At 71.3% G+C, this 55,303-nt stretch carries 57 protein-coding genes (1 of these 57 only partly in view); 20 read left to right on the top strand and 37 right to left on the bottom strand.

What is annotated here, in order from left to right:
• From ACZ63J_RS22315 to ACZ63J_RS22305, 3 genes are all read left to right on the top strand, one after another.
• Nucleotides 1–61, top strand: partial view of an ABC transporter ATP-binding protein gene (locus ACZ63J_RS22315; RefSeq protein ID WP_465402823.1) — the 3' portion only. It extends 1,574 nt beyond the left edge of the window; the window shows 61 of its 1,635 coding nt (coding positions 1,575–1,635); its start codon lies off the left edge, out of view; the stop codon is at nt 59–61.
• Nucleotides 58–1,803, top strand: a complete 1,746-nt coding sequence (locus ACZ63J_RS22310) for an ABC transporter ATP-binding protein (RefSeq protein WP_465333707.1) — start codon at nt 58–60, stop codon at nt 1,801–1,803. Before ACZ63J_RS22315 ends, ACZ63J_RS22310 begins: the two co-directional genes overlap by 4 nt.
• Nucleotides 1,804–1,869: 66 nt before the next feature.
• Nucleotides 1,870–2,295: a pyridoxamine 5'-phosphate oxidase family protein gene (locus tag ACZ63J_RS22305; RefSeq protein ID WP_465402821.1), complete on the top strand. Its 426-nt coding sequence runs from the start codon at nt 1,870–1,872 to the stop codon at nt 2,293–2,295.
• 82 nt (nt 2,296–2,377) lie between these two features.
• Here ACZ63J_RS22305 and purQ read toward each other — a convergent pair whose 3' ends face one another.
• Complete coding sequence (purQ, locus tag ACZ63J_RS22300; protein WP_465333703.1) at nt 2,378–3,055, bottom strand: phosphoribosylformylglycinamidine synthase subunit PurQ; 678 nt, start codon at nt 3,053–3,055, stop codon at nt 2,378–2,380.
• A complete protein-coding gene (gene purS / locus ACZ63J_RS22295; protein ID WP_086675945.1) occupies nt 3,052–3,291 on the bottom strand; it encodes a phosphoribosylformylglycinamidine synthase subunit PurS in 240 nt (79 codons plus the stop codon). Before purS ends, purQ begins: the two co-directional genes overlap by 4 nt.
• Before the next feature lie 149 nt (nt 3,292–3,440).
• On the opposite strand from purS, the gene ACZ63J_RS22290 reads away from it, so the two are divergent.
• A complete protein-coding gene (locus ACZ63J_RS22290; protein ID WP_465402820.1) occupies nt 3,441–5,000 on the top strand; it encodes a GMC family oxidoreductase in 1,560 nt (519 codons plus the stop codon).
• Here ACZ63J_RS22290 and ACZ63J_RS22285 read toward each other — a convergent pair.
• Entirely contained in the window at nt 4,997–6,493 is a 1,497-nt protein-coding gene (locus ACZ63J_RS22285) for an aldehyde dehydrogenase family protein (RefSeq protein ID WP_465333699.1), read from the bottom strand. The two genes, ACZ63J_RS22290 and ACZ63J_RS22285, sit on opposite strands and share 4 nt — an antisense overlap.
• A gap of 34 nt (nt 6,494–6,527) precedes the next feature.
• Complete coding sequence (locus tag ACZ63J_RS22280; protein WP_465402819.1) at nt 6,528–7,673, bottom strand: MFS transporter; 1,146 nt, start codon at nt 7,671–7,673, stop codon at nt 6,528–6,530.
• A gap of 61 nt (nt 7,674–7,734) precedes the next feature.
• Here ACZ63J_RS22280 and ACZ63J_RS22275 point away from each other — a divergent pair, with 61 nt between their 5' ends.
• Both ACZ63J_RS22275 and ACZ63J_RS22270 read left to right on the top strand, forming a co-directional pair.
• Nucleotides 7,735–8,673 (top strand): ArsR/SmtB family transcription factor, encoded by a 939-nt coding sequence (locus ACZ63J_RS22275; protein WP_465402817.1) that lies wholly within the window; start codon nt 7,735–7,737, stop codon nt 8,671–8,673.
• Nucleotides 8,674–8,721: 48 nt separating this feature from the next.
• On the top strand, nt 8,722–9,357 hold the full coding sequence (locus ACZ63J_RS22270; RefSeq protein WP_465333693.1) for an MBL fold metallo-hydrolase: 636 nt from the start codon (nt 8,722–8,724) through the stop codon (nt 9,355–9,357).
• A gap of 20 nt (nt 9,358–9,377) precedes the next feature.
• On the opposite strand, the gene ACZ63J_RS22265 is transcribed toward ACZ63J_RS22270, so the two are convergent.
• Nucleotides 9,378–10,322, bottom strand: a complete 945-nt coding sequence (locus ACZ63J_RS22265) for an SDR family NAD(P)-dependent oxidoreductase (RefSeq protein WP_465402815.1) — start codon at nt 10,320–10,322, stop codon at nt 9,378–9,380.
• 90 nt (nt 10,323–10,412) lie between these two features.
• Here ACZ63J_RS22265 and ACZ63J_RS22260 point away from each other — a divergent pair, with 90 nt between their 5' ends.
• Nucleotides 10,413–11,066: a TetR/AcrR family transcriptional regulator gene (locus ACZ63J_RS22260; RefSeq protein WP_465312946.1), complete on the top strand. Its 654-nt coding sequence runs from the start codon at nt 10,413–10,415 to the stop codon at nt 11,064–11,066.
• Between the two features lie 25 nt (nt 11,067–11,091).
• Here ACZ63J_RS22260 and ACZ63J_RS22255 read toward each other — a convergent pair whose 3' ends face one another.
• The 3 genes from ACZ63J_RS22255 to ACZ63J_RS22245 all read right to left on the bottom strand — a co-directional run bounded on the left by ACZ63J_RS22255 (nt 11,092) and on the right by ACZ63J_RS22245 (nt 13,251).
• Nucleotides 11,092–11,787: a DUF2334 domain-containing protein gene (locus tag ACZ63J_RS22255; RefSeq protein ID WP_465312945.1), complete on the bottom strand. Its 696-nt coding sequence runs from the start codon at nt 11,785–11,787 to the stop codon at nt 11,092–11,094.
• 74 nt (nt 11,788–11,861) lie between these two features.
• Nucleotides 11,862–12,326, bottom strand: coding sequence for an NADPH-dependent FMN reductase (locus tag ACZ63J_RS22250; RefSeq protein ID WP_465312944.1), 465 nt, complete (start codon nt 12,324–12,326; stop codon nt 11,862–11,864).
• Nucleotides 12,247–13,251, bottom strand: a complete 1,005-nt coding sequence (locus ACZ63J_RS22245; RefSeq protein WP_465402813.1) for a phosphoribosylaminoimidazolesuccinocarboxamide synthase — start codon at nt 13,249–13,251, stop codon at nt 12,247–12,249. Before ACZ63J_RS22245 ends, ACZ63J_RS22250 begins: the two co-directional genes overlap by 80 nt.
• A gap of 47 nt (nt 13,252–13,298) precedes the next feature.
• Here ACZ63J_RS22245 and ACZ63J_RS22240 point away from each other — a divergent pair, with 47 nt between their 5' ends.
• On the top strand, nt 13,299–14,105 hold the full coding sequence (locus tag ACZ63J_RS22240; protein WP_465333683.1) for an SAM hydrolase/SAM-dependent halogenase family protein: 807 nt from the start codon (nt 13,299–13,301) through the stop codon (nt 14,103–14,105).
• Here ACZ63J_RS22240 and ACZ63J_RS22235 read toward each other — a convergent pair.
• From ACZ63J_RS22235 to ACZ63J_RS22180, 12 genes are all read right to left on the bottom strand, one after another.
• Entirely contained in the window at nt 13,988–14,869 is an 882-nt protein-coding gene (locus tag ACZ63J_RS22235; protein ID WP_465402811.1) for an MOSC domain-containing protein, read from the bottom strand. The genes ACZ63J_RS22240 and ACZ63J_RS22235 overlap by 118 nt on opposite strands.
• A gap of 43 nt (nt 14,870–14,912) precedes the next feature.
• Nucleotides 14,913–15,653 carry an amino acid ABC transporter ATP-binding protein gene (locus ACZ63J_RS22230; RefSeq protein WP_465402809.1) on the bottom strand — a complete coding sequence of 247 codons (741 nt, stop codon included), beginning with the start codon at nt 15,651–15,653 and terminating at the stop codon, nt 14,913–14,915.
• Entirely contained in the window at nt 15,647–16,405 is a 759-nt protein-coding gene (locus tag ACZ63J_RS22225) for an amino acid ABC transporter permease (protein WP_465402807.1), read from the bottom strand. The genes ACZ63J_RS22230 and ACZ63J_RS22225 overlap by 7 nt, the downstream gene beginning before the upstream one ends.
• Nucleotides 16,406–17,176 carry an ABC transporter substrate-binding protein gene (locus tag ACZ63J_RS22220; RefSeq protein ID WP_465402805.1) on the bottom strand — a complete coding sequence of 257 codons (771 nt, stop codon included), beginning with the start codon at nt 17,174–17,176 and terminating at the stop codon, nt 16,406–16,408.
• Nucleotides 17,173–17,955 (bottom strand): ABC transporter substrate-binding protein, encoded by a 783-nt coding sequence (locus tag ACZ63J_RS22215; protein ID WP_465402803.1) that lies wholly within the window; start codon nt 17,953–17,955, stop codon nt 17,173–17,175. Before ACZ63J_RS22215 ends, ACZ63J_RS22220 begins: the two co-directional genes overlap by 4 nt.
• 1 nt (nt 17,956) lies before the next feature.
• On the bottom strand, nt 17,957–18,781 hold the full coding sequence (locus ACZ63J_RS22210; RefSeq protein WP_465402801.1) for a substrate-binding periplasmic protein: 825 nt from the start codon (nt 18,779–18,781) through the stop codon (nt 17,957–17,959).
• 150 nt (nt 18,782–18,931) lie between these two features.
• Nucleotides 18,932–20,359, bottom strand: a complete 1,428-nt coding sequence (gene purB / locus ACZ63J_RS22205; RefSeq protein ID WP_465402800.1) for an adenylosuccinate lyase — start codon at nt 20,357–20,359, stop codon at nt 18,932–18,934.
• A gap of 56 nt (nt 20,360–20,415) precedes the next feature.
• On the bottom strand, nt 20,416–21,768 hold the full coding sequence (locus ACZ63J_RS22200) for an N-acetylmuramoyl-L-alanine amidase (RefSeq protein WP_465402798.1): 1,353 nt from the start codon (nt 21,766–21,768) through the stop codon (nt 20,416–20,418).
• A gap of 3 nt (nt 21,769–21,771) precedes the next feature.
• The gene (locus ACZ63J_RS22195; protein WP_465402796.1) at nt 21,772–22,626 is read right to left on the bottom strand and encodes a DUF4380 domain-containing protein; all 855 of its coding nucleotides are present in this window, start codon (nt 22,624–22,626) and stop codon (nt 21,772–21,774) included.
• The gene (gene dgoD / locus ACZ63J_RS22190) at nt 22,620–23,765 is read right to left on the bottom strand and encodes a galactonate dehydratase (RefSeq protein ID WP_465402794.1); all 1,146 of its coding nucleotides are present in this window, start codon (nt 23,763–23,765) and stop codon (nt 22,620–22,622) included. Before dgoD ends, ACZ63J_RS22195 begins: the two co-directional genes overlap by 7 nt.
• 14 nt (nt 23,766–23,779) lie before the next feature.
• Nucleotides 23,780–24,463 carry an SDR family NAD(P)-dependent oxidoreductase gene (locus ACZ63J_RS22185; protein WP_465402792.1) on the bottom strand — a complete coding sequence of 228 codons (684 nt, stop codon included), beginning with the start codon at nt 24,461–24,463 and terminating at the stop codon, nt 23,780–23,782.
• A gap of 14 nt (nt 24,464–24,477) precedes the next feature.
• A complete protein-coding gene (locus ACZ63J_RS22180; RefSeq protein ID WP_465402790.1) occupies nt 24,478–26,520 on the bottom strand; it encodes a DUF8189 domain-containing protein in 2,043 nt (680 codons plus the stop codon).
• Nucleotides 26,521–26,644: 124 nt separating this feature from the next.
• On the opposite strand from ACZ63J_RS22180, the gene ACZ63J_RS22175 reads away from it, so the two are divergent.
• From ACZ63J_RS22175 to ACZ63J_RS22165, 3 genes are read left to right on the top strand one after another with little or no spacing between them, the layout of a single operon-like run.
• Nucleotides 26,645–27,559 carry a sugar kinase gene (locus ACZ63J_RS22175; RefSeq protein ID WP_465402788.1) on the top strand — a complete coding sequence of 305 codons (915 nt, stop codon included), beginning with the start codon at nt 26,645–26,647 and terminating at the stop codon, nt 27,557–27,559.
• Nucleotides 27,556–28,173 (top strand): bifunctional 4-hydroxy-2-oxoglutarate aldolase/2-dehydro-3-deoxy-phosphogluconate aldolase, encoded by a 618-nt coding sequence (locus tag ACZ63J_RS22170; RefSeq protein ID WP_465333664.1) that lies wholly within the window; start codon nt 27,556–27,558, stop codon nt 28,171–28,173. The genes ACZ63J_RS22175 and ACZ63J_RS22170 overlap by 4 nt, the downstream gene beginning before the upstream one ends.
• On the top strand, nt 28,166–29,164 hold the full coding sequence (locus ACZ63J_RS22165; protein ID WP_465402786.1) for a lactonase family protein: 999 nt from the start codon (nt 28,166–28,168) through the stop codon (nt 29,162–29,164). Before ACZ63J_RS22170 ends, ACZ63J_RS22165 begins: the two co-directional genes overlap by 8 nt.
• On the opposite strand, the gene ACZ63J_RS22160 is transcribed toward ACZ63J_RS22165, so the two are convergent.
• A complete protein-coding gene (locus ACZ63J_RS22160; protein ID WP_465402785.1) occupies nt 29,153–29,773 on the bottom strand; it encodes a hypothetical protein in 621 nt (206 codons plus the stop codon). The two genes, ACZ63J_RS22165 and ACZ63J_RS22160, sit on opposite strands and share 12 nt — an antisense overlap.
• A gap of 104 nt (nt 29,774–29,877) precedes the next feature.
• Between ACZ63J_RS22160 and ACZ63J_RS22155 the strand changes: the two genes are divergently transcribed.
• Nucleotides 29,878–31,074, top strand: coding sequence for a glycosyltransferase (locus ACZ63J_RS22155; protein WP_465402783.1), 1,197 nt, complete (start codon nt 29,878–29,880; stop codon nt 31,072–31,074).
• Here ACZ63J_RS22155 and ACZ63J_RS22150 read toward each other — a convergent pair.
• Genes ACZ63J_RS22150 through ACZ63J_RS22135 form a run of 4 tightly spaced genes read right to left on the bottom strand, consistent with a single transcriptional unit; the run spans nt 31,057 to nt 36,119 of the window.
• Complete coding sequence (locus tag ACZ63J_RS22150; RefSeq protein ID WP_465402781.1) at nt 31,057–33,069, bottom strand: alpha-galactosidase; 2,013 nt, start codon at nt 33,067–33,069, stop codon at nt 31,057–31,059. The genes ACZ63J_RS22155 and ACZ63J_RS22150 overlap by 18 nt on opposite strands.
• Nucleotides 33,070–33,083: 14 nt before the next feature.
• Nucleotides 33,084–33,905, bottom strand: coding sequence for a carbohydrate ABC transporter permease (locus tag ACZ63J_RS22145; RefSeq protein WP_465312923.1), 822 nt, complete (start codon nt 33,903–33,905; stop codon nt 33,084–33,086).
• The gene (locus ACZ63J_RS22140) at nt 33,902–34,819 is read right to left on the bottom strand and encodes a carbohydrate ABC transporter permease (RefSeq protein WP_465402779.1); all 918 of its coding nucleotides are present in this window, start codon (nt 34,817–34,819) and stop codon (nt 33,902–33,904) included. The genes ACZ63J_RS22145 and ACZ63J_RS22140 overlap by 4 nt, the downstream gene beginning before the upstream one ends.
• A 1-nt stretch (nt 34,820) precedes the next feature.
• Nucleotides 34,821–36,119, bottom strand: coding sequence for an ABC transporter substrate-binding protein (locus tag ACZ63J_RS22135; protein WP_465402777.1), 1,299 nt, complete (start codon nt 36,117–36,119; stop codon nt 34,821–34,823).
• A 170-nt stretch (nt 36,120–36,289) separates the two neighbouring features.
• Here ACZ63J_RS22135 and ACZ63J_RS22130 point away from each other — a divergent pair, with 170 nt between their 5' ends.
• The gene (locus ACZ63J_RS22130) at nt 36,290–36,994 is read left to right on the top strand and encodes a FadR/GntR family transcriptional regulator (protein WP_465312920.1); all 705 of its coding nucleotides are present in this window, start codon (nt 36,290–36,292) and stop codon (nt 36,992–36,994) included.
• On the opposite strand, the gene ACZ63J_RS22125 is transcribed toward ACZ63J_RS22130, so the two are convergent.
• The 3 genes from ACZ63J_RS22125 to ACZ63J_RS22115 are packed head-to-tail and all read right to left on the bottom strand — an operon-like array spanning nt 36,976 to nt 38,843.
• The gene (locus tag ACZ63J_RS22125; RefSeq protein ID WP_465402775.1) at nt 36,976–37,590 is read right to left on the bottom strand and encodes a TetR/AcrR family transcriptional regulator; all 615 of its coding nucleotides are present in this window, start codon (nt 37,588–37,590) and stop codon (nt 36,976–36,978) included. The two genes, ACZ63J_RS22130 and ACZ63J_RS22125, sit on opposite strands and share 19 nt — an antisense overlap.
• A gap of 34 nt (nt 37,591–37,624) precedes the next feature.
• Complete coding sequence (locus ACZ63J_RS22120; RefSeq protein WP_465402773.1) at nt 37,625–38,341, bottom strand: hypothetical protein; 717 nt, start codon at nt 38,339–38,341, stop codon at nt 37,625–37,627.
• Nucleotides 38,334–38,843 carry a SigE family RNA polymerase sigma factor gene (locus ACZ63J_RS22115; RefSeq protein WP_465312917.1) on the bottom strand — a complete coding sequence of 170 codons (510 nt, stop codon included), beginning with the start codon at nt 38,841–38,843 and terminating at the stop codon, nt 38,334–38,336. The genes ACZ63J_RS22120 and ACZ63J_RS22115 overlap by 8 nt, the downstream gene beginning before the upstream one ends.
• A 135-nt stretch (nt 38,844–38,978) precedes the next feature.
• Here ACZ63J_RS22115 and ACZ63J_RS22110 point away from each other — a divergent pair, with 135 nt between their 5' ends.
• The 3 genes from ACZ63J_RS22110 to ACZ63J_RS22100 all read left to right on the top strand — a co-directional run bounded on the left by ACZ63J_RS22110 (nt 38,979) and on the right by ACZ63J_RS22100 (nt 41,501).
• Nucleotides 38,979–40,001, top strand: a complete 1,023-nt coding sequence (locus ACZ63J_RS22110; protein ID WP_465402772.1) for a threonine aldolase family protein — start codon at nt 38,979–38,981, stop codon at nt 39,999–40,001.
• Between the two features lie 17 nt (nt 40,002–40,018).
• Nucleotides 40,019–40,597, top strand: coding sequence for an HAD family hydrolase (locus ACZ63J_RS22105; protein ID WP_465402770.1), 579 nt, complete (start codon nt 40,019–40,021; stop codon nt 40,595–40,597).
• A gap of 88 nt (nt 40,598–40,685) precedes the next feature.
• Nucleotides 40,686–41,501 (top strand): SAM-dependent methyltransferase, encoded by an 816-nt coding sequence (locus ACZ63J_RS22100; protein ID WP_465402768.1) that lies wholly within the window; start codon nt 40,686–40,688, stop codon nt 41,499–41,501.
• Between the two features lie 3 nt (nt 41,502–41,504).
• On the opposite strand, the gene ACZ63J_RS22095 is transcribed toward ACZ63J_RS22100, so the two are convergent.
• The 4 genes from ACZ63J_RS22095 to ACZ63J_RS22080 all read right to left on the bottom strand — a co-directional run bounded on the left by ACZ63J_RS22095 (nt 41,505) and on the right by ACZ63J_RS22080 (nt 44,493).
• On the bottom strand, nt 41,505–41,693 hold the full coding sequence (locus ACZ63J_RS22095; protein WP_364610651.1) for a hypothetical protein: 189 nt from the start codon (nt 41,691–41,693) through the stop codon (nt 41,505–41,507).
• Between the two features lie 100 nt (nt 41,694–41,793).
• A complete protein-coding gene (locus tag ACZ63J_RS22090; protein WP_465402766.1) occupies nt 41,794–42,966 on the bottom strand; it encodes a pyridoxal phosphate-dependent aminotransferase in 1,173 nt (390 codons plus the stop codon).
• 26 nt (nt 42,967–42,992) lie between these two features.
• Nucleotides 42,993–44,117 carry a transglycosylase SLT domain-containing protein gene (locus ACZ63J_RS22085; protein ID WP_465403112.1) on the bottom strand — a complete coding sequence of 375 codons (1,125 nt, stop codon included), beginning with the start codon at nt 44,115–44,117 and terminating at the stop codon, nt 42,993–42,995.
• A gap of 58 nt (nt 44,118–44,175) precedes the next feature.
• Nucleotides 44,176–44,493, bottom strand: a complete 318-nt coding sequence (locus tag ACZ63J_RS22080; protein WP_465402764.1) for a hypothetical protein — start codon at nt 44,491–44,493, stop codon at nt 44,176–44,178.
• Nucleotides 44,494–44,671: 178 nt separating this feature from the next.
• Between ACZ63J_RS22080 and ACZ63J_RS22075 the strand changes: the two genes are divergently transcribed.
• The gene (locus ACZ63J_RS22075; RefSeq protein WP_465402762.1) at nt 44,672–46,555 is read left to right on the top strand and encodes a serine/threonine-protein kinase; all 1,884 of its coding nucleotides are present in this window, start codon (nt 44,672–44,674) and stop codon (nt 46,553–46,555) included.
• A 1-nt stretch (nt 46,556) separates the two neighbouring features.
• On the opposite strand, the gene ACZ63J_RS22070 is transcribed toward ACZ63J_RS22075, so the two are convergent.
• The 5 genes from ACZ63J_RS22070 to purD all read right to left on the bottom strand — a co-directional run bounded on the left by ACZ63J_RS22070 (nt 46,557) and on the right by purD (nt 51,293).
• Nucleotides 46,557–47,315, bottom strand: a complete 759-nt coding sequence (locus ACZ63J_RS22070; RefSeq protein ID WP_465402760.1) for an ESX secretion-associated protein EspG — start codon at nt 47,313–47,315, stop codon at nt 46,557–46,559.
• A 2-nt stretch (nt 47,316–47,317) separates the two neighbouring features.
• A complete protein-coding gene (locus ACZ63J_RS22065) occupies nt 47,318–48,913 on the bottom strand; it encodes a hypothetical protein (protein ID WP_465402758.1) in 1,596 nt (531 codons plus the stop codon).
• 9 nt (nt 48,914–48,922) lie between these two features.
• Complete coding sequence (locus ACZ63J_RS22060; RefSeq protein WP_465403110.1) at nt 48,923–49,489, bottom strand: DUF3558 domain-containing protein; 567 nt, start codon at nt 49,487–49,489, stop codon at nt 48,923–48,925.
• Nucleotides 49,490–49,514: 25 nt separating this feature from the next.
• Nucleotides 49,515–49,895: a hypothetical protein gene (locus ACZ63J_RS22055; protein WP_465312910.1), complete on the bottom strand. Its 381-nt coding sequence runs from the start codon at nt 49,893–49,895 to the stop codon at nt 49,515–49,517.
• 123 nt (nt 49,896–50,018) lie between these two features.
• Nucleotides 50,019–51,293, bottom strand: a complete 1,275-nt coding sequence (gene purD / locus ACZ63J_RS22050; protein WP_465402756.1) for a phosphoribosylamine--glycine ligase — start codon at nt 51,291–51,293, stop codon at nt 50,019–50,021.
• A 169-nt stretch (nt 51,294–51,462) separates the two neighbouring features.
• Between purD and ACZ63J_RS22045 the strand changes: the two genes are divergently transcribed.
• The 3 genes from ACZ63J_RS22045 to ACZ63J_RS22035 all read left to right on the top strand — a co-directional run bounded on the left by ACZ63J_RS22045 (nt 51,463) and on the right by ACZ63J_RS22035 (nt 55,185).
• A complete protein-coding gene (locus tag ACZ63J_RS22045; RefSeq protein WP_465312908.1) occupies nt 51,463–52,611 on the top strand; it encodes a glycerophosphodiester phosphodiesterase in 1,149 nt (382 codons plus the stop codon).
• A 40-nt stretch (nt 52,612–52,651) separates the two neighbouring features.
• Nucleotides 52,652–53,575 carry a serine hydrolase domain-containing protein gene (locus ACZ63J_RS22040; RefSeq protein WP_465402754.1) on the top strand — a complete coding sequence of 308 codons (924 nt, stop codon included), beginning with the start codon at nt 52,652–52,654 and terminating at the stop codon, nt 53,573–53,575.
• Nucleotides 53,576–53,646: 71 nt separating this feature from the next.
• Nucleotides 53,647–55,185, top strand: coding sequence for an amino acid permease (locus tag ACZ63J_RS22035; protein ID WP_465333632.1), 1,539 nt, complete (start codon nt 53,647–53,649; stop codon nt 55,183–55,185).
• Nucleotides 55,186–55,303 lie beyond the last annotated feature (118 nt).

The raw sequence follows: 55,303 nt of genomic DNA, 5'->3' as shown, positions 1-55,303 counted from the left end.
GAGTCCACTGTGGACACACGTGGCCGACGAGGTCTTCACGGCGAAAGGGGTGACGGTATGAGGAGGCTTCCCACGGCGTCCCGGCAGGACGTCCGCCGCTGGGCGCGGAAGACGGCAGTGAGCCACAAACGCGAGTTCGGGCTGCTGCTCGGCTCGCTGGCCGTCGCGACGCTGATCGGGCTGGCCGCGCCGCAGCTGCTCGGCGCGCTCGTCGACGACGTCGCGGCCGGCACCACGACCGGGCACGTCGACCTGCTCGCGGCCGTGTTCGTGGTGATCCTGGTGCTGCAGGCGCTGGCGCGGAAGATCGCGCGGATGCGCGGCGCGGTGTTCGGCGAGCTGGTGCTGGCCGAGACCCGCGAGGAGTTCGTCGGGACGGCGCTGCAGCTGCCGCTGGGCACGGTCGAGGCGGCCGGCACCGGCGACCTGCTCAGCCGTGCCACCACCGACCTCGGCCGGATCGACCACGCGGCGCGGTTCGCGGCGCCGGAGATCCTGGTCGCGGCGGTGACCGTGGTGTTCACGGTCGTCGCGATGGTGCTGACGTCACCGCTGCTGTCGCTGAGCCTGCTGGTCGCGTTGCCGCTGCTGGTCACCGTCAACATCTGGTACCAGCGGCGGATCCCGTCGGTGATGCAGTGGATGCTCGACCGCTGGGCGGACCTGACCACGAGCGTCCACGAGACGGCCGAGGGCGCGCGCACGGTCGAGGCGCTCGGCCTCACCGACCGGCGGATCGACGCGGCGCACGAAGCGCTGGAGCTCAGCATCTACGGCGAGCGCCGGATGCGGGCCCTGCAGCTGCGCTGGCTGCCGTCGCTGGAGATCAGCTACGTGCTGCCGCTGGCGGTCATGCTGCCGCTCGGGCTGCTCGCGTACACGCGCGGCTGGGCCGGGCTCGGCGAGATCACCACGATGCTGCTGTACGTCCAGGCGATGGCGACCCCGCTCAACGAGGCGCTGTTCTGGCTGGAGGACCTGCAGGTCGCGGGGGCCGCGGCGCGGCGGATCCTGGGTGTCCACTCGGTGGCCCTCGAGGAGGCGCCGAAGGTGACGGAGGTGCCGCGCGGGCGGGACATCGACGTGCACGGCGTCCGGTTCGCCTACACCGCCGACCGTGAGGTGCTGCACGGCATCGACCTGCGGGTGCCACGCGGCGAGCGGCTGGCGATCGTCGGGCCGTCCGGCGCGGGCAAGTCGACGCTCGGCCGGCTGCTGGCCGGCATCGCGGCGCCGTCGTCGGGCTCGGTCCGGATCGGCGGCCAGGACGTTTCGGCGCTGGCCGACGACGTCCTGCGCGGCGAGGTCCTGCTGCTGACCCAGGAGCACCACGTCTTCTCGGGCACGCTGCGCCAGAACCTCGCGCTCCCGGCGCGGCGCGCGGGCGGCGACTGGACGGACGACGAGCTGCTGGCGGCGCTGACCTCGGCGGGCGCGTCCGACTGGGTCGCGTCGCTGCCTTCCGGCCTCGACACGAAGCTGGGCTCGGGCGAGCACCCGGTGCCGGCGGCGATCGCGCAGCAGCTGGCGCTGGCCCGCGTGGTCCTGGCGGACCCGCACACGCTGGTGCTCGACGAAGCGACGTCGCTGCTGGACACCGGCTCGGCGCGGGATCTGGAGCGGTCGCTGAACAGCGTGCTGGAGGGACGCACGGTGATCGCGATCGCCCACCGCCTCCACACGGCCGCGGCGGCCGACCGGGTCGCGGTGGTCGAAGGCGGCCGGATCACGGAGCTGGGTTCGCACTCGGCGCTGCTGGCGGCGGGCGGTTCGTACGCACGTCTGGTGGCGGCGGCTTCGTAGTCCGGAATGTCCGGAGTTCGCGCGGTGTTGCTCCCCGGGTAGAGGATCTTCTGCCTGGGGAGTGACATGTCCTTCGTGATGACGGCGGCCGAGCGCGAATCGTTCCTGAGCGGTGTCCACGTCGGGGTGCTGGCGGTGGAGCGCGCCGGCCGGGCCCCGCTCGCGGTCCCGGTCTGGTACGACTACGAACCCGGCGGTGAGCTGCTGATCTGGATGGAACGCGAGACGGTCAAGGACCGCGCGATCACGGCGGCGGGCCGGCTGAGCCTGGCCGTCCAGGACGAGAACCCGCCGTACAGGTACGTGACGGTCGAGGGCCCGGTCATCGCGAACGACAAACCGCCGACGCGCGAACAGGCGCTGCGGATAGCGGGCCGCTACTGGCCCAGGGCCGAGGCGACGGCGTACGTCGACTCGGCGCTCGGCGAGCGGTCGGTCCTGGTGCGCGTCCGCCCGGAGAAGTGGCTGTCGAACGACCAGAGCAAGAGCTGAGCCCTGTGGACAACCCGCGTCCACGGGCCCGGAACTGTCGGTGCCCCTCGGTAACATGGATACCGGGGGGCGCCGCCCGCCCTCAAGCCTTGATCAGCGCGTCCACCGCGCTGTAGAACATGCCCAGCCCGTCGTCCGACGGCCCGGTCAGCGCGTCGATCGCGTGCTCCGGGTGCGGCATCAGCCCGACGACCCGGCCGTTCTCGCTCCGGATCCCCGCGATGTCGTTGCGCGACCCGTTCGGGTTGCCGCCCACGTACCGGAACACCACGCGCCCCTCGGCCTCGAGCTCGTCCAAAGTGGACTGCTCGGCCACGTAGCAGCCGTCGATGTTCTTCATCGGGATCAGGATCTCGGCGCCCTGCTCGTACCGGGTGGTCCACGCGGTTTCGGTGTTCTCGACGCGCAGCCACTGGTCGCGGCAGATGAAGTGCAGACCCTGGTTGCGGATCATCGCGCCCGGCAGCAGGCCCGCCTCGCAGAGGATCTGGAAGCCGTTGCAGATGCCGAGCACCGGCATGCCCGCGCGCGCCGCCTCGATCACCGGCGTCATGACCGGCGCGAACCGGGCGATCACGCCTGCGCGCAGGTAGTCGCCGTAGGAGAAGCCGCCCGGGACGACCACGGCGTCGACGTCGTGCAGGTTCTCGTCGGCGTGCCACAGGGGCACGGCCTCCGCGTCGGCGTAGCGGACCGCGCGGGCCGCGTCGCCGTCGTCGAGCGTGCCGGGGAAGGTGATGACGCCGATGCGCGCGCTCACGCGTCCACCCGCGTGATGGTCCACTGCTCGATGACCGGGTTCGCGAGGAAGCCTTCGGCGATCTTCTCGAGCGTCGCGTCGTCGACCGTGTCGTCGACCTCGATCTCGAAGTGCTTGCCCTGGCGGATCTCCTTGATCCCGGTGAAGCCGAGACGGCCGGCGGCGCCGAGCGCGGCCTGTCCCTGCGGGTCGAGGATTTCGGGCTTCGGCATGACGTCGACGACGACTCGGGCCACGGCAGGCTGCTCCTTATTCACGCAGGTCGTGGGTACCCCGCGAGCATAGTTCACCCAGTTCCGCAGGCGGCGGGCACCTAGACTGGCCGCGGGCGCCGACCTGCGCCATGATGAGTCGTTGACATCGCGCCAACAGCTGTGGAGGCACCGTGGACTCCTACGACTACGTGATCATCGGCGCCGGGAGCGCGGGCTGCGTGCTGGCGAACCGGCTCACCGAGGATCCGTCGGCCCAGGTCCTGTTGCTCGAAGCGGGCGGCGAGGACACCGCGGACGAAATCCACATCCCGGCGGCGTTCGCCTCGCTGTTCAAGACCAAGTGGGACTGGAACTACGAGACGGTCGAGCAGAAGCACACCGGCAAGCCGGCCTACTGGCCGCGCGGGAAGATGCTCGGCGGCTGCTCGTCGATCAATGCGATGATCTACATCCGCGGCAACCGCGCCGACTACGACGGCTGGCGCGATTCCCACGGCGCCGAGGGCTGGGGCTGGGACGACGTCCTCCCCTACTTCAAGCGCGCCGAGGGCAACCAGCGGCTCGGCGGCCCGCTGCACGGCACCGACGGCCCGCTGCACGTCGAGGACCGCCGCTTCACCCACGAGCTGTCGAGCGCGTGGGTCGACTCGGCCGTCGCGTGGGGCCTCAAGCGCACCGACGACTTCAACGGCGAGAGCCAGGAAGGCGCCGGCGTCTACCAGGTGACCTGCAAGAAGGGCCGCCGCTGGTCGACCGCCGACGCCTACCTGCGGCCCGCCTTGGAGCGGCCGAACCTCACGGTGAAGACGAACGCGCCGGCCACCCGGGTCGTCTTCGAGGGCACGCGCGCGACCGGCGTGTCCTATTTGGACAACGGCGTCGAGGTCACGGCCCACGCGTCGGCCGAGGTTCTGTTGAGCGGTGGCGCGGTGAACTCGCCGCAGCTGCTGATGGTCTCCGGCGTCGGGCCGGCCGAGCACCTGCGTGAGCACGGCATCACCGTCGTCGCGGCGCTGCCCGGCGTCGGCGAGAACCTGCACGACCACCCGGCGTGCGGGATCATCTGGTCCACGCGCGGCACGACCGACCTCGTCGACGCCGCCACGCCGGCCGGTCTCGTTCGCTACCAGCTGACGAAGCGCGGGCCGCTGGCGTCGAACATCGGGGAAGCCGGCGCGTTCTTCCCGACCGGCGACGGCCTGCCCGCGCCGGACATGCAGATCCACGTCGCACCGACGTTGTTCTACGACAACGGTTTGCGCGAGCCGACCGTCCCCGGGTTCACGTCGGCGGCGACGCTGGTGGACGTCGCGAGCCGCGGCCGGCTGCGGCTGAAGTCGGCGAACCCGTTATGGAAGCCGGAAATCGACCCGGCTTACTACGCGGAGTCCGCCGACATGGACAAGATGATCGCCGGCCTGCGCGCGTTGATCGAGATCGGCCGGGTCGGCCCGCTGAAGCGGTTCCTGGACCAGCCGTTCCTGCCGGCGCGGCACGATCTGACCGACGCCGAGCTGGCCGACCACATCCGCGAGAACACGCAGACGCTCTACCACCCGGTCGGCACGTGCTCGATCGGTTCGGTGGTCGACCCGCAGCTGCGGGTGCTCGGGGTCGAGGGCCTGCGCGTGGTCGACGCGTCCGTGATGCCCGTGGTGCCGCGGGGCAACACGAACGCGCCGACGATCATGGTCGCCGAGAAGGCGGCCGACCTGATCCGGGGCCGCTAGCGCTTGCCGTGGAGGATGGTCACCAGCTTGACGACCAGCGCGTCCGTGGACTCCTTGCGGCTGAACGACGTCAGCGTCAACGGCGCCGTGAAGCGCTGACGCGCGATCGCCTTCGTGCGGGCGAACTCGCGCAGCCCCTCCGGGCCGTGGATGCGGCCGAAGCCGGAGTCGCCCACACCGCCGAACGGCAGTGACGCGATCCCGGCGAACGAGAGCGGCGCGTTGATCGACGTCATGCCGGTGCGCAGCCGCTCGGCCAGTTCGACACCGCGGGACTTCGAGAAGACCGTCGAGCCCAAGCCGTACTTCGTGTGGTTCGCCTTCTCGATCGCTTCGTCCATGTCGCGGACCTTCGCGATGGTCACCGTCGGGCCGAACGTCTCCTCGGTGACCGCCTCGGAGTCCTCCGGGACGTCGATGAGCACCGTCGGCTGGGCGTAGCGGTCGCCGACGGACTCCTCACCACCGAGGACGGCCTTGCCGCCGCGGGCCAGCGCGTCCTGGATGTGCCGCTTGATCACGCCGAGCTGCGAAGGCATCGTGACCGGGCCGTACTGCGCGGCCTCGTCCGAACCCGCGCGGACGTCCTTCGTCTTCTCGACGACCTTCGCGACGAACTCGTCGTGCACCTTCTCGTGGACGTACACCCGCTCGACGCCGATACAGGTCTGGCCGGAGTTGGAGAACGCGCCCCACACGGTCGCGTCGGCGGCGGCGTCGAGGTCGGCGTCCACGTCGACGAGCACCGGGTCCTTGCCGCCCGCCTCGATGACGACCGGCGTCAGCGTCTCGGCGGCCGCGGCCATGATCCGCTTGCCGGTGGCGGTCGAGCCGGTGAACGCGATCTTGTCGACACCCGCGCCGACCAGCGCCGCGCCGGTCTCGCCGAAGCCGGTGATCAGCTGCAGCACCGGCTGCTCCGGCACGATCTCGGCGAAGGCGTCAACCAGCCACTTCCCGACACCGGGGGTGTACTCGCTGGGCTTGAAGACGACGGCGTTGCCCGCGGCGAGCGCGTACGCGATCGAGCCGAGCGGGGTGAACACCGGGTAGTTCCACGGGCCGATCACGCCGACCACGCCCAGCGGCTGGTACTCGACGGTCGCCGCCTGGTTCGACATCAGCAGCCCGGCGGAGCGCTTCTGCTTGCCGAGGATCTTCTTCGCGTGCTTGCCCGCCCACGCGATGTGTTCGATGGCCAGGACGCTCTCGAGCTGCGCGTCGGCGATCGGCTTGCCGGTCTCGTCGCGCACGACCTGGCACAGCTGCGGCAGCCGCCGCGTCAGGACGCCCTTCCAGCTCTTGAGCCGCTCCGCGCGCCCGGCGAAGCCGAGGTCGGCCCACCACTGCGCCGCGACGCGCGCTCGCGCGACGGCCGCCTGCACGTCTTCGGCGCTGTGCACGGGGTAGGTTCCGACCACCTCGTCGGTCGCCGGGCTCAGCGAGTCGAAGGTCTCGCCGACCGACGTCGGCTTCGGCTGGACGGCAGTCATCGGCGTCTCCCTGGAGGTCGCGGGTCAGCCCAGGTTACGACGTTACTGACATCGTGCCAATAGCTCGCGCGGGCTTCCGCACCAGCATTCCACCGGCGATCGCCGAGGCAAAGACACCGAACAACGGAGCGACCCACAACGGCAGCACCCCGACGGCCAGCGACCCCAGCCCGAAGCCGGCCGCCTGCACCGTGAAGCTCAGCGAGAACCCCGCCGACCTGCGGTTCTTCGGCAGCAGCCGTTGCAGGTTGACTGATGTCGCAGCGACCAGCGGCCCGGTGCACGCGCCGATCACCGCCACCGACCCGATCAGCCCCGGCCAGCCGAGGTCCGCCGCGAGGGTGAGGCCACCGACGATGAACCCGCCGAGGAACAGCCGCGCGTCGCCGGTCTTGCCCCGCCACGCGTAGAGCGCGCTGCCCGCGATGCTCGCCCCGCTCAGCACGGCGATCACCACCGGCGCGGCGGCCTCGGGCGCACCGAGGCGCTGGACCAGCGGCAACGGCGCGACCTCGATCGTCGACAGCAGCAGCCCGACGGTGAACGCGCAGCACAGCCACGGCAGGTAGGCGCTCACCGGCACCCGTCCGCCTTCGGCGCCGGATTCCACCCGTTCGCGCTCACCCTCGCGGCGCGGCACGAGCGCGGCGGCGGCCACGCAGGCGACGGCCATCGCGGCGAGCGGGACGAACGTGCCGGCCAGGTCGAGCAGCGCGACCAGCGCCGGACCGCCGATGAGCACCCCTTCGAGGATCATCGCGTCCACGGAGATCGCCCGCGGCAGCAGCGCGTCGTCGACGGTGTCGGCGAGCAGCGTCCGGAAGCCGCCCGACAACGCTCCCGCCGTGGCCCCGGGCAGCAGGACGAGCCCGAGCAGCACGGCGTTCGGCGCGTCCGCCGCCGCGGCCACGGCCAGCACGACGAAGCCCACGGCGGTCAGGACCAGCAGCGCCGGCAGGCCACGGGCCGGCCCGACCCGGTCGATCAGCCGCCCGACCGGCACCGCGCCGGCCATCTCGGCCACGACGTAGACCGACATCAGCACCCCGCCGAGGCGGTACGAGCCGGTCGTCGCGGTGGTCAGCAGGGTGAACGCGAGCGGCGCCATGGTCGCCGGCAGCCGAGCGAACTGGACGCCCGCCGACCAGCGCCAGTAGGCGCGATGGGTGAACAACGACATGTTCGTAACCTCGCGTGTCCCCTGGCCGAGGCACACTTATTCGGGTGAGAGCGAATCGCCGATGATCGAGCTGATCCTGACCGCGGCCGGCGCCCAACGAGTCCGCTTCGCGATCTCGCCGCTGGAGGAGGTGCTGGGCGCCGTCCAGACGCTGCTCGGCGTCCGCACGCACCCGGCCCACCTGCCGTGGGTGTCCGGCGCGCCCGACGTCGACGTCCCGGAGCTCGCCGCGGTGCTCAGCGCCCGGCACTACCTCACCGAGTTCCTGAGCCCGCCGCCCGACGGCCCGGAAACGACCGCCGAAGCCCAGCTGCGCGCGGTCCGCGCGACGCCGCCGCACCAGGTCGCCCTGGAGCTCGCGATGGTCGACGCCGACGTGAGCAGCCTGCCCGCCGACCCGGCGGCCGCGCGCGACCTGCTCGCCGACCAGCTCGAGACGGTCTGGCACACGATGCTCGCACCGCAGTGGCCTCGCCTGCGCGAGCTGCTGGCGGCCGACATCGCCCACCGGACGCGGGTGCTCGGCGAAGGGGGCGTCGCGACGATGCTCGCCGAGCTCCACCCGCGCGTCCGCCTGACCGGGACGTCCCTGCTGGTGGACGTCCGGTCCCGCGAACGGCTGGAGATCGACTCACGCGGGCTGCTGCTGATCCCGGCGGTGTTCGCCTGGCCGAACGTCGGTGTGGTCACGGTTCCGCCGTGGCAGATCTCCCTTCTCTACCCCGCTCGGGGTGTCGCCTCGTTGTGGACGTCGGTCACGACTCCGCCGGAGCCGCTGACCGAGGTGCTCGGCCGGACCCGGGCCCTGCTGCTGACAACGCTCGACCAGCCGGCTGCGACGACCGACCTCGCCCAGCGCCACGGCCTGGCCCCGGCGACGGTTTCGGCGCACCTCACGGCGTTGCGCGGGGCCGGGTTGCTGGCCTCGGAACGCCGGGGTCACCGGGTGCTGTACCGGCGGACGGAGCTGGGCGACGCGTTGCTCACGGGCAAGATCTGACGAACTGGGACTAGGCTGGAATCGACCACCCCCTAAGGAGAATCATCAATGCGTATCGTCCATTTCGGACATGCCTGCGTGCTGGTGGAGACCGGCTCGGAGCGGATCCTGATCGACCCGGGCACGTTCTCCACGGACTTCGAGGGCGAGCGTGAGCTGTCCGCCGTGCTGATCACCCATCAGCACTTCGACCACCTCGACGTCGAGCGGCTGCCGAAGGTGCTCGAAGCCAACCCCGGCGCGAAGCTGATCGTCGACCCCGGCTCGGCCGAAGCCGTCGAGAAGCTCGGCGTGCCGTTCGACATCGCCAACGTCGGCGACTCCTTCGCGATCGGCGACACCTCCCTCAAGGCCGTCGGCGGCGAGCACGCCGTCATCCACAGTGACATCCCGGTGATCCCGAACATCGGCTACCTCGTCGACGACGGCGCGTTCTACCACCCGGGCGACTCGTTCTTCGTGCCCGAGCAGAAGATCGACGTCCTCGGCCTGCCGACGGGCGCGCCATGGCTCAAGGCCGGCGAAGCCGTCGACTACCTGCGCGCGGTGGCGCCGCGGATCGCCGTGCCGATCCACGAAGCCGTGCTCGCCAACCCGGCCATGCACTACGGCCTGTTCGGCAATCTCGCGCCGGAGGGCACCGAGCTCAAGGTGCTCGACCGTGGTGGGCTCACCACCGTCTGAACCCCGTGCGGCGTGCCCGCTCAGGACCTCGAGTCCGCCGGCACGCCGCACAGTTCGGCGGCGTCACGCCACAGCTCCTCCTCTCGCCCCTCGTCGTAGGACTCCTTCGACGACGGCACCACCCGGCCGCGATCGAGGTAGGCCCCGGACTCCGCGGGCCGCGGCCCGCCCATGGCCGCGGCGAGCTTCGCCCCCGCCGTCCGCGGGCTCGACGCGATCGGCGTCGCCCACAACGCCGGCATCAGCCACCGAAAGCCGAAGCGCTGGATGGCGCTCGCATCCCGCACCAGACCCGTGCCCGGCACCAGCCCCGGCGTGTAGGCGTAGACGTCGACGTTCGGCAGCCGCCTCGCGAGCGCGTGCACGAGGTACTGCACCCCGAGCTTGCTGGTCGAGTACGCCCGGCGGCCCGCGTCGAGGGTCTCCGCCTCCGGCCCGCTTCCCGGCGTGGCGAGGCTCCGCGCGCTGGTCCAACGCGGCGCTGGCACCAGGCCCAGGTTGTGCCGGAAGTCGCCGAAGTGCGACTCGCTGCCGGTCACGACGATCCGCGCACCCGGCTCGAACCGGTCGGCCAGCAGGCGGATCAGCAGGTAGTTCGCCAGGACGTTGATCCCGAAGGTGGCCTCGAAGCCGTCCGCGGTGGCCTTAGTACTAGAGGCCATCTGGACACCCGCGTTGGCCAGGAACCCGGTCAGCGGCGGAATCTCTCCCGCGTCGAGGCGCTTTCGCACGGTTTCCGCCGCCGCGCGCACCTCCGCGAGCGAGCCGAGATCGCAGGAAACCGCCTGGACGTTCGGGTTTCCGGTGCGCGCCGCCAGGTCCCGCGCGACCCGCTGACCGGCGTCCCCGCGCACGGTAATCAGGAGCAGCTGGTCCGGGTGGTCCCGGAGCAGCCGTTCGGCCGCGGCCAGGCCCAAGCCCCGGCTCGCGCCGGACATCAGCAGTGTCTTCGTCGGTTCGGTCATGTCATCGCTCCCTCACTCGAACAGGTACTCGATTCGAACTGGTACTCGGTACCGTAGCGCACTCGATACCAGTTGCGCTAGTGTGGGGGCATGGATCAACGCCCTTCGCTGCGGGAACGCAAGCAGAAGCAAGCTCGCGAGCAGATCGTGGAAGCGGCCTTCGCCCTGTTCGCGGAGCGCGGCTTCACCGAGGTCACGGTCACGGACATCGCGGAGCGCGCAGAGGTGGGGCGTACGACGTTCTTCAGATATTTCGGCGACAAGCAGGAGGTGGTGTTTTCGGACGAGCAGCAGCTGCTGGATCACCTGGCGGAGCGGCAGCGAGCGTTGCCGGGTGGCGCGCCACAGGACCTGTCGACGGCCCTCGACCAGGTCCGCGGGCTGGTGCTCGATGTCTGCGCCGAGGCCACCGCGGACATCGCGCACTACGAAATGCACCAGCGGCTGCTGGAGCAGAACCCGGAGCTCAGGGAACGCAGTGCGCGGAAGATGCAGCGGTTCGCCGAACTGGGCGAGGCGATCCTGCTGGAGCGCGGCACTCCGCGGGAAGTCGCGGTGCTGGCCGCGCAGATCGCGGTCGCGTGCTACCAGGCCGGGAGCCGGCTCGCCGGAGCCGAAGCCCCGGCGTTGGCGCCTGCGGTCGACGTCGCCTTCGGGCAGCTCGACGTGCTCCTGGACAGCCGGCCGGCCCACAGCCCGGCAAAACGATCAGTGGACAGGCCTGATCGCACCCTTGTTGATTGAAAACTCCAGAGAGAAGCGGTAGCGGTCAGGCCGCCACCGCGCGCAGCGAGCCGTAGGTGGCGCCGAACGCGCGGTTCTCCAGCGCGACGTCCACCGCGTCGAGCAGGGCCTGGCGGAGGCCGGGGCGGGTGAGGTCCGTCGCGTCGACCCCCAGCCGGACCAGCCCACCCCGGCGAGCTGCGCGCGCGGAGGCGAGCACGAGCGCGAAGCAGCGCACCGTCTCCGTGCGATGGGACTGGCTGGTGAACTCCTGCACCCGGGCGCGGCGCACCTCGCCGGTGACGAGGTCGCGCACCGCGCCGAGGTCCGCGCACAGCCGGAACCCGTGCTCGGCCAGCGCCTGCAGCGTGCCCTGCGAGGCGATCCACCGCGGCGGCGCGAAGCCGTCGACAGTCAGCCCGGCGGCGTCCAAAGCGGCCTTCGCGGCGATGAGCCGGAGCCGGGCCTCGTGCGCCGGCAGCGTGGCGAACTCCGCCTTCTTGCCCAGGTACACCGTGCGGTGCGTGGGCGTGACGGCGTGGTCGTAACCGTGCAGCAGCACGGAATCACCGCGGCGGGCGCGGGTGCGCACCCACTCCGTCACCGGGCCTTCGCCGGTGCGAGCGGCGTGCAGCACCGAAAGCGGCACCTTGCGGCGGTCGAGCTCGGCCGCGAGGTCGGCGCACCGGTGCAGCGTGCGCGGGGTGATTCCCGACAGCGAAACCAGCAAGCGAGCGTCCACGCCACCATTGGGACGCACGCGTCTGACGCACGCGTGAACTGCGCAGAACGGGCGGCCGACACTTGCCGGAAGGGTCAGCCGCCTTCGCGGAGGCGCTGCACCGCCACCGCGATCCGGCCACGCAGGTCGGGGTCGGCGACCTGGCCGTCGGCGACGTCCACGCGTGAAATCGGAATCCGCACGCACGCCTCGTCGACGATGCGCGCGCCCGCGTAGGTCAGGACCTTGCGGAGCGAGTCGTGAGCGTCGCGGCCGCCGGTCGGGGCCGCGACCGAGGACGCGTTGATCCACGCCACCGGCTTGCCGTAGATCTCGCCGCCGCCGACGGTCCAGTCGAGCAGGTTCTTGAAGGACCCCGGCAGCCCGCCGGCGTACTCCGGCGTGCAGATCAGGACGGCGTCGGCCGCCTTGATCGCGGCGCGCAGCTCCGCGACGGCGGGGTGCAGGGGGTCGTGGTCGTCATCCGGGTTGAAGTGCGGCAGGTCGCCAAGACGGGGATAGGTCGTGCTCGCGGTGAGCGTCGCCACGGTCCCCAGCACCGCCGCATTGCCGGAGCCTGCCCGCAGGCTGCCGCAGATCAGCAGGATCACGCAGCCAGTCTGCCAGGGAACGCCCGGTGATGCGGTGGCATGCCTCGAGGTACCGCTCGCGCGTGGCGGTCACCACCTCGGGCGGCAGGGGCGGCAGCGCGGAGACGCAGTCCCAGCCGGACGCCGGGCCGACGAGCCAGTCGCGCACCTGCTGCTTGTCGAACGACGGCCGCTGACGGCCGGGCCGGAGGGCGCCGGCGAGCCAGTAGCGCGCCGAATCCGGCGTCAGCAGCTCGTCCGCGAGCACGAGCCCGCCGTTCCTACCGAGGCCGAACTCGAACTTCGTGTCGGCCAGCAGCAGGCCCTGCTCCGCAGCCCGTGCGGCGCCGCGGCGGTACAGCTCGAGCGAGGCCTCACGGACCTCCTCGGCGAGCCGGTGGCCGACGATCTCCGCGAACTTCGCGAAGTCGATGTTCACGTCGGGTTCGCCGGGCCGGGTCTTGGTGGACGGCGTGAAGATCGGCTCGGGCAGGCGGGCCGACTCGGCCAGCCCGGCCGGCAGCGGGACCCCGCACACGGAGCCGGACCGACGGTAGTCCGCGTAACCGCGGCCGGTGAGGTGACCGCGGACGACGGCCTCGATCGGCAGCATGTCGAGCCGTTCGACGAGCAGCGCCCGGCCGCGGACCTCGTCCGGGATCCCGGGTCCGTCGTAGGCCACCAGGTGGTTCGGGAGGACGTCGGCCAGTTCGGTGAACCAGAACACGCTCATCGCGGTGAGGACATGGCCCTTGTCCGGGACCGGGGTGGGAAAGACCTGTTCGAAGGCGGAAATGCGGTCGGAGGCGACGAGCAGGAGGAGGTCGTCGCCGACTTCGTAGAGGTCGCGAACCTTGCCGGGAACGAGCTCCCGGCATGCGGGGAGGGGGGTCACGCGCTGAACCCTAACGGGCACGCTCCGCCACCATGGATGATGCTGGCATGGCGTACGACTGGATCTCGGTGACGACCGACTACGGCCTGCGCGACGGCTTCGTGGCGGCCTGCCACGGCGTGATCGCGCGGCTGGCGCCCGCCGTGCGGGTGATCGACGTGACCCACGAAGTGCCGCCCCAGGAGATCCGGCACGGGGCGATGGCGCTGGCCCAGACGGTGCCGTTCCTGCCGGAGGCGGTGCACGTCGCCGTGGTCGACCCGGGTGTGGGCACGGCTCGGCTCGGGGTGGTCGTCGTGGCCGAAGGCGGGCTGCTGGTCGGGCCGGACAACGGCCTTCTGCTGCCCGCCGCGCAGGCGCTCGGCGGGGTGCGGGCGGCGTACGAGCTGGCTGAGCCGTCGCTGCGGCTGGCGGTCACGTCGGCGACCTTCCACGGCCGGGACGTCTTCGCGCCGGCGGCCGCGCACCTCGCGCTGGGTGTCGCGCCGGCGGACTTCGGCGACCCGGTGACCGACCTGGTCGTGATGCCGGAGCCGTTCGTGGCGGCGTTTCCCGGGAAGCTGGTGTCGGAGGTGCTGACCGTCGACCACTTCGGCAACGTCCAGCTGGCCGCGACCCCGGCGGACCTCGAGCTGTCCGGCCTGTCGGGCGCGGTTTCCGTGCACAGCGAACGGGTCGCGGTCACCACGGTGCTCGGGCGGACCTTCGCGGACGTGCCTGCCGGGGCGAGCGTGCTCTACACCGATTCGGCCGGCCGGCTGGCCGTCGCCGTCAACGGCGGCTCCGCGGCCGACGTGCTGGGGCTGGGCCCCGCCCAGGAATGCACGATCACCTCGTCGCCCACCGCGACCTGACCCGGTCGCAGCACCGCGGCCTTCATCCCGAAGATCACCCCGCCGTCCGGGTGACGCCGGTAGGCGGCGAGCGTGCGGATCGGCTCGGGGCCGGCCTTCTCGCCGGTCTCCTGGTCGACCATCGGCACCGTGCAGCGCACGCATTGCTTGGCGTAGCCGAACATCGCGGTGCCCACGGACATCGCGCGGACTTCGTCCTCAAGGTGCGGCTCGACCCAGCCGGAGACGATCACGTTGGGCCGGAAGCGATCCATCGGCACGGGCTCGGCTCCTCGTTCGAGGATGCGCGAGTTCAGTCCGTCCAAAGAGGACTCCGAGGCGACGAGCAGTGCGTGGCCGTCGGCGAAGGCGGCCGTGCCCGGGGTCTCGCCGCTGGTGACGCGCTCGTGGTCCGGCGCCACCCCGATCAGCACCGACGGCAGGCCGAGGAGGTCCGAGAACCACTCCGCGGCCTCGGCGCCCTGGTGGACTCCGGTGCCGTGCCAGGAGAACGTCGAGCCCGGGTGCCGCGGGCCTTCGCGCCGGACGTCGAGGACGAGGTCGTCGAGGCCCGGCGCGGACAGCGACAGCCGGTCGCCGAGCACCCGGGGCCGGACCGACGCCAGGACCGGGTAGCGGCGCTGGCTGCGGAAGTCGCCGTCCGGGGCGACGACCTGGAACACGCGGTCGTGGGCCAGGCCGGCCGGCCCGACCTCGGCGGCCGGCACCGAAGTGCCGGCGCAGCCCTTGACCGGGTAGTACGTCAGCCGCGCGATCCTCGCCATGCCCGCAGGCTACCCGGGGCCCGGCCGCCGAAGCCCGCGCTTTTCAGAGCACCTGGGAGAGGAACCGCTGCAGGCGCGGGCTCTGCGGTGCGTCGAAGATCTGGGCCGGCGAACCCTGCTCGACGATCTTGCCCGCGTCCATGAAGGCCACCTCGTCGGCGACACTCCGCGCGAAACCCATCTCGTGGGTGACGACGACGAGCGTCAGCCCGCGTTCGGCGAGGCCCGCCATCAGGTTCAGCACGCCCTTGACCAGTTCAGGATCGAGGGCGCTGGTGGCCTCGTCGAACAGCATCACCTCGGGATCCATCGCCAGGGCCCGGGCGATGGCGACGCGCTGCTGCTGGCCGCCGGAGAGCGCGCTCGGGCGGTACGGCGCCTTGTCCGCGAGACCGACGTCGGCGAGGCGGGCGCGGGCGATCTCTGTCGCCTCCTCCTTGCCCAGCTTCTTCACACTCCGCAGCGGCAGCACGATGTTGTCGAGCACACTGCGGTGGCCAAACAGGTTGAAGTGCTGGAACACCATGCCGACACGCTGGCGCAGCGCGTCGGGGTCGGCGTGGATCACCGACTCGCCGTCGAGGAGCAGGTCGCCGGAATCGGGCTCCTGCAACCGGTTCACGCACCTCAGGAGGGTCGACTTGCCCGAGCCGGACGGGCCGATCACGCAGGTCGTCTTCCCGCTGGCCACCTTGAGGTCGACCCCGCGCAGGACCTCCAGCGTGCCGAAGCGCACGTGGACGTCGCGCAGTTCCACACTGGACGACCGGACTGCCGTCACCACGTCATGACCCTCCCTCCGGCGCCGAGCTCCACCGGATCGGTCTCGTCCACCCGGACCTTGCGGCCGGTCCGGAGCTTCTTGTCGATGTAGTTGACCAGGTGCGTCAGCGGCACGGTGATCACCAGGTAGACGAACCCGGCGGCGACCAGCGGCGACAGGTTGCCGGTGTTGGCCGCGAGGTCCTGCCCGATCCGGAACAGCTCGCGCTGCTCGGACAGCAGGCCGAGGAAGTACACCAGGCTGGAGTCCTTGATCAGCGCGATGAACTGGTTCACCAGCGCCGGCAGCACCCGCCGCACGCCCTGCGGGATGACCACCAGCAGCATCGCCTTGCTGTAGCTCATCCCCAGCGCGCGGCTGGCTTCCAGCTGTCCTTTCTCGACGCTCTGGATGCCGGACCGGAAGATCTCGCCGATGTAGGCGGCCGCGATCAGGCTCAGCGCCAGGATGCCCAGGGGGTACGGGTTGGTGCCGACGACGTCGCGCGCGAGGGTGCCAAGGCCCTGGCCGATCACCAGGATGGTCAGGATCGCCGGCAGGCCGCGGAAGATGTCGGTGTACACCCGCGCCGGCCAGCGCAGCCACGGCTTGGTGGACAGGCCCATCACCGCGACGACCATGCCGAGCACGATGCCGATCAGCGCGGACGTCAGCGCCAGGATCAGCGTGTTGAGCAGGCCGGTCTTCAGCAGGTCCGGGAAGACCTGCCAGATGTACTCCCAGTTGAAGAAGGTGTCGAGGAACTGGTCCATCTACTGCCCCGGCTTGAACTCGGCGGGCACGGGCGCGGTCGGCTCGAAGCGGTCGTGCACCTTGAGCCAGGTGCCGTCGGCGACGACCTTCTTGATGCCGTTGTTGATCTTGCCGATCAACTCGTTGTCGCCCTTCTTGAAGGCGAAGCCGTGCGGGATGGTGGTGACGACCGATTTGGCGACCTGGAGCCCGGCGTTGTTCTTCGCATAGTCCTCGGCGGTGGCCTGGTCGAACACCGCACCGTCGACGGCGCCGGTCTTGAGTGCGCTCAGCGCCGCCGCGTCGTTCGGGAACCGGACGGCCTGCGCGGTGGGCGCGTTCGAGCCCAGCCAGGTGTCCGAGACCGTGCCCTGGACCACACCGATCCGCTTGCCGGCCAACGAGTTCTCGTCGGTGATGCCGGCGGTGTTCCTGGCCGCGATGCCCAGGGCCTGGTAGTTGTACGGCGCCGAGAAGTCGACTGTCTTGCGCCGGGCGTCGGTCTGCGCGATGGCCGAGCTGCCGATGTCGAAGGTGCCGTTCGCGACCTGGCCGAGCAGCGACGAGAAGTCTGTCGCGACGAACTCGACCTTGAGGCCCTCCTGCTGCGCGATGGCCTTCAGCAGCTCGTTGTCGAACCCGGTGAAGGTGCCGTTTTCCTGGTAGGCGTTGGGTTTCGAGTCGCTCAGCGTGCCGACGCGCAGGGTGTCCGACGCGGTGTCGGCGCCGCCGCACGCGGTGAGCGCGGCCAGCAGGGTCGCGGTGACGGCTGTGACGAGTGCCTTCCTCACGCTCCTCCTCCCGAGAACCCGGCCGGCACCGGGACGGACGGGAGGAACTGCTGGTGCAGCTTCAGCCAGGTGCCGTCGGCGATGACCTGCTTGAGCCCGTCGTCGATCTTGCCGAGCAGTGCGCTGTTGCCCTTCTTCACCGCGAAACCGTGCGGCACGTCGGTGACGAAGCTCTTCACCACGACGAGCCGGGCGTCCGGGTTGTCGGTGACGTTCTTCTCGGCGATGCTCTGGTCGAGGATGTACGCGTCGACGGCGCCGGTCTTCAACGCGGTCAGCGCGGCCGCGTAGTCGGGGAAGCGCACGGCCTGTGCGGTGGGGACCGTGCTGGTCAGCCAGTGGTCGCCGACGGTCGCCTGGATGACGGCGACCCGCTTGCCGGCCAGCCCCTTCTCGTCGGTCACCGGCGTGCCCTGCTTCGCCTGGATGCTCATCGTTTCGAAGTCGTAGGCCGCGGAGAAGTCGACGGTCTTCTTGCGCTCGTCGGTCTGCGCGATCGCCGAGCTGGCGACGTCGTAACGGCCGGACGCGACCTGTCCGAGCAGGGCGGAGAAGTCCGTCGCGGCGAACTCGAGCTTCAGGTTCTGCTTGACCGCGATGGCCTTGAGCAGCTCGTTGTCGAAGCCGGTGTAGTTGCCGTCCTTGAGGAAGATGTTCGGCGGCGCGTCGCTGAGGGTGCCGACGCGCAGGGTCGCGGAAGCGGCGTCCGAGCCACCGCCGCACGCGGTGAGCGTGGCGACGAGGGCGGCGGCCAGACCGGTGAGCAGAAGCTTCTTCACGTCAGACCCCCGGATTCGTGACGAGCAGGCCGGGGCCGCCCTGCTGGAGTTCCTTGGACAGCGGCGTGTTCTTGTAGAACTGCGCGTAGATCCGCGCGACCGTGCCGTCGGCGATCGCCTTGGTGAGGCCGTCGTTGAGCTTCTTCAGCAGGTCCGTGTTCTTCTTCGCGACGGCGAACGCGGACGGGGTGTCCTTGTCCTCGACGGTGTAACCGAGCTCCAGCGGGACCGCCGGGTTCTGGTCGAGGTACTTCTGGCCGATGTCCTGCGGCACGACCCAGCCGTCGAGCGTGCCGTTCTTCAGCTGCGCGAAACCCGCGTTGTAGTCCGGGAAGCGGACGACCTGGGCGCTCGCGACCTTGCCCGCGAACTCGTCCTGGACCGAGCCCTGGACCACGCCGAGGCGCTTGCCCGACAGCGCGCCGGCGTCCTTGAGGTTCGCGCCCTTCGCGGTGACGACCGTGGTGAAGCCGGTGTTGTAACCGTTCGAGAAGGCGACGGTCTTCTTGCGCGCCTCCGTGCTGGAGATCGTCGAGCTGCCGATGTCGAACTTGCCGGTCGCGACGCCGGCCAGCAGGCCGGAGAACTCGGTGCCGACGAACTCGACCTCGAAGCCTTCACGCTTCGCGATGTCGCGCAGCAACTCGTTGTCGTATCCGGTGAACCGGCCGTTCTCCAGGTAGATCGACGGCGGGGCGTCGCCCAGGGTTCCGACGCGCAGGGTCTGGCCGGCGGCGGAGGTGTCCGAGCCGCCGCACGCGGCCAGGGTCAGCGTCAGCGCGCCCGCGGTGACGACGGCGGCGATTTTCGACAGCGTGGATCTCATCGCTTCTTCCATGGTTGATCGCGCACGGGGCGCGATGAATGCGCGCCAGGCCGCGGGATGGGCGGCCCGGCGCTCCGGGTTCAGCGATCGAGATTAGGGATTTGACCCGTTGGTGTGGATTCGTTCCAGTCCGTGGACTGGTGCGTCAGCTCACAGGATCGGCTGGGGCGCGTAACCCGCGGCCTCGGGGAACCGCTCGAGCACCTGCGCGACGCGCTCGGCGACCTGCGTCACCTGGCGCCCGGCCGTGCCGGTGAACGAAATCCGGTCGGCGAGCAGCTTGTCCAGCTCACCGCGGTCGAGCGGGATGCGGTCGTCGGCGGCGAAGCGGTCGAGCAGGTCGTTCTCCGCGCGGCCTTCCCGCATCTCCAGCGCGACGGCGACGGAGTGCTCCTTGATCGCTTCGTGGGCCGTCTCACGTCCGACGCCGGCGCGGACCGACGCCATGAGCACCTTCGTGGTGGTGAGGAACGGCAGGTAGCGATCAAGCTCACGCTCGATGACCGCCGGGAAGGCGCCGAACTCGGCCAGCACCGTGAGGAAGGTCTCCAGCAGGCCGTCGAGCGCGAAAAACGCGTCCGGCAGCGCGACGCGGCGGACGACCGAGTCGGAGACGTCACCCTCGTTCCACTGGTCGCCGGCCAGCTCGCCGATCATCGAGAGGTAGCCGCGCAGCACGACGGCGAGGCCGTTCACGCGCTCGCACGAGCGGGTGTTCATCTTGTGCGGCATGGCGGACGAGCCGACCTGGCCGGGCTTGAAGCCCTCGGTGACCAGCTCGTGGCCGGCCATCAGCCGGATCGTCTTGGCCACGCTGGACGGCGCCGCCGCGATCTGGACCACGGTGGAGAGCACGTCGAAGTCGAGCGAGCGCGGGTACACCTGGCCGACACTGACGAACCGCCGGCTGAAGCCGAGGTGCTGCACCACGCGGTCTTCGAGATCGTCCAAAGTGGACTCGTCACCGAGCAGGTCGAGCATGTCCTGCGCGGTGCCGACCGGGCCCTTGATGCCGCGCAACGGGTACCGGCCGATCAGGTTGTCGAGCCGCTCGAAGGCGACGAGCAGCTCGTCGGCCGCCGTGGCGAACCGCTTGCCGAGGGTGGTGGCCTGCGCGGCGACGTTGTGCGAGCGGCCGGCCATGACCGTGTCGGCGTGCTCGACGGCGAGGGCGGCCAGCCGGGCCAGCACGGCCGCGACGCGGGTGCGCACGAGCTCCAGCGAACGGAGCTGCTGCAGCTGCTCGACGTTCTCGGTGAGGTCACGCGAGGTCATGCCCTTGTGGATGTGCTCGTGGCCGGCGAGCGCGCTGAACTCCTCGATGCGTGCCTTGACGTCGTGCCGGGTGACGCGCTCGCGCGCGGCGATCGACTCGAGGTCGACGTTCTCGAGGACGCGCTCGTAGGCCTCGACGACACCGTCGGGCACGTCGACACCGAGGTCCTTCTGCGCCTTGAGGACGGCGATCCAGAGCTGCCGCTCCAGGACGACCTTCTGCTCCGGCGACCAGAGCCGGACCAGCTCCGGCGAGGCGTAGCGGGAGGCGAGCACGTTCGGAATGCGGGGCTTGTCCGTCACGACCTCACGATACCCGGGCTGGTGGCGGCCCCCGGCAGGGCCGCCACCTGCGGGTACTACGGCAGGACCCGGACGTCGGACGCCTTCGCGTAGACGACCCGGTGGTTGTAGGAGAGCTGGACGTACTTCGTGGCGCCGGTCACGAGCGTGTGGTTGGCAGGCACGTTCGCCGGGTCGAACCGGGCGTAGTAGTTCTCCGCCTGGAACGTGCCGGTCACGACGTAGCTCTGCCCCGCCGGGAGCGTCCAGGGGATCGGCGCGACCGTCCACAGCGAGTTGAACGGGATCTCCGCCGGGTACTCCGGCTGCTCCGGGAAGGCGCGGCCGTACAGCGGCACCGACGTGACGCCGGTGGGCGCGGTCACCCGCTCGGCACGGGCGGGCACCGCCACGCAGTGGCCCGGGTTGGCGAACCAGGCCTCCTGGCCGCCGTACCAGATGGCGGTCCAGTCACCCTGCTGACCGGCGAGCGCGTACGTCCGGCCGGCGACGGCCTTGTCGCCCCAGTCGTCGATCGCCGTTGTGCCGGGTGAGCCGTCCGGGTGCACCACCGGGTCGGTGACCAGCGGTGAGTTCGCGTCCGGCGCGGTGTGCAGGGGGACGAAGTTCGCGCCGTGGGCGGGCAGCGGCGTGCAGACGCCGGTCTTGTCGCAGCTGGTCATCGCGGGCTGGTTGGTCGTGTAGTCCGGGTTGATCGTGACGGCCTGGCTCGCCGGTCCGCCGGTGGCCCGGATCGGCGCGCCGAGCAGGTCCATGTAGTGCGCCCAGTCCCAGTACGGGCCCGGGTCCCAGTGCACGGCCGAGAAGTTCAGCGTGCGTTCCCGCGAGACGTCTTCGTGCCCCAGGATGTGCTGGCGGTCCAGCGGGATCTGGTACTTCGCCGCCAGGTAGCGCACCAGGTCCGCGGAAGCGCGGTACATCTGCTCGGTGTACCAGGTGCCGCCCTGCGCGGCGATGCCCTCGTGCTCGATGCCGATCGAGTGCTCGTTCATCGTCCAGTTGGCGGCGTGGTACGCGATGTCCTTGGTCTGCACCATCTGCGTGACCTGGCCGTCGGACGACCGGATGACGTAGTGCGCGCTCCCCACCGACCGGGGGTCCTGGAACGTCGCGATGGCCTGGTCGTACGGGCTCAGCGTGCTGGTCGGCAGGGATTCGGTGTCGTGGATGACGATGTACCGGATCCGGTTGCCGTCGGCCGGCCGGTTCGCCGGGTCGTAGTTGCCGTAGTTGTTGGGTTTGCTGTGGTCCGCGGACGACCAGTCGTAGGCCGCCGGGACGAACCGGCAGTCCAGGTTGGTGGGACACTCGGGGGGCGGAGTGTCAGCCGCGTGCGCGGTGACTGGGACCGTGGCCGCGATCGCCAGCGCGAACGCCGCCGCGACAAGGGTTCTGCCTGTGAAGGTCACGCGTCATGAAACCAGAAACGGGCCCACCGTGGCGCGGATCGTCAGGCTCGTGAACGCGCCGGGCGCGAGCGTCGTCAGCGGGCCGAGGACCTCCAGCTCGACGATCCGCGCCGGCGGGTCGAGGTCGCCGAGCGACGCCAGCGGCTCGGGAAGCGGGTGCTCCAGCCAGATCTCGAGCGGCGAGCCCTCGTCCGGGTACTCGCCCGCTGGGTCGACGTCGAACGCGAGCGTCAGCGGCCCGTACGTCACCCAGCCCGCCGTTCCCGGGACGCCCAGCTTGCCGACGACGTCCTGGGGCGGCACGACCAGACGGTCACCGTCCACTGTGTACTCAGGGGTGCCGGTTCCGGCGACCAGCGCGACGACGCCGGGCCGCCGGAGGCCCGCGGTCACGATTTCGCCGCCGGGCAGCTGGGTGACGTTCCACAGGGCCCAGCGGACCGGGTGTGGGCTGGTGTTCTCCGCGGACAGCCGCAGCTCGTACCCGTCGTCGAGGATCGTGACGGCGCGGGTCAGGCGCAGGCCGGTTCGCGGGTCCGGTGCGCTGGTCATGGTCACCGTGTCGCCATCGGTCACGGCGGTGTACGGACCCGAGTCGAGCACCGGGTCGGGCGGGCCGGGCCACTGGCCGGGACCGTCCCAGCCCTGCGGGGCGGGCCAGGTCTTGTCGCCGCCGTAGTTGACCCAGTCGCCCATCCGGCCGGAGTTGGGGGCGTAGGCGCCGCGCAGGTCGTCGCCGAGCAGCGCCGGGTTGCGCCACAGCAGCTCGCGGCCCTGGTACCGGACCGACAACAGGCGGCCGCCCAGCTCCGGGACCAGGCCGAGCCGCAGGTCGCCGCGCTCCAGCCAGGTCACCATTCGGCGAGACCGCCGTCGTCGTGGCGCCAGACCGGCGAGCGCCACGCGTGGCCGATCTCGTCGGCGCGGCGGACGGCGGCTTCGTCGACCTCGATGCCGAGGCCGGGCCCGAGCGGGCGGGCCGCGTACCCGTCCCGGAAGGCGAAGATCGAGGAGTCCACGAGGTACTGGTGCTCCTGGCCCTCGTGGTAGTGCATGCCGACGCTCTGCTCCTGGATCAGGAAGTTCGGCGTGGCGAACGCGACCTGCAGGGACGCGGCCAGCGAGATCGGGCCGAGCGGGCAGTGCGGCGCCAGCGACGCGCCGTACATCTCGGCCAGCGCGCCGATGCGCCGTAGCTCGGAGATGCCGCCGGCGTGGGACGGGTCCGGCTGCAGGACGGCGACCCCGGCGTCGAGCACCGGCTTGAACTCCCAGCGCGAGTAGAGCCGCTCGCCGACCGCGATCGGCACCGTCGACGCCTCGACGACCTTACGCAGCGCGTCGCCTTGGGTCTCCGGGAGGATCGGCTCCTCGACGAACATCGGCTGGACGTCTTCGAGGAGCTTGACCAGGCGGCGGGCCATCGCGGGTGAGACGCGGCCGTGGAAGTCGATCGCGAGGTCGCGGTGCGGGCCGAGCGCCTCGCGGGCTTCCCACGCGCGGGCCACCGCCGCCTCGGCCTCGGCGGGGGACGCGATCGCCGTCAGCGGGCCGGCGACGTTCATCTTCACCGCCGTGAACCCGGCCTCGACCTGCGCGGTGACGGCCTCGCGGATGCCGGCCGGGCGGTCGCCGCCGACCCAGCTGTAGACGCGGACGCGGTCGCGGACCGGGCCGCCGAGCAGCTCGTGCACCGGTGCGTTGCGGACCTTGCCGGCGATGTCCCACAGCGCGTGGTCGAAGCCGGACAGCGCGCTGGAGAGCACCGGGCCGCCGCGGTAGAAGCCGCCGCGGCGCAGCACCTGCCAGTGGTCCTCGATGCGTAGCGGGTCCTGGCCGATCAGCAGCTCGGACATCTCGTGCACGGCGGCGCGCACGGTCTCCGCGCGGCCCTCGACCACGGGCTCGCCCCAGCCGCTGATCCCCTCGTCGGTGCTGACCTTGAGGAACAGCCAGCGCGGCGCGACCAGAAACGTTTCAATGCCGGTGATCTTCACCCGTTGTCCCCCATCTACGCGGAATCCTTGGCGGCGGACCAGCCACCGTCGACGGTCAGCTCGGCCCCGGTGACGAACGACGCCGCGTCCGAAAGCAGGAAGGCGATCACGTCCGCGACCTCGGCCGGCCGCCCGAGGCGTCCCACCGGCGTCGCGCGGGCGCTGCGTTCGCGGTCCTCCGGCGAGATGCGGTTCCAGGCCTCGGTGAGCACCGGCCCGGGCAGCACGGAGTTGACCCGCACGTCGGGGGCGTACTCCACGGCCAGCTGCCGGGCCAGCGCGACCTGCGCGCCCTTGCTCGCGGCGTACGCGGGGTGGCCCGGCAGGCCGAAGTGCGCGTGCACCGAGGAGACAAGCACCACCGCGCCGCCGCGGGTCCGCAGCGAGGGCAGGCAGGCCTTCAGAGCGAGGTAGGTGCCGGTGAGGTTGACGTCGAGCTGGCGGCGCCACCCGTCGAGGCCGAGCTCGTGCAGCGGCCCGGTGCTGGGCACGTAGGCGTTGCTGACCAGGGCGTCCACCTCGCCGATGTCCGCCCAGGTCGCCTCGTCGGCGACGTCGCCCCGGATCGGGACGACGCCGTCGGGGAGTTCGGCGATGTCCACGCCGAGCACGCGGTAGCCGTCGTCGAGCAGCTTCCGGGCCGTTGCCAGCCCGATCCCGGACGCCGCTCCGGTCACCACCGCCGTACGCGTGGACATCGCCTGCTCCTTCGTCAGAACTTCGCTACGTGGACATGGTCGTCCGGTCCGCGGGCGGCGAACCACAGCGACGCGCCGTCGGACGCGGCGCCGAGGGTTCCCACGATGCTCCCGCTCGGGTACTCCGGCCGCTTGAACCAGCCCGCCCAGGAGCCGGACCAGTCGTTGGCCCACAGCGAGTAGTCGCTCGCGGACGCGGTGAGCGCGACCTTCGCGCCGACGGCGACCAGCGTGGGGCTGCTGCTGACCGTGCCGCCGATGCCGGTCCAGTCCGACCACGTGTCGCCGGTCTTCGTGCGGGCCCAGACGCTGTCGTCCGCCGTGCGGACCGCGACGACCGTGCCGCTGGTGGACGTCGCCGCGCCGGGCCGGCCGTAGATCGGCTTGCCGCCGGGCGCGCCGAGACCGGACCACTGACCGGCGCTGGTCCGCTGCCAGACCTGGCCGTCGGCGCCGCGGACGAAGACCGTCCCGTCGGTGGTCACGGACGGCGAGTCGGTGAGCGTGCCGCCGAGCCGCTTCCAGTCGCTCCAGCGCTTCGAGTAGCTCCGCTGGTAGAGGGCGTTGTCGAGCCCGCGGACGTAGACGTCGATGCCGGCGGACGTCGCGACCGCGGCGGGCTGGCCGAGGAACTTGCCGCCGACCTGACGCGGCCCGTCGAGGCCCTTGACCTGCAGGGAGCCGTTCTGGTCACGGAAGAACGTCACCGTCTTGCCGCCGGTGCGGACGATCGCCGGGCTGGCGGACGCGTCGCCACCGAGGTCGTCACCCGGGACGAGGTCGGTGCCGTGCAGGCGCAGGAACGCCGTGCCGTGCGCGGGCACGGTGACGGTGTACGAGCCGGTCGCGGTGCCGCGGTCGGCGCGGGCGCGCAGGTCGCGGACGGACACCCGGCCCTTGAGCCCGGCGTCGGCGAGGTTCAGCGTCATCTGCGTCGGCGCCTCACCGCGGTTGAGCAGCACCACGGCGCGGTCGCCGTCGCGGGAGAGGACCTTGCTGTAGGTGTCGGTGGTGCCGGTCGTCGCGACGCGGACACCCTGGGTGCCGAGGCGGTCCTGGTTGACCCCCACGATCTCCGGGTTCTTCAACGTGCCGATCATCGACGCCGGGAGCGTGCGCGGGTCCGAGCCGATGATCAGCGGGGAGGCCATCTCCGCCCACATGACGAGCTGGGTGGTCGACTCCTCCTCGTTGAGCTCGTAGGTGCCCTGCTCGGTCTTGCGCATCGGGATCAGGTAGTCGGGGTCGTTGTAGTGCCCCGGCCCGTTCGCCTCGGGGTGCGCGGCGTTGGCGTCCATGTTGCGCAGGACGTCCTTCCAGATCCCCTCGTACGGCGTGCCGAACGCGATGTCCGTGCTGGTGCGCCAGGAGTCGGCGACCAGCGGGCCGTAGCTGTAGGCGATGCCGGCGACCTGGTCGGGCCCGTGCGGGGTGCCCCACTCGTCGGTGACCGGGTTGCAGACGTTCAGCACCATCGGTCGGCCCGCCTTCGCGAGGGCCTTGCTGAACTGCGTGAACGCGTCGGCGGGCTTGAGGTTCTGGGCGATGCCGCAGAGGAAGTCGACCTTGACGGCGTCGAACTTCCAGCTCGCGAAGCGCTTGGTGTCCTGCTCGTAGTGGCCGCCGGAGCCGGCCGCGCAGTTCTTGCCGTCGGAGGCGCCCGCGTCGGTGTAGATGCCGGCCTTGAGCCCCTTGCCGTGCAGGTAGGTGACCAAAGTGGACAGTCCACTGGGGAACTTCGCGCTGTCCGCGAGGAGGTTGCCGTGCGCGTCGCGCGGGTCCGGGGCGGTCCAGCCGCCGTCGATCCAGACGTACCGGTAGCCGGCGTCGCGCAGGCCGCTGGAGACGAGGAAGTCCGCGACGGACTTGACCGACGCCTCGCTGGGCGCGCCGAGGCCGTAGTAGGTGTTCCAGCCCATGTACGGGGTCTTCGCGACCCCGCTGTCGTAGTAGTCGGGAGCGCCTTGGTCCACGGCCGGTGTTGCCTGTGCGGGGATCGCGATGGCGGTGAGCGCGGCTGCTGCCGCCGCTACGACCGCTAGGGATCTCTTGAGCATGTTGCCGGACACCCTTCTCCGATGAAACAGCGTCGAGCCAAGCCGGAGAGCAGCATGCCGGGGAGCGCGATCCTCCGTCAAGAATAAATCCTAAATTAAGATTTCACGCGCTATGCTCTCCCCGATGAACACCGAAGTCGTCACTCTCGGCGAGGCGATGCGGCTGCTGCTCGCCGAGCCCGGCGTCGCGCTGCGGCGCGCGCACACCTTCACCTCGTCCGTCGCCGGTGCCGAGACGAACGTCGCGGTCGGCCTCGCGCGGCTCGGGCACCGCGTCCGCTGGCTGAGCCGGGTCGGCGACGACCCGTCCGGCGCGCACGTGCTCGCGACCCTGCGTGCGGACGACGTCGACGTCTCGCGCGTCGCGGTTGATCCGGACGCGTACACCGGCTTCCTGATCCGGGACACCGAGACCGTCGAGTACCACCGAAGCGGCTCCGCGGCTTCGCGCCTCTCCGCCGCCTTCGTCCGCGAAGCAGGCCTCGACGGCGCGCGGCTCGTGCACGTCTCCGGCATCACGGCGATGCTGTCCGACGGGGCGCGCGAAGCCGTCGAAACGCTTTTCGCGCTCGCACGAGCTTCGGGCGCGTGGGTGTCCTTCGACCCGAACGTCCGGGTGAAGCTCGGCAAGCCGGACCGGTGGCGCGAGACCGTCGGGCCGTTGCTGACCAGGGCTGATCTCGTCTTCGCCGGCGAGGACGAGCTCGAACTGCTCGGACAGACGCCGGACGCGCTGCTCGCGGGCCGGGCGCAGACGGTTGTCGTCAAGCAGCGGGACAAGCTCGCGCGGGCCGTGACCGCGGACGGCTCGTGGTCGCAGCCGAGCCTGGTCACGCGGGTTGTCGACCCGGTCGGCGCGGGTGACGCGCTGACGTCCGGATACCTCTCGGCGTGGCTGCGCGGCGCCGAGCCGGCGGAGGCGCTGCGCGCGGGCGCGGCCTGCGCGGCGCTGGTCGTCGGCACGCGGACCGACCTCGAAGGCCTTCCGGACCGCGGCGAACTCACCAAGGCACTGATCGGCACGGAGGTGGACCGATGACCTATCGCTGGGAGATCACGGCGAACGCGCTGCGTCAGGGCGTGGTCGGGATCGTGCGCACGCACGACGCGGAGTCCGCGGTGGAGGCGGCCCGCGCGGCGCTCGAAGCCGGGCTGCGCTCGATCGAGCTGCCGCTGACCAACCCCGGCGCGCTGGACGCGATCTCGGGGCTCACCGCGGCCTATCCGGACGCGACGATCGGCGCCGGCACGGTGCTCGACGAGGCGTCGGCGGTCCTCGCGATCCGCGCGGGCGCGCGGTTCCTCGTGTCGCCGTCGGTGGACAGCGCGGTGATCCGCACCGCTCACCGGTACGGCGCGGCGGCCTTCCCGGGCGCCGGTTCGGTGACCGAGATCGTCCACGCGCTGGAAGAAGGCGCCGACGCGGTGAAGGTGTTCCCGGCTTCCGCGCTGAGCCCGTCCTGGGTGAAGGACGTCCGGGCGGCGCTGCCGCAGGCGCCGCTGGTACCCACCGGCGGCATCGCGCCCGAAGACGTGCCACGCTGGCTCTCGGCGGGCGCGGTCGCTTGCGGGATCGGCTCGGCGCTGACCCGCGGCACCACCGCGGAGATCTCCGCCCGGGTCGAGAAGCTGCTGAGGAGCGCGCATGGCTGAGCTGGTCTTCGTCGGGTGCTACACCGGAGAAGCGGGGAACGGCACCGGGATCACGACGTTCTCGCGGTCGGCTTCGGGCGAGCTGACGGAGGTCGCCTCACTGCCGATGGAGTCACCGTCGTGGCTGACGCGGCACCCGTCGCTGCCGGTGCTGTACGCGGCGAACGAGACGGCCACCGGCGCGGTGACGGCGCTCTCCTTCGACGGCTCGGGCGCGCTTTCGGTGCTGGGCACGGCCGAGACGGGCGGCGCGCACCCGTGTCACCTGGCGGTGACCCCGGACGGCCGGTTCCTGCTGTGCGCCAACTACACCGGCGGCAGCCTCGCGGTGTTCTCGCTGTCCTCCTCGGGCTCGATCGAGGCGCGGACGGCGCTGGTCCAGCACACCGGCACCGGCCCGGACGCGGACCGTCAGGAGGCGGCGCACGTCCACATGGCGGTCCCCGGCGACGGCATCGTGAGCGCGGTCGACCTGGGCACGGACGAGATCCGCAGCTACACGCTCCGATCCGACGGCTCCCTGGAGCCGCTGGCGGTGTCCTCCCTGCCGCCGGGCACCGGACCGCGCCAGCTGGTCCGGCGGCCGGGCACCGACCTGGCGTATGTGGTCGGCGAGCTGGCCGGGACGCTCGTGACCGTCCGCGAGACGTCGCCGGGCGCTTTCGAGGTGGTGTCGGTGACGCCGTCGACGCTTTCTTCCGTGACGCCCAACCTGGTGGCTCACCTGGAGCGGACCGAGACGCGCCTGTACGTGTCGAACCGAGGCCCGGACTGCGTGACGGAGTTCGCCCTCGACGACGCGGTGGCCGTGGCGGACCAGCCGTGCGGCGCGAACCCGCGGCACTTCGCCCTGGTGGACGGGACTTGTTACGTGGCGGCCCAGTCGGAGGACGCGGTCACGGCGTTCACGTTGACGGCGTCGGGTGACGCGGAGCTGCGCCGCTTCCCGACGGGCTCGCCGACCTTTGTCCTGCCGGTCTCACTGCCCTGAGCCGCATTCCGCGGGGAAGAGCAGCTCGCCGGCTTCCACGACGGCGCCGATCACACGCAGGTCGCCGTCCTCCAGGCGGACGGCCACCGGTGCGCCGCCGCGCCGCCCGGCGCTGTGGACGCCGGGCGGAAGCCGGCCGCCCAGGGTGCCGAACGCGACCGTGTCGGCGCCGTCGGCCAGGACCTCCCGGACGTCGAACCGCCAGTGCCGGTCCGCCTCCTTCCGGAGCACGGGCCACCCGGTGAGCGCGGGCCGGCGGGCCCGGACCTGCGCCGCGACCCCGCAGCAGAGGGGAGCCGCGGCGACGCGCGGGTGGTCGTCGGACGGGCGGAGCTCCATGGCGTGTGTCAGCAGGTCCGCGGCGATCACCCGGACGACCGGGGGCCCGTGTTCGACGATGTCCAGCAGGGCCGGCGCCGCGAACACCGCCGCGGGGTAGACCGTGCCGCTGTGCTCGTGGAGGAGCCCGGTGTTGGCCAGCACCGAGCTGGGCGCCGAAGCCTCGAGCACCGTCGTGGCCGCCGCCAGCTCGCGCAACGCGGGCCCGACGCTGTCCGGCTCGTACCGGCCGGGTGGTCCGGGAACGGCGTGCCAGTCCACTGCGGACACCACGACCTCCCTCGTACTCAACGTATAGCGCACCCCCGGGCTTGCGGCAAGCCCCCCGGGCTCCAGCAGAATCACCGTCCTGACGAGAAACAGGGGGATTCACCATGCGTGTTCTGCTGTCCACCTACGGTTCGCGCGGGGACGTCGAGCCGTTGGTCGCGTTCGCCGTCCGGTTGCGGGAGCTGGGCGCCGAGGTCACGGTCTGCGCACCGCCGGACGACGACTTCGTGGCGCGGCTCGCCTCCATCGACGTTCCGCTTGTCGCCGTCGGGCCGTCCGCGAAGGCCTTGACCAAGGCCGCGCCGCCGCCGTCTTCGCTGCCCGAGCGGGCCGCGCAGCTGATCGCCGCGCAGTTCGACGTCATGCCCGAGGCCGTCGAGGGCTGCGACGTCGTGGTCGCCACCGGCATGATGCCGACCGCCGCCGGGGCGCTTTCCGTCGCCGAGCTGGCCGGGGTCCGGTCGGTCTACGTCGCCTTCCAGAAGGTCACGCTGCCGTCGCCGCACCACGCGCCGCTGGCCTACCCCGGGCGGCCGCACCCGGCGGGCGTCACCGACAACCGGGCGTTGTGGGACCTCGACCGCGAGAGCATGAACGTCTTGTTCGGCCCGGGCCTCAACTCCAGCCGGGTCGCGCACGGGCTGTCCGAAGTGGACGACGTCCGCGAGTACGTCATCGGCAAGCGGCCGTGGCTGGCGACCGATCCGGTCCTCGACCCGTGGCAGCCCACGGCCGACCTCGACGTCGTCCAGACCGGCGCGTGGACCGTCCCCGACGAACGCCCGCTGCCGGACGACCTGGCGGCGTTCCTCGACGCCGGCGAGCCTCCGGTGTACGTCGGTTTCGGGAGCATGCCGATGCACGCCGCCGCGGACGTCGCCGAGGTCGCTGTCGCGGCGGTGCGGGCGCACGGCCGTCGTCTGGTGCTCAAGCGCGGCTGGGCCGGCCTGACGGTGGCCGGCGACGACGTCTTCGCCGTCGACGAGGTCAACCACCAGGCGCTCTTCCCGCGCACCGCCGCCGTCGTGCACCACGGCGGCGCCGGCACCACCACCACGGCGGCGCGCGCCGGCGTGCCGCAGGTCGTGGTCCCGCAGGCCACCGACCAGCCCTACTGGGCGAGCCGGGTCGCGGAGCTGGGCATCGGCGTCGCGCACGACGGTCCGGCGCCGACGACGGAGTCCCTGACGACGGCGCTCGGGACGGCCCTGGCCGCGCGGGCCAAGGCCGCCGAGGTGGCCACCACGGTCCGCACCGACGGAACCGCGGCGGCCGCGAAGCTGCTACTCGAGCCGGCGTAAAACGACGACGTCGGCGTCGTGTTCCGCCGTCCAGTCGAACGGGAGGCCCGCGTGCTTCAGGTGCGCGCCTGAGTAGCGGGCCCCCGATTCGTCCACATAGGACGAGCCGGGCAACACGTCCAGCCGCACCCGCGACGAGCGGCCCGGGACCAGCGGCGCGCCGGTCAGCGCACCCGTGCTCCACGCCAGGACGACCACCGTGTCAGCGTCCTCGGACGTGTACTGGGTCGCCGCCGTCGGTTCGGAAGGCCCGTGCAGGACCCGGGCGTCGCCGTGGTGGATGACGTCGCGGATCGACTTGTAGACCGCGATCAGCGACGCCGCCTCGGTGTGCTGCGAGGACGTCCACTGGGACAGGTCCGCGCCGATGCCCAGCACGCCCGCCATGGCCGTGACGAACCGGAAGCGCAGTGACCGCGGGCGCGGGTCGAACACCCCCGGGGAGTCCGTCACCCAGGAGCTCATCAGGTGCGGCGCGTGCATCAGCAGGAAGCCGTCCTGGATGGCGAGGCGATCGAGCGGACCCGTGTTGTCGCTCGGCCAGACGACGTCGGTGCGTGCGACCGTCGCCAGGTCCGTGCGGCCGCCACCACCGGCGCAGGCCTCGATCGTGACGTGCGGATGACGAGCACGCAGGTGGTCCAGCACCGACAGGTACCCCGCGACGTGCTCGGCGTCCAGGTCCGCGGCAGGGGAACCCGGGCGGCCGCGTTCCGTCGGCGGGCGGTTCATGTCCCACTTCAGGTACGAGATCGGGTACGCCGACAACAGTGAGTCCAAAGTGGACTTGATGAACGAGACGACGTCGGGCAGCCCCAGGTCCAGCAGCAGCTGGTTGCGGATCAACGTCGCCGGGCGGCCGTCGATGCGGTACACCCAGTCCGGGTGCGACGCGTACAGCCGCGACTTCGGGCTCACCGCCTCCGGCTCGACCCACAGCCCGAACTCCAGGCCCAGCTCACGCACCGAGTCGACGAACTCGCCGAACGACTCCTCCGCCGGGGTCCAGTCACCGAGGCCGCCCGTGTCGTCGTCGCGGCCCACGAACCAGCCGTCGTCGACGACGAACAGCTCAACACCGATGTCGGCCGCCCGCTTCGCCAGCTCCAGCTGGTGTGCGCTCTGAACGTCGAAGCCCGTGGCTTCCCACGAGTTGTAGAGCACCGGACGCGGCCGCCGCCAGCGGGAACCTGCCAGCACGCGGTCGTGGTCGTGCCACACCGACGCCAGGCCGGCCAAACCGTCCACACTGGACGCGAGCGCGAGCGCGGGTGTCACCAGAGAGGCTCCGGGCTCGAGAAGCACCGGCCCCGGCGAAGGCAACCGGCCCGCTCGGACGCGCGTCAGGCGGGAAGGCTCGACATCGGCCTCGATGGACCACGAACCCGGCCACGCCAAGGAGACGCCGTAAGCGGGACCGCCGGCGGCGTCCTGCACCGCCAGCCACGGCACGTGCGCGTGCCCCGGCACGCCGAAGCGGCTCTCCATCCGGAACCCGCCGGCCGCCAGCTCGAGCGACTGCCGGGTGAACTCCTGCGACCACTGGCCGGTCAGGTACGTCAGCCGGGCCGCGCCGGACGTGGGGATGCACACGCCCGCCGAGCCGAGGCGGTCGAACTCCAGGACCGACGAGCCCGTGTTCGTGAACTCGACCCAGCGGGTCAGCACGTCCGTCTCGGCCGAGCCGCGGTAGCAGAGCACCGCACGCAGTCCGGCCAGCTCGTCCACAAAGGACAAGCGCAGGTCGGGATCCGTGGACGCGCCGTCGAAGCGCCACCACGAGCCGCCGCGCACCGAGACGTCCGCGCCGGAGAACGGGCGCAGGCCCAGCGGCGCGTATTCGACCGGCGCCGCGTCCGCCTCGGTGATGAAGTGCACCGAGCCCGCGTTCGTGAAGACCGACGGCCCGTCCTCGATCCCGTGCGGGCCCCACGCCACGAGCTCGGCCCAGCGGGACGACGGGTCCAGCGCCACGGTGTACGAAGTGGACTTCATGGTCACGGTCCACGTCACTTGATCGCCCCGATCGCCAGGCCCGAGATGAAGTGCTTCTGGAACCGGAGGAACACGGCCACGGTCGGCACGGCCGCGATGACCGAGCCCGCCGCGATCACGTTCCAGTTGGACACGTACTGGCCCTGCAGGCCGAGCAGCGCCGGTGTCACCGGCATCACCGTGCCGGTGCGCAGCACGGTGATCGACCACAGCAGGTCGTTGAACGTCCAGGTGAAGGCGAGCGCGCCGAGCGCCGCCAGCGCCGGGCGGGTCATCGGCAGGATGATCCGCGCGAAGATCTGCACGACGCCGGCGCCGTCGATCAGCGCCGCCTGCTGGATCTCGTCCGGGATCGACCGCATGAACCCCTGCAGCACGAACGTGTAAAAGCCCAGGCCGAACCCGACCTGCACGATGATCAGTGCCGTCAGCGTGTCGTAGATGCCGAGCAGCTCCGACAGCTTCGCCACCGGCACCAGCAGGATCTGCGGCGGCAGCAGGTTGCCCGACAGCATCACGAGGATGATCGTGCGCCGCAACGGAATCTGGTAGCGGCTCAGCGCGAACGCCGCCGCCGCGCTGAGCAGCAGGGACAGCAGCACGGTCGGGATCGTCACGATCAGGCTGTTGAGCATCGCGTGCCCGCCGCCGCCCTCACCCCACGCCTGGCCGAAGCCGTCGAGGGAGAACGACGCCGGCAGCGCGCCCAGGCCGTTCGAGGCGATGTCCGAAAAGGACCGGACGCTCGTGGTGAGCACCAGCGCGATCGGCAGCAGCCACAGCACCGAGAGTCCACCCGCGAGCAGGTGGAAGCCCGCGGTCCGCGTCTTCCTCACGAGTCCTCCCGGAATGCGCGCACGAGATAGGTGACGATCACGCCGAACGCCAGCACGAAGATCACCACGGCCAGCGCGGACGCGTACCCGAGCCGCAGCGACTGGAACGCCGTCGCGTACATGTACGTGCTGAGCAGCTCGGACGAGTGGTACGGCCCGCCCTTGGTCATCGACCACACAACGTCGAACGAGCGCAGCGAATCGATGATGATCACCGACAGGACCACGGAGTTGACGCTGCGCAGCTGCGGCCAGGTGACGTTGCGGAACTGCTGCCAAGCCGTGGCGCCGTCCAGTTTGGCCGCCTCGTACAGCACCGGGTCGATGCCCTTGAGCCCGGCCAGGTACAGCACCATCACGTACCCGAGCTGCCGCCACAGCGCGGGCACGAGCACCGCGTACAACGCCGTCTTCGGGTCGGCGAGCCACGAGTGCTGCCAGCTGCCGAGCCCGATCGCGCCGAGCACCTTGTTGAACACGCCGTCCGGCTGGTAGATCACCTGCCAGATCAGCGACGTCGCGACCAGTGAGAACACCACCGGTGTGAACAACGCCGCGCGATAGAAGCCGACACCACGGCGTTCCTTCTGCAGCAACGTCGCCAGCGCGAGCCCGCCGACGGCCGAGAGGCCGCCGAAGAGCACGATCCAGATCACCGTGTCCAGCGCCGCCGTGCCGAAGATGTCGTCGGAGAACATCTCGGCGAAGTTCCCGAGGCCGACGAACTCGGGTGCGGAGACGCCGTCCCAGTTCGTCAGCGACAGGTAGAACCCCTGCAGCGCGGGCCAGAACACCCAGAACCCCTCGACCACGAGGGGCACCAGGACGAACGCCAGCAGCACGGGTGAGATCCGGCGACGGCGCTTCGGGGCGCGCGCCGCCGTCTTCGGCCGTTCCGCGGTCAGCACCGCCATCTCAGGACTGCCAGACCTTCTGCGCGGCGGTCTGCCAGTCGGCCAGGATCGAGTCGAGCTCGTTCGGCTTCTGGATGAACCGGATCAGCGCCGCGTCGGCGGTCGGCTGCAGCGCGTCGGAGGAGTCGCGGTTGAAGAACTGCGTGATCTCCTTGGCGTCGGCGAGCAGCTTCCGTCCTTTTTGGACCAACGGCGTGCCGTTGTCCTTGGCGTCCGGGTTGGTCGGCAGGACCGTGCCGGAGGAGTTCTTGATGTAGAGCTCCTGCGCCTCGGCCGTCGCGGCGTACTTGAACCATTCCTTGACCTCGGCGACGTGCGGCGTGCGCGCGCTGGCGAAGAAGCCGTCGGTCGGGCCCTCTTCGGCCACCGGCACCGCCGGGTCGAGGATCGGGAACTGGAAGAAGTCGAGGTCGTCGAGGGCGTCCTTCGGGGCGGCGTCGGCGAAGAAGGTGCCGGTCAGGATCATCCCGGTGCGGCCCTGGAGCAGCACCGTCGTGGCGTCCTGGAACGCGATCGCGGTGCCGTTCGGGTCGGTGTAGGGCAGCGCCTGGCGCCACGGGTCGAAGATCTTCTTGACGCGCGGGTCGTCGAAGCGCTGCTTGCCGGCCAGCAGCTCGCGGTGGAACGGCGCGCCGTTGATCCGGATGTTCAGGTAGTCGAACCAGGCCGACGCGGTCCACGGCGTGGTGCCGCCGGCGCCCATGCCGATCGGCGCGATTCCCTTGCTCTTCAACGTTTCGCACAGGGCGAGGAACTCGCTCCAGTTGGTCGGCGGCTGCACGCCCCACTTCGCGAAGTTCGACTTCCGGTAGAAGAAGCCCCACCAGTAGTACGACGTCGGGACGAAGACCTGGTGCCCGGCGCCGTCGCCGGAGAGGGTGCGGAAGGCCGGGCTGTAGTTGCCCATGGTCTGCCAGACGTCGCCGACGTCGAGCAGCAGGCCCTTGCGCGCGTAGCCCGACAGCAGCGAACCCGGGTACCAGGTGAAGGTGTCGGGCGGGTTGGCCGCGGTGAGGTAGCTGGGGAGCTGGGTGCGGAAGGTCTCCGACGCCACGGTGTTCACCGTCGCCGTCGCGCCGCCCTTCTCGCCGAACGCCTTGGCCAGCGCCTCGATCGCCTTCTTCGCTTCGGGCGAAGAGAGGTTCGACTGGACGGTGACCGCGCCGGCGGCCTGCTTGACCGGGCCGTTGGACGCGGAAGTGGCGCAGGCGGCGAGGAAGCTGGACGACCCGATCGCGCCCAGCCCGGCCAGGCTCGCGTTGCGCAGGAAACGACGGCGGGACAGGCCTGCACTCGTCATGTCGTGACCCCTTTGTCATGTGCACTGTCGTGGTGCCCGCACGGGCGTGACTGCTGCCAAAGAGTGCAACCGGGCGACGCCGCTGTCAAGATGTATTCATAATTTATGATGACTAAGCGGGCAGCGTAGGATGACCTTCCGCCAGTCCGCCAGCTGAGAGGGCCCCTCCATTGACCGAACACCGGCCACGCGGGTTGCACGGCCAGACCGTGGAGGCACTGGCCAGCCGGATCCTCTCCGACGAGTGGGGCGAGGGCACCGTCCTCGACCTGCCCGCGCTGCGCGAAGAGCTCGACATCAGCCTGACCGCGTTGCGCGAGGCGCTGAAGGTGCTGGCCGCGAAGGGCATGATCGACGCGCGGCAGAAGCGCGGCACTTTCGTCCAGCCGCGCGAGAAGTGGAACATGCTCGACGCCGACGTCATGCGCTGGCAGACCGCGGCCGCCGACGACCCGGGCCTGCTCGACGAGCTCACCGAGGTCCGCGCGGTCGTCGAACCCGCCGCGGCGCGGATCGCCGCCGAACGCGCGTCCGAGGAGGACCTCGACTCCCTGCGCGAGGCGCTGACCGACATGGCGGCGGCCGGCGACGACGCCGAGGCGAGCGTCCAGGCCGACCTGGCCTTCCACCGGCGGCTGATGACCGCCACCCACAACAACTTCCTGATGCGGATGGAACGGGTCATCGCGATCGGCCTGGCCGAGCGCGACAAGCTGGTGCACGGCGCGTCGGCGGCGGAGGACCCGGTCCCGAGCCACCGGAAGGTGTTCGACGCGATCGTCGCGGGTGACCCGGCCGCCGCCGAGCAGGCGATGCTCGCCCTGGTCACGAAGTCACGCGACGACCTGGCGAAGGCTCAGCGCACGCGGTCCTGACCCGCCGGCTCGAGGGCGGTCTGCAGCATCCGGGCGGCCGCCGCACGCGGCTCCGGGTCGACCGCGATCAGCGCGTTGACGACGGCGCCGTCGACCAGGGCCACCAGCCGCTCGAGCTGGGCCTCGCTCACCGGGGTGCCCGAGCGGGCGAAGATCTCCGTCAGCAGCTCGTTGAGCTGGACCGACAGCGTGCGCATCAACGGCCGCAGGTACGGACGGCGGCCGGTCGCGACCAGCCGCTCGTACCGCAGGAGCACCGCCTCGGCGTCGGCCTCCGGGTCACCGCTCTCCGGCCCGAGCAGCATCTCCAGCACCAGCTCGACGGTCGCCTGGACCCCGCGGTTGCGGGTCGCGAGCTCCTCCAGCCGGGCGCGGCCCGCCGCCAGCTCGGCGTTCGAATGGCGCTCGACGGCCGCCGTGACCAGGTCTTCCAGCGAGTCGAAGTAGTACGTCGTGGACGCGAGCGGCAGGCCCGCCCGCTCGGCCACCGCCCGGTGCCGCACGGCGTCGAACCCGCCCTCGACGAGCAGTTTCGCGGCGGCCTCGACGAGCGCGGCGCGCCGTCGCTCCCCCTTCGGGGTGGTCGCAGCGGTCATGACCGGTCATTCTGCCAACCGGGCGGACCCGGGCTCAGAAGCGGGGCGCGAGAGCGCGCGCGAACTCGCCGACCTGGCTCGAGTACGGCGCCGTCGCCCCGGCGGAAGGCACGCTCACCAGCACCAGCGCCCCACCGGACGCCGTGGGCACCTGCGCGGTGACCGCGCCGGCCGGCTGGGACTTGAAGACCACCGGGATGCCCTTCGGGTACACCGCCGCGGACACTTCGCCGCCCGGAACCGGGAACCCCGCGGACCGCGACGCCGTCGAACAGGCGCCGCCCGGGACAGCCTGGGAAACGGCGGAGTGGGCGGGGAGCTCGCCAGCGAGGGCAATGGCGAGCTCCCCGTCCACCTCTTCGCACCCGGAGGCGCCTTCGGCCAGTTGGCCGGTCTTCCCGTCCCCGCTGCCCCCCTGCTGGGGCGGCGTGGAAGAGAAGTTCGGTGACTCCCCACCGACCTCAGGACGTGCCGGGTCCACCCCGGGTTGCCCCGAGCCGGGCGCGGACTGCGCCGACACGGCGTTGTCCTTGGCCGCGGTCATCGACTCGGGAGTACCCCCGGACAGCACTCCGTATGCGCCGAACCCGATCACGACGAGCGCCGCGGCGCTCACCCCGGCGGTGATCCGGTTGCGGCGCCGCAGGGTCTGGCGCCGGGATTCGCGGACGACGTCGTCCTGGCTGAAGGTCGGCGACGGCGCGTCCCCGGGCGCGGCGGAGAACAACGAGCGCAGCTCCTGCTCATCCATTGGTCTCCACCTCCCGTTCGAGCACCTGCTTGAGGTTCGCCAGCCCGCGTGCGGTCTGGCTCTTCACGTTGCCTTCGCTGCAGCCCAGCGCCTGCGCCGCGCTGGTCACGTCGAGTCCTTCGAAGAACCGCATGACCAGCACCGCCCGCTGCTTGGGCGGCACTTCCTTCAGCGCCGCGAGCAGGTCTTCCCTGGTCGCGACGAGGTCGTCGAGGCCGGGTGAGTCGTCGGCCGGCTCCGGCAGCGTCTCGGTCTGCCATTCGCGCCGCCACGGACGTCGCGACTCGTCGATCGACGCCCGGACGAGCGTCGTGCGGACGTACGCGTCGGTCGCCGCGCGATCCCTGATCTTCTTCCACCTCCGGTGCAGCGCGACGAACGCCGTCTGCGCGAGGTCGTCCGCCCGGTGCCAGTCACCGCAGAGCATGTACGCGGTCCGGCGCACGGCGTCCCGCCTGGCGGCGAAGTACTCCGCGAACTCCTGCTCGTCGCGCTGGTCCACGCGCAGTCGTGCTCCGCTCTGTTGTCGTCGGTGGGTAGGACGGAATCAGGGGCGTCCACGGTTGCACGGACCGCCCGGGTTCGACCACTCAAGGGCTCATTGATCCCCGCGAGGTGGGTGTGATGTGATCACTCCGTGACCTTCACGCTGCCGCCGCTGGACTTCCGATCCGACACCGTCACCCGTCCGGATGACACGATGCGCGCGGCGATGGCGTCCGCGGAGGTCGGTGACAACGTCCTCGAGCGCGACCCGACGGTCCAGGCGCTGGAGGAGCGGGCCGCGGACGTGCTGGGCATGCCGGCGGCGCTGTGGGTGCCGAGCGGCACGATGGCGAACCTCGTCGCGCTGAGCCTGCACCTGCAGCGCGGTGACCGGTTCCTCGCGACGCGCGGCGCGCACGTGCTGTCCAACGAGCTGGGCTCGGCGGCCTGGCTGGCCGGCGGGATGCCGGACCCGCTGGAGCACGACGGGGGCCCGGGCCGCCCCTCGCCGGACGCCCTCGCAGCCGCGATCGGACAACCCGGGCCATACTTCACTTTACGGACATCGCTGTTGTGCCTGGAGAACACGCACAACGCGGCCGGCGGCGCGGTGACCCCGCCCGACGAGCACGCCCAGCTGCTGTCCGTCGCGAAGGAAGCCGGTCTGACCGTGCACCTCGACGGCGCCCGGCTCTGGCAGGCCGCGGTCGCGCTGGAGGTGCCGCCCGCCGCGTTGACCGTCGGTGTCGACAGCGTGTCGGCCTGCTTCAGCAAGGGCCTCGGCGCGCCGGTCGGCTCGGTCGTCGCGGGGAGCAGAACCTTCGTCGAGCGCGCCCGCCGGATGCGGCAGATGCTCGGCGGCGGTGTCCGGCAGGGCGGGGTCCTGGCCGCGGCCTGCCTGGTCGCGCTGGACCGGATTCCCGACCTCGCGGAGTCCCACGAGAACGCCCGGCGGCTCGCCGAGGGCCTGCGCGAGCACGGCTGGCCGGTCAACACCCCCGACACGAACATCGTGCTCGCCGAGGTGCCCGACATCCCGACCGCGCTGGCCTGGCTCGACTCGCTGGGCGTCCGGGCCGTGCCGATGGCGGGCCGGGTCCGGTTCGTCACCCACCGCGACCTGAGCGCGGCCGACATCGAAGAAGCCTTGCGCCGGATCAAGACCGGCGCCTGAAACGACCTGGGGGCACCGTGAACTGGATCGTGTTCGACTACGGCGACGTGCTGAGCAAGCCGAGCACGGCTCGCCCGGACCTGGCCGCCCGGCTGGGCGCGCCGCTGCCGGAGTTCGAGAAGGCCTATTGGGACCACCGGCTCGCCTACGACGCCGGCAGCACGCCGCTGGAGTACTGGCAGACGGTCGGCGACGCACTGGGCGTGCCGGTCGACGAGACGCTGTCGGCCGAGCTGACCCGCGTCGACGTCGACGGCTGGAGCCACCTGGAACCGTCTTCGCAGGCGCTGCTCGAAGCGCTCTCGGAAGCGGGCGCGGCACTCGCGCTGCTCTCCAACGCGCCGTCGGTGTTCGGCGAATGGGCCCGGGCCCAGGAGTGGATCCGGCACTTCCGCGTGACACTGTTCTCCGGCGACGTCCGGTGCGTGAAACCGGACGCCAAGATCTTCCGGCTGCTGCTCGACGAGCTCGGCGCCGAGCCCGCCGACTGCCTGTTCTTCGACGACCGGCAGTCCAATGTGGACGGCGCACGCGCCGTCGGGCTCAAGGCGCAGCTGTGGGACGGCGCCGAAGCGGCGCAGGCCTGGCTGGGCTGAGCTCACCCGCACCGCACGTCCGCCTACCCGCCGTGATCCCGGTTGGCCTAGGCTGACCCGGACCCGACTTCCGCGGCAGGTGGCCCCCATGGCGACGAGCGAACGACCGTCGGCCCGCGTCGACTTCGACCGGCCGAGCATCGCCCGTGTCTACGACGCGCTCATGGGCGGGCAGGACAACTACGAGGTCGACCGCGCGGTGCTGCGGCAGATCCTGGAGGTCGCGCCGGAGGCGCCGGCCATGGCGCAGGAAGTGCGGCAGTGGCTGGTGCGCGCCGTCCGGTACCTGACCGAACGGCTCGGCGTCGACCAGTTCCTCGACCTCGGCTCCGGCTTCCCGACGGTGGAGAACACCCACCAGGTGGCGCAGAAGTACAACCCGGAGGCGCACGTCGTCTACGTCGACAACGACCCGGTGGTGCAGGCGCACAGCCGGGCCGTGCTCGTCGACAACGACTTCACGCACATCGTGGGCAACGACCTGCTGCGCCCGGCCGAGACGCTGGCCGACGTGAAGCGGCACCTCGACTTCGGCCGGCCGGTCGGGCTCGTGCTGTGCGCGATCGTCCACCACATCACGGACCTCCAGCAGGCGCGGCAGGTGGTCAAGTCCTACGTCGGCGCGATGGCGCCGGGTTCGTACCTGGTCCTGCTGCACCAGCACAACCCCGGCGACGGCTCCGAAGCGGCCGGCGTCGCGGCGTCCCTGCAGGAGCGGTTCAGCGGCACCGGGCTCGACACGCTCTACCGCACGCGTGCCGAGATCGCGTCGTTCTTCGACGGCCTCGAACTGCTGGAGCCCGGGTTGACCGCGCCGCACCTGTGGTGGCCGGACGGGCCGCGCCTGACGCCGCTGACGCCGGTCAACTGGACGTCGCTGTGCGGCGTGGCGCGGGTCCCGTGAGACTCAGTAGCGGTTGATGCGCCGGGGGTCCTTCTTGCCGCTGATCGCGCGGTAGCCGGCGGCGCCCAGGAAGGCGATGCCGCCGATGATGGCGATCCACAGGACGGCCTTGAACACGAAGCCGATCACGGCGCCCAGCACCATGAACGCCACCCAGGCGACGATCAGGCCGCCGACGATCTTCCAGAACATGGCTTCCTCCGATTGCTCCCGTGGCCCCTCGGCCCGATGTCTCCACTGTGGCACCTCGGCCGGGGAAACTCCCCTCGTCAGGCCAACGTTCGGGGTTAAATCAGGGTTCCCCCTGGCGGAGCCACCCCCCGAGCCGGCGGACGCCTTCGTCGATGTCCTCGGCGCTGCCCGCGAAGGAGAACCGGACGAAATTGCCGCCGTCGACCGGGTCGAAGTCCACGCCGGGGGTGATGGCGAGCCCGGTGTCGGCGAGCAGGCGCTGGCACCAGCTCAGGCTGTCGTCGGTGTACGCGCTGACGTCGGCGTACGCGTAGAAGGCGCCGTCGGCGGGGGCGAGCTTGTCGAGGCCGATGCGCTTCAGGCCGGCGAAGAGCCGGTCGCGGTTGGCGCGGTAGTGCTCGACGTGCGCGTCGGCCTCCGCGTACGCCTCCGGGGTGAAGGCGGCGAGCGCGGCGTACTGCGACACCGCGGGCGGGCAGATGGTGAAGTTGCCGGTCAGGACGTCGACCGCCCGGTGGAGGCGCTGCGGCACGAGCATCCAGCCGAGCCGCCAGCCGGTCATCGCGAAGTACTTCGAGAAGCTGCCCAGCACCATCGGCTCGCGGCCGTACTGCCACGCGCAGTCGAGCTCGGCGCCGTAGGAGATGCCGTGGTAGATCTCGTCGCTGATCAGCTGGACGCCGTGTGACGCGCACCAGCCGGTGATGGCGGCGAGCTCCCCGGGCGGCAGCACGGTGCCGGTGGGATTGCTCGGGCTGGCGACGATCAGGCCGTCGATCGGGCCGAGCTCGTCGAGCAGGGCGACGGTGGGCTGGAAGTTCGTCTCGGCGCCGGTGGCGAACTCGACGACCTCGCAGCCCAGCACGGACAGCAGGTTGCGGTAGGCGGGGTAGCCGGGCCGGGCCATCGCGACCTTCGCGCCGGGGTCGAAGGCGCTGAGGAAGGCGAGCAGGAACCCGCCGGAGGACCCGGTGGTCAGCACGACGTCCTGCGCGCTGACGTCGAGCCGGTACTTCCGCCGGTAGTGCCCGGCGACGGCTTCGCGCAGCTCGGGGATGCCGAGCTGCTCGGTGTAGCCGAGGGTGCGCTTGCCCAGCGCTTCCCGGGCCGCCTCGAGCACGGCTGCCGGCGCCGGCGCGGACGGCTGCCCGGCGGCGAGCGACACCAGATCGCCGTGACTGCGCTGCCGCGCGCCCGCCGCGGAAAGGACGTCCATGACGTGGAACGGCGGCACACCGGCCCGCAGCGCGGGACCCGTCTCGAGGTCGGCCATGCGGCCAGGCTAGTTGGCCGCGGGAGTCAGTACCCCTGGTAGGCGCCGCCGTGGGCCATGGCCTTGATGCCCGGGACGTTGCCGAGGCCGCCGTAGCGGTCGTAGGAGTACCGGACACCCGCGATGATGTTGTCGACCGGGTTGTAGATGTTGTCGTGGCCGGGCAGCTTGTGCGCGTTGAACGTCGAGTCGATGCACTGCATGAGCCCCTTGGACGGGTGCCCCGCGGCCGCGTTCGAGTCCCAGTTGTTGATGGCGTTGGGATTCCCGCCCGACTCGTGCTGGATGATCGCCCAGATGTTCGGGATGTCGGCGTCGGTCACGGGCACACCGGCGGCCTGGAGCGCCTTGATGGCCTCCTGGATCCACTGCTGGACGTTCCCGGGCGGCGGCGACGACGGGGGGCCGCCGCTGGGGCCGAGGCCACCGCCTCCTCCGCCACCACCACCGCCGCCTCCTCCGCCACCGCCGCCGTGGTGGGAGGAGCCGTTGCTGTGGATGCCGCCGGTGCTCTGCGGAACCGTGCCGTCGCTGGTGGGCAGGGGAACCTTCGAGTACCCGCCCTCGATCTGCGTCTTCATCAACGTCTGGGACTGCTTGACGAGGTCGTCGGCCGTCTTCATCAAGGGGTCGATCTTGCCCAGCGCGGTGGTTGCCTGCTGCTGGTTGAACGTGTTGGCCGCGTCGACGATCGCCTTCGACGAAGGCGGCGGCGGGCCCGACTTGTCACCGCGCGCGTACTCCGCTTCGGCGTTCATCGCGGCCTGGGCCTTCGGCGTATCGGTGTCGATCCTCGTCTGGATCGCCGTCCGTGCGCTCTCGAAGGCGTCGTGCACATTGCGCTTGATGTCGCCGAGCTGCGAAGAAAGCTGGCTGAGGTCGTTGCCGACGTCGGTGAGGTGCGTCTGCACCTTGTCGCCCGCGGTGGTGATCTGCTTGACGTAGCCGACGAACGCGTCCGCGGCCGGGCCCTTCCACACACCGGCGGACAGCGAGTCGGTGGCCGACTTCATCGCCGCGCTGTGGTCACCGGCCTGCGTCGCGGCGGTCTTGAACTGCTGGGCCGCCTTTTCGATCGACTCCGGCTTGATTCCGTCGACCTGCTTCTGCTTGGCCTCGATGTCCGGCCAGTTCGGTGGGAAGTCGATCAGCCCCGCCACGGTTCCGCCCCCTTGTCATCCCGGCCCGCGGAGGCCGTCCGGTGCACGCTCACTGGTTCCCGGGCTCGTGCAGCTTGAGGTCGCTCGCACCGACCTGGTCGGTTTCGGCGATCAGGCCGGCGGCTTTCCGCAACACGAACCCGGTCGCCTCCATCAGCTTTCCGGCCGCGTCGAACTCGGTGTGCACGCCCTGCTTGAACTCGCCGACCGCGCCGTGCACGTCCTGCGAACCGCCCATGGTGCCGAAGGGGCTTTCCTTCTCGTCGTCGACGCCGGTCAGGTGCTTCTTCGACTTCTCGAACTCGTCCTTGAGCTGCTCCACCTGGCGTGCCGCGATGGCCATCGAGTCCGGGTCGTAGACAGGCACGGTTCGTCATCCCCTTCGCAAACTTGCATCCGCCCGATCAGACGTCGTCATGACCGGAACGGTTCCCGCGCTTACTTTATGACTTCCCCGCGCTCGCGCGTGCGGATCTCCGTCAACTTCCACCCCAGCGGGCGCCGGACACGCTTTGTAGCATGTCCGGCGGGGAGGAAAACCGATCATGAAACCACTGAACCCGGACGAACCACGACATGTCGGGCGGTACCGCCTGGTCGCGGCACTCGGTGAAGGCGGCATGGGCCGCGTGCTGCTGGGAGTGTCGCCCGACGGCCGGCTCGTGGCCGTCAAGCAGGTGCACCCGGGCTTCGCGCACGACACCGGCTTCCGGTCCCGGTTCCGCCGGGAAGTGCAGACCTCGCGGCTGGTCTCGGGCGCCTACACCGCGGCGGTCATGGACGCGGACCCGGACGCGCCGACGCCGTGGCTGGCTTCGGTGTTCGTCGCCGGCCCGTCGTTGAAGGAAGCCGTCGAGGAGGCGGGCCCGCTGCCTCCGGCGTCCGTGCGGATCCTCGCCGTCGGGCTCGCGTCGGCGCTCACCGAAATCCACCGGGCCGGCGTGGTCCACCGGGACCTCAAGCCGAGCAACGTCCTGCTCACCGACGACGGCGCCCGGGTGATCGACTTCGGCATCGCCCGCGCGGCCGAAGGTGACTCCGAACTGACGCACACCGGCTCGATCATCGGCTCACCCGGTTTCATGTCCCCCGAGCAGGCCGACGGCCGGACCGTCACCCCGGCGAGTGACGTCTTCTCCCTGGGCGCGCTGCTCGTGATGGCCGCGACGGGCCGGGCGCCGTTCGGCGGCGGGTCGACCCCGCAGGTGCTCTACAACGTCGTCCACGGCCGCCCGGACCTCGGCGCCCTGCCGCCGGAACTGCGGCAGCTGATCGAGCCGTGCCTGGCGAAGGACCCGGCGCACCGGCCGGCGCCGGCGCAGATCCTCGACTTCCTCGGCCCGGTCCCGCCCGGGGTGACACCGTGGCCGCCGGCCGTCCACGCCCTGATCGGTGGCCAGAAGGCGCAGGTCGGTCACGTTCTGGCGCTCCCGCAGCCGCCACCGCCGAAGGCGGCGAAGAAACGACGCTGGCCGCTGGTGGCGGCCGCCGTCGCCGTGGTGGCCGTTGCCGGGACGACGGTGGCTCTTGTGGCGGCGAACCAGGACCGGTCGGGTGCCGGAGCTTCGCCCTCGTCGACCAGCCCGCCCAAGCCGACTCCCTTCAGCCCCGCCGATCTGAGGCAGATCGATCCGTGCAAGCTCCTGCCGCGCGACTCGATGCCGGGCACCGGCCCGGTCAAACCGGCCGACCGCAGCGGGGGCCTGCTCGACCAGTGCTCCCTCTCGTTCGACGAGACGGCGGACCGGACCCGCAGCACCACTGTGGACCTCAGCCTCTACAACCCCCTTCCGCTGGACGGGATCAGCCCGGCCCGCATGGACGGGTACGACGTGTTCTTCAAGAAGCACGGCAGCTCTTGCGACGCCGCCGTCAAGATCCCGACCGCGCCGGACAAGTCGATTACGGCCACCGCGCAACGCTCGTCCGGTGATGCGTGCGAGACCCCCCGAGAGGCGATTTCGGTGATCCTGAAGGAGATCGCCGGCGGAACGGCCGAGCGGTTCCCGAGCGCGGCGGGCTCGGCGGTCGCCCTGGACCTGTGCCGCGAGGTCGGCAGCCCCACCGACCCGGCGGGGGCCCCGGCCGGGTACCTGAACACCGAGCTGCACGAGTGCCAGTGGCTGATCGACGGAACCGGCTCGTACATCCTCGGCCTGCGCGGCGGCACGGGCCAGGACCTCAGCGTCGACGGCCAGCGTGCGGTCGACCTGGCCGGCACGAAGGCCTACGAGCAGCTCGACAACCGCGACGGGGGAACCCGCCGGTGCACGATCACCTGGACGCACCGGAAGGTCGATGCGTACGTCACCGAAGAGTTCAGCCTCGTCTTCACCCCCGACCCGCAGCCGCCGGACACCACGGGCATCTGCGCGGCGGCCGAAAAGTTCGTCGGCGAGGTGATGTCCCGGCTGCCGCCGGTGAAGTAGCTCAGGCCTCCGCCATCAGTTCGCGGATCCGGGTCGCCAGCAGGGTGTTGTCCGCCGGGGTGACGGTGGCCCACTCGCGGCCGTCGCGGTCGGTCTCCACCTGGAACAGGTAGCGGCCCGCGTCCGTGTCGAAGAACGCCACCACGCGGTTGGCCCGGTGGGCCATGCCGTCGCGGCCCGTGCGCTCCGCGCCGAACTGGCCGCGGGCCTCCTGGCCCAGCAGCATTCCCGACAGCTCCTGGGCCTGGAACAGCACGACGCCACGGTCTTCCAGCGCCGTCACCATCGCCTTCGGGTCACCCTTCGCCGCCGCGTCCGCCGCGCGGAGGACGTCGTACGGGATGCTGACCGTCTGGCCGATGCCCGGGGCCAGATCTCCGGCGACCGAGACCGCCGCCTCCGGGAGGCCGTCCTCGGTGGCCGGGATCAGCCAGACCTCGCCGTTGTCGACCACCGCCAGCACCGCCTGGCTGCGGACGCTCACCGCGCGGCCGCGGATCTCGCGCTCGGCCCACACCCAGACGTCGACCGCGGACTGCGGGCGGGCCAGCAGGTGCAGCATGTCGGCCACCTCGCCGGACACCCGGCCGTTGCGGGCCAGGCGCCGCTCGGTCAGCGACGCCCAGGCCGCCTCGACCACCTCACGGCGTTCCGTGCGGGTGGTTCCCGCACTCGGCACGTCCAGCGCGACGTGCCGGCGCGGTAGTTCGAACGACTCCCAGAGCACGTCGAACTCGGACGCGGACAGGACCAGCGACACCGTCAGCGCACATCCTCGCCGTGGTCACCGAGCACGTCGGGCGAAACCATCCGCTGGTCGGCGAACAGGTCCTGGTCGTCGACGCCGAAGCGGCGGACGTGCTCGGCGTCGTCCTCCTGCGGCGCGGCCTCCGACAGGAACTTCGTCGCGCCGCGCTCCTGCTTCGGGCTGATCTGCTCGGACTTCCGCAGCGCCGCGGCCTCCTCCTCGGGGAGCTCGCCGACCGGCAACGGCCGCACCGGGCCCTTGGCCTGGCCGCGTTCGCGCCGCTGGCGGTCCTTGTCACCGCTCAGCGCGCCGCCGGCCGCGCCCGCGCCGACCGCCGCCGCGCCCGCGCCGATCTCACCCGGCGTCGCACCGGGCTTCGCCACAAAACCGCGTTCGGCCGTGAACTGGCCGGGCGGCAGCGGGGGTTGCTGGAACGCGCCGACCGTGCGGCCCTTGGCCAGCAGCCCGTCCGCGCCGCGGTCGGCGCCGCCGAGGGAGCCACCGATGCCGGTCGAGCCACCACCGGTCGAGCCACCACCGCCGAGCGACTTGATCGGGGCCGTCGCCGGCGCCGAGCCGGGCGGCAGCGCGCCGGGCGCACCCGGCGGGACGAACGGGTCGCCGCCGCCCCCGCCACCCGGGCCGGGGGTGAATCGGCCGCCGCCCGAGGGGTCGCCGGACGGGCCGCGGCCCGGGGCGTTGACCCAGCCGGGGCCGGGTGTGGACGTGGTCGGCGGCCGCACGCCCGAAGGCGTCGTGGTCGAGCCCGACGGCGTCATGTGCTGGGCGGCCGGGGCGGTCACCGAGCCGGTCTGGCGGGGCGGCTGCGCGACCGGGCGGGCCGGCTGCTGCGCCGCGACGCCGTAGACCGGGGTCGGCGGGTCGGCGTGGACCTGGTGCGAAACCGGCTGCACCACCGGCGGCTCGACGCGCACCGACCGGACCTTGTCCGAGGCCGGCTTCACCTCGCCGTCCGGCGTCACCCCGACCGACGCGGCGGCGACGTCGAGCACTCCCGGCGTCACGCCCGGAGCGGCCAGCTTCAGCGACTCGGGGTCCGACAGCGACTGCGTCGAAAGCAGGTTGGCGCCACTGTCCTGCGCGTACTCGTTCAGGGCCTGCGTGGCCTGCGCCTTGGCGTTGTTGGCCGCTTCGACCTGCCGCGCGTGGTCGGTCTCGAAGCCGATCAGGCTCAGCAGCAGGCCGTCGGTCAGCGTGTAGCCGCCCGCGCCCTTCCGGACCGTTTCGGCGTCCGGCAGCTTGTACTTGGTGCGGTTGAACGACTCACCCTGCTCGAAGACCATCTCCGCGGCGTGCGCGACCTTCGTCGTCGCGTCCTGGGAGAACCCGGCCTGCTCGGTGAGCACCTGGCTCGCCGCGCCGCCGGCCTGGCTCTGCCACTCGACACCCAGCTTGAGCAGCTGCGCGCGCAGCGTCTGGTCGGTGTGGGCGAGCGCGGTCGCGACGGCCTTCAGCGCGTCGACGGCGGTCCCGATGCTGCCGGTGCCGTCGCCGTTGACCATCCGCGTGATCTGGTCGGCGATCGCGGTGTTGGTCCAGCCGTCGAAGCGGTGGTTCTGGATCCCGGCCGCGAGCTCGGAGAATTCCACGCGCCCTCCCTAGTTGCGTGCTTTCAAGGACTGCAGCGCCACGTCGGCGGCGTGCGCCGACATGTCGCACAGCTGCGGCTGCGTGAGCTTGCCGCGGGTGATGGCGAACGTCTGGACGGCCAGGGTCTGGCCGCGGGCGACGCCGACGAGCGTCTCGCAGTCGGCGGGGTCGCCGGCCGCGCGGTAGTTCGTCAGCGCCGGGTACCCGCCGATGGTCTTCGGCACGGTGGTCATGCTGTTCTTCTTGCGGGACCCGGTGATCCACTCGTCGAGGTCCGCCGAAACCGCCCGCACGTGGTAGGAGTGCACGGGCTCGGCGCCGTCGGCGTCGAACACGCACGTCGGGCCGTCCTGGGGCGCGGCTTCCCGAGGGGTACTGGTGATCTTCATCGAGTCGAGCTCGACCTGCGGGAACACCTCGCACAGGTTGACCCCCTGCAGGGTCAGGTCGGCCGGACGCTGGGGCAGCTGGGCCGCCTTCGCGCTCTGGGACGCCGCCGTCGCGGCCGTCTCGACCGGGTAGGGCGTGCCGTCGGCGCCCGCCGAGCAGCCGGCGAGCGCCGCCGTCGCGAGCACGCCCCCGGTGATCCCCAGCGTCCGGTTACGCACCGTGCTTGCCGCGGTCACCGAACACCGCCGCCTTCTCCTCGTCGCTGACCTGGTAGTCCTTGGCGGCGTCACGCAGCTGCGAGACGAGCTGCTTGAGGCCCGCGACGTACTGGCGGACCTGCCCGGCGTAGGAGCGGTCGCCGTCGGCGATCAGGGAGTTCCAGGCCTCGATCGACTGGGTGCTGACCACGTCGGCCGACGGCGCGTCGATCCGCAGCTCGCCGAGCCGGGTCAGCAGCTGGTCTTCGAGGGCGTTGGTCTGCTCTTCGACGATCCGGGCGACGTCCAGGAGCTTGTCCGGGTGGACCAGGACGTCCGCGGCCGCCGGCGCCACCGGGACGGCCGAGGTGAGGTCGTACGAGGGTCCTGACATGCGCTCCCCTGACGTCATACGGACAGTGACCGGCCGACTCCCGTCGAGGCTACCAACGAGTGTGTGGCGATAGCCTGAGTTTTGGACGAAGTTCGCCCGCCGCCGGTTCCCTCGAACCGGAAATCAGGCGCGTTGCCCGGCCGCCGAGACGCCGACCTCGCCGTTCGCCGCCTTCAGCGCGATGTCCGTGCGGTGGTGCGAGCCCGCGAGGTGCACCTTCTCCACGGTTTCGTACGCGTGCCGGCGTGCCGACTTGAGCGTCTTGCCGGTGCCGACGACCGACAGCACCCGGCCGCCGGAGGACACCACGGCGCCGTCGTCACGGCGGCGGGTGCCGGCGTGCAGGACCCCTTCGAGCTCGGCCCCGGTGATGACGTCGCCGGTGCGCGGCTTGCCCGGGTACCCGTCGGCGGCGATCACGACGGTGACCGCGGCGCCGCCGGACCACTCCAGCGGCGGGTGCTCGGCGAGCTTGCCGGTGGCGGTGGCGTGCATCAGCCCGGCGATCGGCGTGCGCAGCAGCGCCAGCACGACCTGGGTCTCCGGGTCGCCGAAGCGGCAGTTGAACTCGATGACCTGCGGGCCCTCGGAGGTCAGCGCGAGCCCGGCGTAGAGCAGGCCGGAGAACGACGCGTCGCGCGCGACCAGCTCGTCGGCGACCGGCTGGACGACCTTCTCGACCAGCTCGTCGACCAGGTTCTCGGGCGCCCAGGGCAGCGGCGCGTAGGCGCCCATGCCGCCGGTGTTCGGGCCCGCGTCGTCGTCGCCGACCCGCTTGAAGTCCTGCGCGGGCAGCAGCGGGACGACGGTGTGGCCGTCGACGAAGCAGAAGAGCGAGGCCTCCGGGCCGTCCAAAAAGGACTCCAGGAGGACCGGGTGACCGCCGTCGAGCAGCATGATCGCGTGCTTGCGCGCGACGTCGTAGTCGGTCGTGACGACCACGCCCTTGCCCGCGGCGAGCCCGTCGTCCTTGACCACCCACGTCGGGCCGAAGCGGTTGAGCGCGGCGTCGAGGCGGGCCGGGTTGTCGACCACCTCGCTGCGCGCGGTCGGCACGTCCGCCGCGGCCATGACGTCCTTCGCGAACGCCTTCGAGCCTTCGATGCGGGCCGCCGCGGCCGACGGGCCGAAGCAGGCGATGCCCGCCTTGCGGACGGCGTCGGCGACGCCGGCGACGAGCGGGACCTCGGGCCCGACCACCACCAGGTCGGCCTGCCAGCTCTTCGCGAGGGCGGTGACCGCTTCCGGGTCCGCCGCGTCGACGCCGAGCTGCTCGGCCATCGCGGCCGTCCCGGCGTTGCCGGGCGCGCAGGCCAGCGCGGTGACCGTGGGGTCGCCGGACGCTGCGAGGACGAGTGCATGCTCGCGGGCGCCGGACCCGATTACCAGTACGCGCACACCGCACAGGGTATCCGGCGGGGTTCGGCCCGGACATTTCGCCGTCCCCGGAACGGGTGTCCACGTGTCGTTTACCGGCCCGTCCGCCCAGGTTGGACCGCGCGACGCTTGCGGCATCAAGGGTGGCGCGAGTAGTCAGGGACAACCCTGTGTGAAAAGAGGTCACCAGATGAAGCGCAAACGTGTCGGTGTACTGGCACTGGCCGGACTGGCGTTGCTGAGCGTCACCGGCGTCGCGATCGGATCGGCGAGCGCGGCCGCGGCGCCCTCCGAAAGCGGGTCCGCCGAGACGGCCGCGCACGGGCGGGGCCACGATGACCCCGTGATCATCGGACACCGCGGGGCGCCCGGCTACCGGCCGGAGCACACCCTCGCCTCGTACGAGCTCGCCTACCGGATGGGCGTGAACTGGGTCGACGTCGACCTCGTGCCGACCAAGGACGGCCAGCTCGTCGCCCGGCACGAGCCGGAGATCGGCGGCACCACCGACGTCGCGAACCACCCCGAGTTCGCGAACCGCAAGAAGACCCTGGTGATCGACGGCGTCTCGACGACCGGCTGGTTCACCCAGGACTTCACCCTCGCCGAGCTGAAGACGCTGCGCGCGGTCGAGCGGATCCCGGTCAACCGGCCGCACAACACGCTCTACAACGGCCGCTACCAGATCGCCACCTTCCAGGAGGTGCTCGACCTGACCAAGCGGCTCGGCAAGGAGCTGCACCGGACGCTCGGCACCTACCCCGAGGTCAAGCACTCCACGTTCTTCCAGTCGATCGGCAACCCGACCGAGCCGAAGCTGGTGGCGGCGCTCAAGAAGAACGGCCTCGACCGGCCGGACGCGCCGGCGATCATCCAGTCGTTCGAGGTGTCGAACCTGGTGGCGCTGCACAAGCAGGTCCGGACGCCGCTGCTGCAGCTGACGTCGGCTTCGGGCGCTCCGGCGGACTTCGTCGCGAAGGGCGACAAGCGGACGTACGCGGACCTCGTCACGCCGCAGGGCCTGCGTGAGGTCGCCAAGTACGCGAAGTACCTCGGGCCGGACAAGGCGCAGATCATCCCGCTGGACGCCGCCGGGAACCTGACCAAGCCGACCGCGATCGTCGCCGACGCGCACAAGGCCGGTCTCAAGGTCCAGCCGTACACGTTCCGGAACGAGAACCCGTTCCTGCCGGCGAACCTGCGCTCCTCGGCGGAGCCGGACGCCTACGGCAACGTGTTCGCCGAGGAGGAGGCGTTCTTCAAGGCGGGCGTCGACGGCTTCTTCGCCGACCAGGCGGACACCGCGCTGGAGTCGCTGCACGCGTTCCTGGGCCGGTAATCGCGTTGCCGTGACGGGCGCCTTCGGGGACTCTTCGTCCATGAAGGCGCCCCTCACGGAGTTCTCCGGCGTGGTGCTCGTGACCCGCGGCGACGAGACGCTGGTGTCCGAGGCACGCGGGTACGCGCACCTCGGCCACGGCGTCGAGAACACCGTCGACACGCGGTTCGCGATCGCCAGCGGCACCAAGGGGTTCACCGCGCTGGTCGTCGTCGGGCTGGTCGCCGACGGGCGGCTTTCGCTCGAGACGACCGCCCGCTCGGTACTGGGCGCCGACCTGCCGTTGATCGACGACGCCGTGACCGTCGAGCACCTGCTGACGCACACGTCCGGCATCGGCGACTACTACGACGAAGAGCTGGACCCGCCGGCGGACCCGCTCCTCGCCACGTCCGCCGACTACCTCGCCGCGCTCGCGGGGTTTCCGCAGCGGACTCCGCCCGGCGCGGAGTTCAGGTACAACAACGGCGCCTTCGCCGTCCTTGCCCTGCTCGCCGAACGGGTCGCGGGCAGACCATTCCCCGACCTCGTGCGCGAGCGCGTCTGCGAGCCCGCCGGGATGGCCGACACGGCGTTCCTCCGCTCGGACGCGCTGCCCGGCCGGACCGCCACCGGCTACCTGGAAGACGGCCGCACCAACGTGTTCAGCCTGCCGGTCCGGGGCTTCGGCGACGGCGGGATCTACAGCACCGCGCCGGACATCCGGAAGTTCTGGCCCGCGTTCCTCGACGGCCGGATCGTGCCCGGCGAATGGGTGGACCGGATGCTGCGCCCGCACGCCCCGGGCTACGGGCTGGGGTTCTGGCTGCCGCGGCCGGGCGCGGTGCACCTCGACGGCGGCGACCCCGGCGTCACGTTCTGGAGCACGCACTCCGGAGGTGTCACGGCCACCCTCATCTCGAACGACCACCGCGGCGGCGGGCCGCTGCTCCGGTGGCTGGACGAGTTCTTGACGAAGGCTTGACACCCCTCGCTCACCAGGGCTAACTTCGGCGGATTCAATGGTCTGGCCGCATACCTTTCAAGAGGTGCCCGATGGATGTTTCCGACCAGCAGACCACTCCCGACCACGATGACGACTCCGCACGCTTGCACCAGCTGGGCTACGCGCAGGAGCTCAAGCGGACGATGTCGGGGTTCTCGAACTTCGCCGTCTCGTTCACCATCATCTCGATCCTGTCCGGCTGCCTGACGCTCTACGGCTTCGGCATGAAGACGGGCGGCCCGGCCGCGATGATCTGGGGCTGGCCGCTGGTCGGGATCTTCGTCATCCTGGTCGGCCTGGGCATGGCCGAGGTCTGCTCCAGCTACCCGACCGCGGGCGGCCTGTACTACTGGGCGGCGCGGCTGGCGCGGAAGAACGGCCCCGCGTGGTCGTGGTTCACCGGCTGGTTCAACCTCGTCGGGCAGATCGCCGTCACCGCGGGCATCGACTTCGGCGCGGCGCTGTTCCTCAACGCGTTCCTCGACCTGCAGTGGGGCTTTTCGGCGACGCCGGGGCACACGATCCTGCTGCTCGCGATCATCCTCGTGGTGCACGGCCTGCTGAACACCTTCGGCGTACGGATCGTCGCGATCCTCAACAACGTCAGCGTGTGGTGGCACCTCATCGGCGTGCTGGTGATCGTCGGCGTGCTGATCTTCGTGCCGGCCAAGCACCAGGACGCGTCGTTCGTCTTCGGCAGTTTTGTGAACCAGACGGGCTGGGGCTCGGCGTTCTACGTCTTCGCGTTGGGTCTTCTGGTGGCGCAGTACACGCTGACCGGCTACGACGCGTCGGCGCACATGACGGAGGAGACGAAGAGCGCGGCGACGGCCGGGCCGCGCGGCATCGTGATGTCGATCGTGGTCTCGCTCGTCGCGGGCTGGATCCTGCTGATCGGCCTGACGTTCGCGATCCAGGACTACGACGGCGCGGTCGGCTCCGCCACCGGCGTCCCGCCCGCGCAGATCTTCATCGACGCGACCGGCGCGGTCACCGGCAAGTTCCTGCTGCTGATCTGCATCGGCGCGCAGCTGTTCTGCGGCATGGCGTCGGTGACGGCGAACTCGCGGATGATCTACGCCTTCGCGCGGGACGGCGCGATCCCCGGGTCGAACTTCTGGCACAAGATCAACAAGCGCACGCAGACGCCGACCAACGCCGTCTGGCTCGGCGCGGGCGGCGCGCTGGTGCTGGCCCTGCCGTACCTGTGGAGCGCGACGGCTTACGCGGCGGTGACGTCGATCGCCGTGGTGGGGCTGTATGTGGCGTACGTGATCCCGGTGTTCCTGCGGGTGCGGCAGGGTGACGACTTCGAGCGCGGGCCGTGGCACCTCGGGCGCTGGGGCAAGCCGGTCGGGATCATCGCGACGACGTGGGTCGTGATCATCTTCGTGCTGTTCATGCTGCCGCAGGTGTCCCCGGTGACGGTGGATTCGTTCAACTACACGCCGATCGCGTTCCTCGTGGTGCTCGGCGGGGCGGCGCTGTGGTGGGTGGTGTCGGCGCGGAAGTGGTTCAAGGGACCGAAGGTCCAGGGCTCGGAGGCCGAGCTCGCGGCTGTCGAACGGGAGCTGAAGGAACTCGGCTGACGCTCGGCGCGAGTCGTCGTGGGGGGTTTGGGGGGGGTTTACCCCCCCCCACACTCCCAACCAACGGCGGTAAGACCCGGAAGGCTTGTGTGTTTTTTTAGGGGGAGGGTTTTTTTCC

This window comes from Amycolatopsis sp. NPDC104863 (genome assembly GCF_055582965.1).
The sequence above is the reverse complement of the archived record's forward strand: the minus strand, read 5'-3'. Positions and strand labels throughout refer to the sequence as shown.

Excerpts from the sequence above, each read along its gene's own strand:
- ACZ63J_RS22310 (WP_465333707.1), top strand. The coding sequence starts at position 58 with ATGAGGAGGCTTCCCACGGCGTCCCGGCAGGACGTCCGCCGCTGGGCG.
- ACZ63J_RS22305 (WP_465402821.1), top strand. The coding sequence starts at position 1,870 with ATGTCCTTCGTGATGACGGCGGCCGAGCGCGAATCGTTCCTGAGCGGT.
- ACZ63J_RS22285 (WP_465333699.1), bottom strand. The coding sequence starts at position 6,493 with ATGACTGCCGTCCAGCCGAAGCCGACGTCGGTCGGCGAGACCTTCGAC.
- ACZ63J_RS22280 (WP_465402819.1), bottom strand. The coding sequence starts at position 7,673 with ATGTCGTTGTTCACCCATCGCGCCTACTGGCGCTGGTCGGCGGGCGTC.
- ACZ63J_RS22275 (WP_465402817.1), top strand. The coding sequence starts at position 7,735 with ATGATCGAGCTGATCCTGACCGCGGCCGGCGCCCAACGAGTCCGCTTC.
- ACZ63J_RS22270 (WP_465333693.1), top strand. The coding sequence starts at position 8,722 with ATGCGTATCGTCCATTTCGGACATGCCTGCGTGCTGGTGGAGACCGGC.
- ACZ63J_RS22265 (WP_465402815.1), bottom strand. The coding sequence starts at position 10,322 with ATGACCGAACCGACGAAGACACTGCTGATGTCCGGCGCGAGCCGGGGC.
- ACZ63J_RS22260 (WP_465312946.1), top strand. The coding sequence starts at position 10,413 with ATGGATCAACGCCCTTCGCTGCGGGAACGCAAGCAGAAGCAAGCTCGC.
- ACZ63J_RS22240 (WP_465333683.1), top strand. The coding sequence starts at position 13,299 with ATGGCGTACGACTGGATCTCGGTGACGACCGACTACGGCCTGCGCGAC.
- ACZ63J_RS22235 (WP_465402811.1), bottom strand. The coding sequence starts at position 14,869 with ATGGCGAGGATCGCGCGGCTGACGTACTACCCGGTCAAGGGCTGCGCC.
- ACZ63J_RS22225 (WP_465402807.1), bottom strand. The coding sequence starts at position 16,405 with ATGGACCAGTTCCTCGACACCTTCTTCAACTGGGAGTACATCTGGCAG.
- ACZ63J_RS22210 (WP_465402801.1), bottom strand. The coding sequence starts at position 18,781 with ATGAGATCCACGCTGTCGAAAATCGCCGCCGTCGTCACCGCGGGCGCG.
- ACZ63J_RS22195 (WP_465402796.1), bottom strand. The coding sequence starts at position 22,626 with ATGGTGACCTGGCTGGAGCGCGGCGACCTGCGGCTCGGCCTGGTCCCG.
- ACZ63J_RS22185 (WP_465402792.1), bottom strand. The coding sequence starts at position 24,463 with ATGTCCACGCGTACGGCGGTGGTGACCGGAGCGGCGTCCGGGATCGGG.
- ACZ63J_RS22180 (WP_465402790.1), bottom strand. The coding sequence starts at position 26,520 with ATGCTCAAGAGATCCCTAGCGGTCGTAGCGGCGGCAGCAGCCGCGCTC.
- ACZ63J_RS22175 (WP_465402788.1), top strand. The coding sequence starts at position 26,645 with ATGAACACCGAAGTCGTCACTCTCGGCGAGGCGATGCGGCTGCTGCTC.
- ACZ63J_RS22170 (WP_465333664.1), top strand. The coding sequence starts at position 27,556 with ATGACCTATCGCTGGGAGATCACGGCGAACGCGCTGCGTCAGGGCGTG.
- ACZ63J_RS22165 (WP_465402786.1), top strand. The coding sequence starts at position 28,166 with ATGGCTGAGCTGGTCTTCGTCGGGTGCTACACCGGAGAAGCGGGGAAC.
- ACZ63J_RS22155 (WP_465402783.1), top strand. The coding sequence starts at position 29,878 with ATGCGTGTTCTGCTGTCCACCTACGGTTCGCGCGGGGACGTCGAGCCG.
- ACZ63J_RS22150 (WP_465402781.1), bottom strand. The coding sequence starts at position 33,069 with ATGAAGTCCACTTCGTACACCGTGGCGCTGGACCCGTCGTCCCGCTGG.
- ACZ63J_RS22140 (WP_465402779.1), bottom strand. The coding sequence starts at position 34,819 with ATGGCGGTGCTGACCGCGGAACGGCCGAAGACGGCGGCGCGCGCCCCG.
- ACZ63J_RS22135 (WP_465402777.1), bottom strand. The coding sequence starts at position 36,119 with ATGACGAGTGCAGGCCTGTCCCGCCGTCGTTTCCTGCGCAACGCGAGC.
- ACZ63J_RS22125 (WP_465402775.1), bottom strand. The coding sequence starts at position 37,590 with ATGACCGCTGCGACCACCCCGAAGGGGGAGCGACGGCGCGCCGCGCTC.
- ACZ63J_RS22120 (WP_465402773.1), bottom strand. The coding sequence starts at position 38,341 with ATGGATGAGCAGGAGCTGCGCTCGTTGTTCTCCGCCGCGCCCGGGGAC.
- ACZ63J_RS22100 (WP_465402768.1), top strand. The coding sequence starts at position 40,686 with ATGGCGACGAGCGAACGACCGTCGGCCCGCGTCGACTTCGACCGGCCG.
- ACZ63J_RS22095 (WP_364610651.1), bottom strand. The coding sequence starts at position 41,693 with ATGTTCTGGAAGATCGTCGGCGGCCTGATCGTCGCCTGGGTGGCGTTC.
- ACZ63J_RS22090 (WP_465402766.1), bottom strand. The coding sequence starts at position 42,966 with ATGGCCGACCTCGAGACGGGTCCCGCGCTGCGGGCCGGTGTGCCGCCG.
- ACZ63J_RS22075 (WP_465402762.1), top strand. The coding sequence starts at position 44,672 with ATGAAACCACTGAACCCGGACGAACCACGACATGTCGGGCGGTACCGC.
- ACZ63J_RS22055 (WP_465312910.1), bottom strand. The coding sequence starts at position 49,895 with ATGTCAGGACCCTCGTACGACCTCACCTCGGCCGTCCCGGTGGCGCCG.
- ACZ63J_RS22045 (WP_465312908.1), top strand. The coding sequence starts at position 51,463 with ATGAAGCGCAAACGTGTCGGTGTACTGGCACTGGCCGGACTGGCGTTG.
- ACZ63J_RS22040 (WP_465402754.1), top strand. The coding sequence starts at position 52,652 with ATGAAGGCGCCCCTCACGGAGTTCTCCGGCGTGGTGCTCGTGACCCGC.
- ACZ63J_RS22035 (WP_465333632.1), top strand. The coding sequence starts at position 53,647 with ATGGATGTTTCCGACCAGCAGACCACTCCCGACCACGATGACGACTCC.